The 56,382-nt window shown below is 62.9% G+C and carries 55 protein-coding genes and 1 pseudogene (2 of these 56 only partly in view); 24 read left to right on the top strand and 32 right to left on the bottom strand.

Features of this window, described 5'->3' with window-relative positions; all coding sequences use genetic code 11:
* From BG457_RS05525 to hmgA, 6 genes are all read right to left on the bottom strand, one after another.
* Window positions 1–38, bottom strand: the start of a protein-coding gene (locus BG457_RS05525) for a VOC family protein (protein WP_071795968.1). Its footprint begins 799 nt before the window's first position; the window shows 38 of its 837 coding nt (coding positions 1–38); the start codon lies at window positions 36–38; the stop codon falls past the left edge of the window.
* Between the two features lie 154 nt (window positions 39–192).
* On the bottom strand, window positions 193–393 hold the full coding sequence (locus BG457_RS05520; protein WP_071795966.1) for a DUF2783 domain-containing protein: 201 nt from the start codon (window positions 391–393) through the stop codon (window positions 193–195).
* A gap of 3 nt (window positions 394–396) precedes the next feature.
* Entirely contained in the window at window positions 397–2,013 is a 1,617-nt protein-coding gene (locus BG457_RS05515; protein WP_071795964.1) for an FAD-dependent oxidoreductase, read from the bottom strand.
* Between the two features lie 21 nt (window positions 2,014–2,034).
* Window positions 2,035–2,985, bottom strand: a complete 951-nt coding sequence (locus tag BG457_RS05510) for an MBL fold metallo-hydrolase (RefSeq protein ID WP_071795962.1) — start codon at window positions 2,983–2,985, stop codon at window positions 2,035–2,037.
* Between the two features lie 11 nt (window positions 2,986–2,996).
* On the bottom strand, window positions 2,997–4,253 hold the full coding sequence (fahA, locus tag BG457_RS05505) for a fumarylacetoacetase (protein ID WP_071795960.1): 1,257 nt from the start codon (window positions 4,251–4,253) through the stop codon (window positions 2,997–2,999).
* Entirely contained in the window at window positions 4,250–5,611 is a 1,362-nt protein-coding gene (gene hmgA, locus BG457_RS05500) for a homogentisate 1,2-dioxygenase (RefSeq protein WP_071796081.1), read from the bottom strand. Before hmgA ends, fahA begins: the two co-directional genes overlap by 4 nt.
* Before the next feature lie 118 nt (window positions 5,612–5,729).
* Here hmgA and maiA point away from each other — a divergent pair, with 118 nt between their 5' ends.
* Window positions 5,730–6,359: a maleylacetoacetate isomerase gene (gene maiA / locus BG457_RS05495; protein ID WP_071796080.1), complete on the top strand. Its 630-nt coding sequence runs from the start codon at window positions 5,730–5,732 to the stop codon at window positions 6,357–6,359.
* Between the two features lie 6 nt (window positions 6,360–6,365).
* Complete coding sequence (locus BG457_RS05490) at window positions 6,366–6,884, top strand: MarR family winged helix-turn-helix transcriptional regulator (protein ID WP_245770932.1); 519 nt, start codon at window positions 6,366–6,368, stop codon at window positions 6,882–6,884.
* 1 nt (window position 6,885) lies between these two features.
* Here BG457_RS05490 and BG457_RS05485 read toward each other — a convergent pair whose 3' ends face one another.
* From BG457_RS05485 to BG457_RS19835, 5 genes are all read right to left on the bottom strand, one after another.
* A complete protein-coding gene (locus tag BG457_RS05485; protein ID WP_071795957.1) occupies window positions 6,886–7,323 on the bottom strand; it encodes a MarR family winged helix-turn-helix transcriptional regulator in 438 nt (145 codons plus the stop codon).
* A 216-nt stretch (window positions 7,324–7,539) separates the two neighbouring features.
* Window positions 7,540–8,892: an aminotransferase class III-fold pyridoxal phosphate-dependent enzyme gene (locus BG457_RS05480; protein WP_071795956.1), complete on the bottom strand. Its 1,353-nt coding sequence runs from the start codon at window positions 8,890–8,892 to the stop codon at window positions 7,540–7,542.
* A gap of 3 nt (window positions 8,893–8,895) precedes the next feature.
* Window positions 8,896–9,558 carry an HAD-IA family hydrolase gene (locus BG457_RS05475; RefSeq protein ID WP_071795955.1) on the bottom strand — a complete coding sequence of 221 codons (663 nt, stop codon included), beginning with the start codon at window positions 9,556–9,558 and terminating at the stop codon, window positions 8,896–8,898.
* Window positions 9,543–11,024, bottom strand: coding sequence for an aldehyde dehydrogenase family protein (locus BG457_RS05470; protein WP_071795954.1), 1,482 nt, complete (start codon window positions 11,022–11,024; stop codon window positions 9,543–9,545). Before BG457_RS05470 ends, BG457_RS05475 begins: the two co-directional genes overlap by 16 nt.
* 102 nt (window positions 11,025–11,126) lie before the next feature.
* Window positions 11,127–12,062, bottom strand: a complete 936-nt coding sequence (locus tag BG457_RS19835) for an IclR family transcriptional regulator (protein WP_139257554.1) — start codon at window positions 12,060–12,062, stop codon at window positions 11,127–11,129.
* Here BG457_RS19835 and BG457_RS05460 point away from each other — a divergent pair.
* The 7 genes and pseudogenes from BG457_RS05460 to BG457_RS20470 all read left to right on the top strand — a co-directional run.
* Window positions 12,040–12,975: a tripartite tricarboxylate transporter substrate-binding protein gene (locus BG457_RS05460; protein WP_071795952.1), complete on the top strand. Its 936-nt coding sequence runs from the start codon at window positions 12,040–12,042 to the stop codon at window positions 12,973–12,975. The two genes, BG457_RS19835 and BG457_RS05460, sit on opposite strands and share 23 nt — an antisense overlap.
* Before the next feature lie 120 nt (window positions 12,976–13,095).
* Window positions 13,096–13,635 (top strand): tripartite tricarboxylate transporter TctB family protein, encoded by a 540-nt coding sequence (locus BG457_RS05455; protein ID WP_071796079.1) that lies wholly within the window; start codon window positions 13,096–13,098, stop codon window positions 13,633–13,635.
* Between the two features lie 7 nt (window positions 13,636–13,642).
* Window positions 13,643–15,133 carry a tripartite tricarboxylate transporter permease gene (locus BG457_RS05450; protein WP_071795951.1) on the top strand — a complete coding sequence of 497 codons (1,491 nt, stop codon included), beginning with the start codon at window positions 13,643–13,645 and terminating at the stop codon, window positions 15,131–15,133.
* Window positions 15,126–16,403, top strand: coding sequence for an aspartate aminotransferase family protein (locus BG457_RS05445; RefSeq protein WP_071795950.1), 1,278 nt, complete (start codon window positions 15,126–15,128; stop codon window positions 16,401–16,403). Before BG457_RS05450 ends, BG457_RS05445 begins: the two co-directional genes overlap by 8 nt.
* The gene (locus BG457_RS05440; RefSeq protein WP_071795949.1) at window positions 16,400–17,347 is read left to right on the top strand and encodes a phosphotransferase enzyme family protein; all 948 of its coding nucleotides are present in this window, start codon (window positions 16,400–16,402) and stop codon (window positions 17,345–17,347) included. The genes BG457_RS05445 and BG457_RS05440 overlap by 4 nt, the downstream gene beginning before the upstream one ends.
* Window positions 17,348–17,357: 10 nt before the next feature.
* Window positions 17,358–18,602 carry a Tm-1-like ATP-binding domain-containing protein gene (locus BG457_RS05435; protein WP_071795948.1) on the top strand — a complete coding sequence of 415 codons (1,245 nt, stop codon included), beginning with the start codon at window positions 17,358–17,360 and terminating at the stop codon, window positions 18,600–18,602.
* Between the two features lie 37 nt (window positions 18,603–18,639).
* A pseudogene (locus BG457_RS20470) lies at window positions 18,640–19,038 on the top strand (ISKra4 family transposase); the annotation flags it as partial.
* 84 nt (window positions 19,039–19,122) lie between these two features.
* On the opposite strand, the gene BG457_RS05430 reads toward BG457_RS20470, so the two are convergent.
* Complete coding sequence (locus BG457_RS05430) at window positions 19,123–19,863, bottom strand: GntR family transcriptional regulator (RefSeq protein ID WP_071795947.1); 741 nt, start codon at window positions 19,861–19,863, stop codon at window positions 19,123–19,125.
* A gap of 146 nt (window positions 19,864–20,009) precedes the next feature.
* Between BG457_RS05430 and BG457_RS05425 the strand changes: the two genes are divergently transcribed.
* The 6 genes from BG457_RS05425 to BG457_RS20140 all read left to right on the top strand — a co-directional run bounded on the left by BG457_RS05425 (window position 20,010) and on the right by BG457_RS20140 (window position 26,344).
* Window positions 20,010–21,038: a TRAP transporter substrate-binding protein gene (locus BG457_RS05425; protein ID WP_071795946.1), complete on the top strand. Its 1,029-nt coding sequence runs from the start codon at window positions 20,010–20,012 to the stop codon at window positions 21,036–21,038.
* 96 nt (window positions 21,039–21,134) lie between these two features.
* The gene (locus BG457_RS05420) at window positions 21,135–22,916 is read left to right on the top strand and encodes a TRAP transporter large permease (RefSeq protein ID WP_217649486.1); all 1,782 of its coding nucleotides are present in this window, start codon (window positions 21,135–21,137) and stop codon (window positions 22,914–22,916) included.
* A gap of 13 nt (window positions 22,917–22,929) precedes the next feature.
* Window positions 22,930–23,958: a Gfo/Idh/MocA family protein gene (locus BG457_RS05415; RefSeq protein ID WP_071795944.1), complete on the top strand. Its 1,029-nt coding sequence runs from the start codon at window positions 22,930–22,932 to the stop codon at window positions 23,956–23,958.
* The gene (locus tag BG457_RS05410) at window positions 23,955–24,965 is read left to right on the top strand and encodes a Gfo/Idh/MocA family protein (protein WP_071795943.1); all 1,011 of its coding nucleotides are present in this window, start codon (window positions 23,955–23,957) and stop codon (window positions 24,963–24,965) included. Before BG457_RS05415 ends, BG457_RS05410 begins: the two co-directional genes overlap by 4 nt.
* Window positions 24,962–26,164: a mannonate dehydratase gene (gene uxuA / locus BG457_RS05405; RefSeq protein WP_071795942.1), complete on the top strand. Its 1,203-nt coding sequence runs from the start codon at window positions 24,962–24,964 to the stop codon at window positions 26,162–26,164. Before BG457_RS05410 ends, uxuA begins: the two co-directional genes overlap by 4 nt.
* Before the next feature lie 9 nt (window positions 26,165–26,173).
* Window positions 26,174–26,344, top strand: a complete 171-nt coding sequence (locus BG457_RS20140; RefSeq protein ID WP_175546725.1) for a hypothetical protein — start codon at window positions 26,174–26,176, stop codon at window positions 26,342–26,344.
* Window positions 26,345–26,509: 165 nt separating this feature from the next.
* Here the strand turns inward: BG457_RS20140 and BG457_RS05400 are convergent, their stop codons facing one another.
* The 7 genes from BG457_RS05400 to BG457_RS05370 form a co-directional block, all read right to left on the bottom strand.
* Window positions 26,510–27,142 (bottom strand): GntR family transcriptional regulator, encoded by a 633-nt coding sequence (locus BG457_RS05400; RefSeq protein WP_071795941.1) that lies wholly within the window; start codon window positions 27,140–27,142, stop codon window positions 26,510–26,512.
* A 144-nt stretch (window positions 27,143–27,286) separates the two neighbouring features.
* Window positions 27,287–27,751, bottom strand: a complete 465-nt coding sequence (queF, locus tag BG457_RS05395; protein WP_071795940.1) for a preQ(1) synthase — start codon at window positions 27,749–27,751, stop codon at window positions 27,287–27,289.
* Between the two features lie 23 nt (window positions 27,752–27,774).
* Window positions 27,775–28,482 (bottom strand): 7-carboxy-7-deazaguanine synthase QueE, encoded by a 708-nt coding sequence (queE, locus tag BG457_RS05390; protein WP_071795939.1) that lies wholly within the window; start codon window positions 28,480–28,482, stop codon window positions 27,775–27,777.
* The gene (gene queD, locus BG457_RS05385) at window positions 28,479–28,832 is read right to left on the bottom strand and encodes a 6-carboxytetrahydropterin synthase QueD (RefSeq protein ID WP_071795938.1); all 354 of its coding nucleotides are present in this window, start codon (window positions 28,830–28,832) and stop codon (window positions 28,479–28,481) included. The genes queE and queD overlap by 4 nt, the downstream gene beginning before the upstream one ends.
* A complete protein-coding gene (gene queC, locus BG457_RS05380) occupies window positions 28,832–29,533 on the bottom strand; it encodes a 7-cyano-7-deazaguanine synthase QueC (protein ID WP_071795937.1) in 702 nt (233 codons plus the stop codon). The genes queD and queC overlap by 1 nt, the downstream gene beginning before the upstream one ends.
* A 203-nt stretch (window positions 29,534–29,736) precedes the next feature.
* The gene (kduD, locus tag BG457_RS05375; protein WP_071795936.1) at window positions 29,737–30,471 is read right to left on the bottom strand and encodes a 2-dehydro-3-deoxy-D-gluconate 5-dehydrogenase KduD; all 735 of its coding nucleotides are present in this window, start codon (window positions 30,469–30,471) and stop codon (window positions 29,737–29,739) included.
* Between the two features lie 3 nt (window positions 30,472–30,474).
* The gene (locus BG457_RS05370) at window positions 30,475–31,470 is read right to left on the bottom strand and encodes a LacI family DNA-binding transcriptional regulator (protein ID WP_071795935.1); all 996 of its coding nucleotides are present in this window, start codon (window positions 31,468–31,470) and stop codon (window positions 30,475–30,477) included.
* An 88-nt stretch (window positions 31,471–31,558) separates the two neighbouring features.
* Here BG457_RS05370 and bglB point away from each other — a divergent pair, with 88 nt between their 5' ends.
* The 7 genes from bglB (at window position 31,559) to BG457_RS05335 (ending at window position 40,590) form a co-directional block, all read left to right on the top strand.
* The gene (gene bglB / locus BG457_RS05365) at window positions 31,559–32,665 is read left to right on the top strand and encodes a beta-galactosidase BglB (RefSeq protein ID WP_071795934.1); all 1,107 of its coding nucleotides are present in this window, start codon (window positions 31,559–31,561) and stop codon (window positions 32,663–32,665) included.
* The gene (gene kduI, locus BG457_RS05360; RefSeq protein ID WP_071795933.1) at window positions 32,662–33,504 is read left to right on the top strand and encodes a 5-dehydro-4-deoxy-D-glucuronate isomerase; all 843 of its coding nucleotides are present in this window, start codon (window positions 32,662–32,664) and stop codon (window positions 33,502–33,504) included. Before bglB ends, kduI begins: the two co-directional genes overlap by 4 nt.
* Entirely contained in the window at window positions 33,501–36,002 is a 2,502-nt protein-coding gene (locus BG457_RS05355; RefSeq protein WP_071795932.1) for a hypothetical protein, read from the top strand. Before kduI ends, BG457_RS05355 begins: the two co-directional genes overlap by 4 nt.
* A 12-nt stretch (window positions 36,003–36,014) precedes the next feature.
* Window positions 36,015–37,283: an ABC transporter substrate-binding protein gene (locus BG457_RS05350; protein WP_071795931.1), complete on the top strand. Its 1,269-nt coding sequence runs from the start codon at window positions 36,015–36,017 to the stop codon at window positions 37,281–37,283.
* A 116-nt stretch (window positions 37,284–37,399) separates the two neighbouring features.
* A complete protein-coding gene (locus BG457_RS05345) occupies window positions 37,400–38,482 on the top strand; it encodes a carbohydrate ABC transporter permease (protein ID WP_084657471.1) in 1,083 nt (360 codons plus the stop codon).
* Complete coding sequence (locus tag BG457_RS05340) at window positions 38,479–39,534, top strand: carbohydrate ABC transporter permease (RefSeq protein ID WP_071795930.1); 1,056 nt, start codon at window positions 38,479–38,481, stop codon at window positions 39,532–39,534. Before BG457_RS05345 ends, BG457_RS05340 begins: the two co-directional genes overlap by 4 nt.
* A 9-nt stretch (window positions 39,535–39,543) precedes the next feature.
* Window positions 39,544–40,590 carry an ABC transporter ATP-binding protein gene (locus BG457_RS05335; protein WP_071795929.1) on the top strand — a complete coding sequence of 349 codons (1,047 nt, stop codon included), beginning with the start codon at window positions 39,544–39,546 and terminating at the stop codon, window positions 40,588–40,590.
* Window positions 40,591–40,747: 157 nt separating this feature from the next.
* On the opposite strand, the gene BG457_RS05330 is transcribed toward BG457_RS05335, so the two are convergent.
* The 7 genes from BG457_RS05330 to BG457_RS05300 all read right to left on the bottom strand — a co-directional run bounded on the left by BG457_RS05330 (window position 40,748) and on the right by BG457_RS05300 (window position 48,729).
* Window positions 40,748–42,256, bottom strand: coding sequence for an aldehyde dehydrogenase (NADP(+)) (locus tag BG457_RS05330; protein ID WP_071795928.1), 1,509 nt, complete (start codon window positions 42,254–42,256; stop codon window positions 40,748–40,750).
* Between the two features lie 11 nt (window positions 42,257–42,267).
* On the bottom strand, window positions 42,268–42,993 hold the full coding sequence (locus BG457_RS05325) for a ribonuclease activity regulator RraA (RefSeq protein ID WP_071795927.1): 726 nt from the start codon (window positions 42,991–42,993) through the stop codon (window positions 42,268–42,270).
* 12 nt (window positions 42,994–43,005) lie between these two features.
* On the bottom strand, window positions 43,006–43,899 hold the full coding sequence (locus BG457_RS05320) for a dihydrodipicolinate synthase family protein (protein ID WP_071795926.1): 894 nt from the start codon (window positions 43,897–43,899) through the stop codon (window positions 43,006–43,008).
* Window positions 43,900–43,910: 11 nt separating this feature from the next.
* On the bottom strand, window positions 43,911–45,647 hold the full coding sequence (gene araD / locus BG457_RS05315) for an L-arabinonate dehydratase (protein ID WP_071795925.1): 1,737 nt from the start codon (window positions 45,645–45,647) through the stop codon (window positions 43,911–43,913).
* 14 nt (window positions 45,648–45,661) lie between these two features.
* Window positions 45,662–47,182, bottom strand: coding sequence for a tripartite tricarboxylate transporter permease (locus BG457_RS05310; protein WP_071795924.1), 1,521 nt, complete (start codon window positions 47,180–47,182; stop codon window positions 45,662–45,664).
* A 12-nt stretch (window positions 47,183–47,194) separates the two neighbouring features.
* Window positions 47,195–47,674 (bottom strand): tripartite tricarboxylate transporter TctB family protein, encoded by a 480-nt coding sequence (locus BG457_RS05305; protein ID WP_071795923.1) that lies wholly within the window; start codon window positions 47,672–47,674, stop codon window positions 47,195–47,197.
* Between the two features lie 89 nt (window positions 47,675–47,763).
* Window positions 47,764–48,729 (bottom strand): tripartite tricarboxylate transporter substrate binding protein, encoded by a 966-nt coding sequence (locus BG457_RS05300; protein WP_071795922.1) that lies wholly within the window; start codon window positions 48,727–48,729, stop codon window positions 47,764–47,766.
* 63 nt (window positions 48,730–48,792) lie between these two features.
* Here BG457_RS05300 and BG457_RS05295 point away from each other — a divergent pair, with 63 nt between their 5' ends.
* Both BG457_RS05295 and BG457_RS05290 read left to right on the top strand, forming a co-directional pair.
* Complete coding sequence (locus BG457_RS05295) at window positions 48,793–49,572, top strand: GntR family transcriptional regulator (protein ID WP_342715420.1); 780 nt, start codon at window positions 48,793–48,795, stop codon at window positions 49,570–49,572.
* A 53-nt stretch (window positions 49,573–49,625) separates the two neighbouring features.
* The gene (locus BG457_RS05290) at window positions 49,626–50,294 is read left to right on the top strand and encodes a GntR family transcriptional regulator (RefSeq protein WP_071795920.1); all 669 of its coding nucleotides are present in this window, start codon (window positions 49,626–49,628) and stop codon (window positions 50,292–50,294) included.
* Between the two features lie 517 nt (window positions 50,295–50,811).
* On the opposite strand, the gene BG457_RS05285 is transcribed toward BG457_RS05290, so the two are convergent.
* From BG457_RS05285 to BG457_RS05260, 6 genes are all read right to left on the bottom strand, one after another.
* On the bottom strand, window positions 50,812–51,888 hold the full coding sequence (locus tag BG457_RS05285; RefSeq protein WP_071795919.1) for an ABC transporter ATP-binding protein: 1,077 nt from the start codon (window positions 51,886–51,888) through the stop codon (window positions 50,812–50,814).
* Complete coding sequence (locus BG457_RS05280) at window positions 51,885–52,712, bottom strand: carbohydrate ABC transporter permease (RefSeq protein WP_071795918.1); 828 nt, start codon at window positions 52,710–52,712, stop codon at window positions 51,885–51,887. Before BG457_RS05280 ends, BG457_RS05285 begins: the two co-directional genes overlap by 4 nt.
* Window positions 52,709–53,611 carry a carbohydrate ABC transporter permease gene (locus tag BG457_RS05275; RefSeq protein ID WP_071795917.1) on the bottom strand — a complete coding sequence of 301 codons (903 nt, stop codon included), beginning with the start codon at window positions 53,609–53,611 and terminating at the stop codon, window positions 52,709–52,711. Before BG457_RS05275 ends, BG457_RS05280 begins: the two co-directional genes overlap by 4 nt.
* 69 nt (window positions 53,612–53,680) lie before the next feature.
* Window positions 53,681–54,910: an ABC transporter substrate-binding protein gene (locus BG457_RS05270; RefSeq protein WP_071795916.1), complete on the bottom strand. Its 1,230-nt coding sequence runs from the start codon at window positions 54,908–54,910 to the stop codon at window positions 53,681–53,683.
* A gap of 71 nt (window positions 54,911–54,981) precedes the next feature.
* On the bottom strand, window positions 54,982–55,890 hold the full coding sequence (locus BG457_RS05265) for a sugar phosphate isomerase/epimerase family protein (protein WP_071795915.1): 909 nt from the start codon (window positions 55,888–55,890) through the stop codon (window positions 54,982–54,984).
* Between the two features lie 2 nt (window positions 55,891–55,892).
* Window positions 55,893–56,382, bottom strand: partial view of a Gfo/Idh/MocA family protein gene (locus BG457_RS05260; RefSeq protein ID WP_071795914.1) — the 3' end only. It continues 551 nt past the right edge of the window; the window shows 490 of its 1,041 coding nt (coding positions 552–1,041); its start codon lies beyond the right edge, outside the window; its stop codon occupies window positions 55,893–55,895.

Below are 56,382 nucleotides of genomic sequence, written 5' to 3'. Positions count from 1 at the left end.
TCAAAAGCGACATGGTGCAAGAACGCACCTGACTGCATCGGGTTTGAGGACACTTTATTCTCCATTTTTGACAGTATACTGATGATTACTATCCTAATCGTACTGCCAGAGCAAATCCAAACTTGACCGGGGTGTCTGTTTGAACGGGAGCGGAGAAAGGATGGGCGCATCTCGGATCAGAAAATACCCTGATCACCCCTGCGCGGATTCCGGATCTCTGGCCAATCGCAGGGCTTCGGCCAGCACGGCATCGTTTCCGATATGGTTCATCAGGATCAGGATCAGCCGGGCGTTCAGCGCGTGGCTTCCGGCCTCGCTGAGGCCCTCATGAGTGGCGATCAGCGCGGCATAGGTCTCGTCCGGTTTTGTCAGGTTTGGTGTGGTAATCAGCATGGGTCAGCCCTTTCCGATGGCACGGGCAAGCGCGGCCGCGACAGCGCTTTCGTCGAAACTCTCCCAGCGGGCGGCGACATGCTGGTCCGGGCGGATCAGATAAACGGCCCGGCGCGCCTCTCCCAGATAACGGGCTGTCAGCTCTGGCGTGGCGTCCAGCGCGAGGCGCGGCACGCGCACGCCATGAGCCGCAAGGCATTCCGGCGCGTCAGTATTGATCGCCATCAGCACGAAGCCGCGCCCAAGCCGCCGCAGCAGCCAACCGTCCGCGACCGGCGCATCCGGGCAGGGGCTGCCGGGGCGCGTCCGGGCAGGCATCGCGGGATGATCGTCCCCGTTCAGCACCGAGCCGTCATAGGTGCAGGGCACCGACAGGCGGCCTGAGTTCACCACGCTCCGCGCGAAGGGCAGATGTTCGGCCAGTTCCAGCACCGCGTTGCGGAACAGTTTCGACACCGGCGATTTCGGCGTGATGAAATCCGTCGCCCGGGTCGAGTTCAGGATATTCTCATCTGCGCCATGGACCCGCTCAACGTCATAGCTGTCCAGCAGCGTCTCGGGCGCGGTGCCGTCCAGCACAAGCGCCAGTTTCCAAGCCAGGTTGTCCACGTCCTGAATGCCGGAATTCGCGCCCCGCGCGCCGAAGGGGCTGACCTGATGGGCAGAATCACCTGCAAACAGCACTCGGCCGTGGCGGAACTTGTCCATCCGGCGGCACTGGAACGTGTAGATCGAGCACCAGTCCAACTCATATTCGACATCCGGTCCCAGCATTGCATCGACACGGGCGCGGATATTGGCTGGCTCCAACTCCTTGGCGCGGTCGATATCCCAGCCCAGCTGAAAGTCGATGCGCCAGATGTCGTCGGGCTGTTTGTGCAGCAGGGCAGAATCGCCCGACTTGAAATGCGGCTCGAACCAGAACCAGCGCTCGGTCGGGAAATCGGCCTTCATCTTCACATCGGCGATCAGGAAATTATCCTCGAAGACCCGCCCGTCAAAGGCAAGCCCCAGCATCCCGCGCAAGGGGCTGCGCGCCCCGTCGCAGGCGATCAGCCAGTCGGCCTGAAGCTGGTAGGGGCCGTCCGGGGTCATGATATCCAGCGCCACATGATCCGTGGCCGGGGTCACCGCATCAACCCGGTTGCGCCCGCGCAGCTCGATCGGGGCGCCTTCGGCCTGCGCCTGCACGATGGCGTCATGCAGGAATTTCTCGAACCAGGGTTGCTGCAGGTTGATGAAGGCGGGGAAGGCATGGCCGGTTTCGGGCAGCAGGTCAAATGCATAAAGCAGCCGGTCGTCATGAAAGACCTTGCCGAGATTCCACTGCACGCCCTTGTCCAGCATCGGCCCCGCCGCGCCCAGTCGGTCGCAGATTTCAAGCGTCCGCTTGGAGAAACACAGCGCCCGGCTGCCAAGGCCCGCGCCCTCATGGTCGTCGAGCAGCACGACCGGCACGCCCCGGCGGCCCAGATCCAGCGCGGTGGCAAGGCCGATGGGCCCGCCGCCCACGACCACGACCTTGTGGCGCACCGGGCTGGCGGCGTCCTGATCGGGCGATTTCGCATAGGGGTACAGGCGGAACGCCAATGCATAGCGTTCCGGAACAAGGTCTTTCATGTTGTCCTCCCTGAACGGTTCTCAGCCCTGAAGCGCCGCCCACATCTCCAGATCGCGGGCGGCGGTCCAGATGCGGGGATGGCTGATGCCGCGCGCCTCGTCATAGGCGCGCGCGACGTTGAAGGGCAGGCAATGTTCGTAGATTGCGTAGTCCTTGAACTTCGGGTCGCATTCCGCGCGACAGGCGTCCCATGCCTCTTTCAGCGAGCCATTGCGGGCGGCAACGCGGGCAACGGGTTTATAGGTCGAGTCCACGAAATCCTTGGTGCGGTCCAGCGCGCCGTTCACCGCAGCGCGACCCACGACCGCATCGCCCCGGCCCGGCGCGATGGCGTCCAGATCATAGGCGCGGATCGCTTCCAGCGTGTTGCCCCAATCGGCGAAATGCCCGTCACCGCAATAGCAGGCCGAATGCGCCTCGACGATATCGCCGGTGAACATCACGTTCTGATCGGGGACATGCACCACCGCATCCCCCGCCGTATGGGCGCGGCCCAGTTGCAGGATATCGACCCGGCGCTTGCCCAGCCAGACGGACATCTTGCCGTTGAAGGTGGTGGTCGGCCAGGTCAGGCCGGGGATGCTCTCATGGCCCTGAAACAGGCGTGGAAAGCGCTGGAATTCGCTGTCCCAGTCTTCCTGCCCGCGCTCGGCCACCATATTGCGCGCGACCTCTGACATGATGATCTGGCTAGCGTTGAAGGCGCTGGCCCCCAGCACGCGGACGGCGTGGTAATGGGTCAGCACGACATGGCTGATCGGCTTGTCGGTGACGCCCCGGATACAGTCGATGACCTTTTGCGCCAGTCGCGGGGTTGCCTGTGCCTCGACCACCATCACCGACTCATCCCCGATGATGACGCCGGAATTGGGATCGCCCTCTGCGGTGAAAGCATAAAGCCCATCACCCACTTCGGTAAAGCTGATCGTCTTTTCCGCCATATCGCCCTGCGATGCGAAAGCCTTTGCCATTGGTTCAGTCCTTATCTTGCATAGGGGTCGGCCAATGCGGGGATCACCTTGCCCACGCAGTCGCCGAAGCCGATTGTATAGCCCTCGCCCCGGCATTGGCCGCGCAAGACAAGGGTGTCATTGTCCTGAATGAAGCTGCGGCTGCCGCCTGCGATCTCAAAGGGTTCCTTGCCGCCCCAGCTGAGTTCCAGAAGGCTGCCGCGATTGCCCTTTTCCGGGCCAGAGATCGTGCCCGACCCCAGCAGATCACCCACATTCATCGCGCAGCCCGAGGTGGTGTGATGCGCCAGTTGCTGCGCGGCCGAATAGTACATCTCGGCGTAATTGGTGCGCGAGATCACGGTCTCGGTTCCGCCCTCGGGCGTGAGCCCGACCTCCAGCGCGATGTCATAGAGCATCGGGCCGGGTTCCGCGAGATATGGCAGAAGCGGCTTTTCCCGGGCCGGGGACGGGGTGCGGAACGGCTCCAGCGCCGCGCGCGTCACGATCCAGGGGCTGATCGTGGTGGCCGTCGCCTTGGACTGGAAGGGCCCGAGCGGCTGGTATTCCCAGGCCTGAATGTCGCGGGCCGACCAGTCGTTCAGCAGGACATAGCCGAAGATCATCGCATCGGCTTCAGTCACAGTGACTGGCCCTTCCGAAGGCTGGCCCACTACCGCGCCCATCTCCAGTTCGATATCGAACCGGGCCGAGGGCGCAAAACGCGGCGCGGCATCATCCGGGCCTTTGAGCTGCCCCCATGGACGGCGCACATCGGTGCCTGACACCACGACCGAAGACGCCCGGCCGTTATAGCCGATGGGAATATGAAGCCAGTTCGGCGGCAGGGCATTTTCTGGCCCCCGGAACATGGTGCCGACATTGAAGGCGTGATGCCGCCCGGCGTAGAAATCGGTGTATTCGCTGACCAGAAAGGGCATGTGCAGCGTCACATCGGCCAGCGGCACGAGGAAAGGCGTGACGGCTTCCCGGTCCCCCGAGCCTTCTGCCAACAGGGCGGTCAACCGCGCGCGCAGGGCGGCCCAGATCTCTGGTCCGGCCTCCATGAGATCGTTCCAGAAGGGCACGTCCAGAAGCGGGCCGCCGGTCAGCGACAGAAGTCCCTTCTCTTCCAGCCCCGCCACATCCAGCACGAAATCCCCGATGGCCACGCCGCAGCGCGGGTCCGTGTCGGCTGTCGAGAACACCCCGCAGGGCAGGTTGTTCAACGGGAAGGGGCAATCGGGCGCATTGGCGCTTTCCACCCATGAGCGGATCAATCCAGTCATTTCACCCCCGGCGTGCCGTCAAATTTCTTCTCAAGGCTGCCCCAACAGTCGATATAATCCTCCTGCATATGACCCGCCGTCGCAGCCCATGGGGTCAGTTGCTGCGGGAAGCGGGTTTCGAACATGAAGCTCATCGTATCGGCCTGAAACACCGGCACCATGGGTTCGTTCGAGCCATGCTCGAACGCCCCCTTGTCGGGCCCGTGCGGCAACATGCAATTATGCAGCGACATGCCGCCGGGCACAAAGCCCTGGGGCTTGGCGTCGTATATGCCATAGATATTGCCCATCATCTCGGACATGACATTCTTGTGGTACCATGGCGGGCGGAAGGTGTTTTCGGCCACCATCCAGCGTTCGCGGAACAGCACGAAATCGATATTCGCCGTCCCCTCGATCCCCGAGGGTGCCGTCAGCACGGTAAAGATCGACGGATCGGGATGATCGAACAGCACCGCGCCGACCGGGCAATAGGTCCGCAGGTCATATTTGCAGGGCGCATAATTGCCGTGCCAGGCCACCACGTCCAGCGGCGAATGGCCGATCTTCGTTTCATGGAACTGGCCGCACCATTTGACAGTGACGGTCGAGGGGGTTTCGCGATCCTCGAATGCCGCGACCGGCGTCTTGAAATCGCGGCGGTTGGCCATGCAATTGGCTCCGATCGGGCCGCGGCCCGGCAGCTCGAACTTCTGCCCGTAATTCTCGCAGACAAAGCCGCGGGCGGGGCCTTCCAGCACCTCGACACGGTAAACCAGCCCGCGCGGCAGAATGGCGATTTCGCGCGGTTCCAGATCGATGATGCCCAGCTCGGTGCAGAACCGCAGACGGCCTTCCTGCGGCACGACCAGAAGTTCGCCATCCGCCGAGAAGAAGTATTCGTCCTGCATCGAGGTGTTGACCAGATACATATGGCTGGCCATGCCGGTCTGCGTATTGACATCCCCGGCTGTGGACATGGTGCGCATGCCGGTGATCCAGGTCAGATCCTCGCCCGGAACGGCGACCGGATCCCAGCGGTACTGGCCCAGGCTGACGATATCAGGGTCGATGCAGGGCGCGGATTTCCAATGCGGCACTTCGATCTTGGTGAACCGGTGGGTGTGTTTGACCGAGGGGCGGATCCGGTAGCACCAGGTCCGTTCATTCTGGTGGCTGGGGGCGGTAAAGGCCGTTCCCGAAAGCTGTTCGCCATAAAGCCCGTAATTGCACTTCTGCGGCGAGTTCATCCCCTGCGGCAGGGCACCCGGCAGCGCCTCGGTTTCAAAGTCATTGCCGAAACCGGGCATATAGCCCTCATGCGGCCCCGCGATTGACGCCGCACGGATCATGCCCTCGGGCAAGGAATGAGTGGTCATACGCTCCTCCAGGATGATGGGATGCAGCTCCAGTGAGTCCGCCTTGTTCTCCGCGTTTATAGTTGCATATGCAACGATGTCAAGATAAAGTTGCAAATGTAACGATATGGAGCGCGCGATGGCTGATGCTGTGCTGTATGACTACTGGCGATCATCTGCAGCCTATCGGGTGCGAATCGCATTGAACCTTTTGGGGCTGGACTACCGGTCGGTGGCCGTCGATCTGGTGGCCGGGGAGCAGCGCAGCGCCGACAATCTCGCGCGAAATCCGCAGGGGTTGGTGCCGGTGCTGGAGATCGACGGCGCAAGCCTCACCCAGTCGCTGGCGATCCTTGAATATCTGAACGAGACCCGGTCCGCAGGCTGGCTGCCGAAGGATGCTGGCGCACGGGCAATGGTCCGTGCCATGGCCTATGCGGTTGCGGTTGATATCCACCCCGTCTGCAATCTGCGCGTGGCCCGCCACGCCGTCAGCCTTGGCGCCACGATGGAAGGCTGGATGCAGCACTTCATCGCTCTGGGCCTTGAGGGGCTGGAAGGCCTGTTGCAGCGGCACGGGGATGGGCAATTCTGCTTTGGCGATAGCGTCACTCTGGCCGATATCTGCCTTGTGCCGCAAATCTACAATGCGCATCGCTGGGGGGTTGACCTGAGCCCCGTCCCGCGCGTTGCGGCCATCGCCGAAGCCCTTGGCCAGCTGCCTGCCTTTGTCGCCGCCCACCCCGACCGGTTCAAGCCTGAGGGGTGACTTGTCTTGGGCGGCTGTGCCATAGTGCCGCCAGCAAATGACCAGGGCACCCTGCCGACGATGACTGACCCGACACGCCGCTTCGATCTTGATGAGTTTCTGCCTTATCTGCTGAATCAGGCGGCCGAGGCGACGTCGCATGAATTCCAGTCCGTCTACCGGGATCGCTACGGCTTTACCCGGACCCAGTGGCGGGTCTTGGCGAATCTGGGCAAGTTCGGCGCGATGACCGCGCGCGACATCTGCGCCATCAGCCATATCGAGAAGACCAAGGTCAGCCGCGCCGTCGCCGCGCTGGAGCAGGCCGGGATGCTGTCGCGGACGCCCAGCACGACCGACCGCCGGGCGGAAGTGCTGGCCCTGACGCCGAAGGGCCACACGGTCTTTGCCGAGCTTGGTAAACTGGCCCAAGGGTTTGACCAACACCTGCGCGATGCCTTGGGGCAGAACGAGGCTGCGAAGCTGGTGTCGATCCTGCGGCAGCTGGCCAAGGGGGGGGCGGGCCTTCGCCAAAAGGGCGACTGACCTAAGACCCGTCCGCAACGCTTTCGGTGGCCCGATGCAGCGCGGCCAATCCACGTTCCAGAGCCAGGCGGTCCTCGCGGCTCATGCGCTGCAAAACGGCCTCCGATCGTTGATCGACCAGAGCGCGCACTTCGGCGAAGACCTCGCGCCCCTTCGCGGTGCAGGAGTAAAGCCACAGGCGGCGATCCGTTTCCAGGGGCTTTCGCGCGATCAGACCTTTCTTGATCAACCGGTCTGCGGCGCGGCTGACCTGCACCTTGTCCAGTGAAGTGTTGCGACCAAGCTCCAGAGAGGTCTCGACCTCGACACTGGCCAACAGGTACAGAAGCCGCCATTCATCGCGCCCCAGACCAAAGCGCCGCTGATAGACATCGACCATCAGCCGTGAAAACGCGGCAGAGGTGACGGCAAGCCGGTAGGGGAAGAAGTCCTTGAGCATGCGATGATCCCGTTTTGCACAGAGTACACTGGTTGCACCTGCAACGAATTGACTTGAATCAAACCGGCAAGCCCCCCGAAGATCGCTCAGATCCACCCCGGTACCTGTCGCTGAAAGATACCTCTTGCTGCAAATCGCGATGGTCGCACACGGACCCGATGCATGAAAAAACCGCCCCATGGATCAGGGGCGGGTCTTTCGCTTTTGCAATCCGGATCAGAGAGCGGTGAACCCCGCCTCCAGCGCCGACAGGATCCTCTCCGCATCCGCCTCTGACAGGACCAGCGGCGGCGACAGGATGATGTTGTTGCCCGACACCCGGACCATCACCCCCGCCTCATAGGTCGCGCGATGCACGCGGGCGATGGTCTTCTTGTCGATGGGCGTCTTGGCCGCGCGGTCAGAGACCAGTTCCAGCGCGCACATCAGCCCATGCCCGCCGCGCACGTCGCCGATCACCTCATGCCGCGCCATCAGGGCCTGCAGCCCGGCGAAAAGCTGATCCCCGCGCGCGCGTGCGTTGAGGTGGACCTGAAGCCGCTCGGTTTCCCTCAGGCAGGCAATCGCCGCCGCCGCCCCGACCGGATGGCCGGAATAGGTATAGCCCGACCCGATGGCCCCTTTCCCGCTGGTGTCCTTTTCGAACACTTCCGCCACGCCTTCCGCCACCATGACGACGCCGAAGGGGAAATAGCCGTTGGTGATCGCCTTGGCGGAAACAAGCAGGTCTGGCTGTACCCCCCAATGCCGCGAACCTGTCGGGCTGCCGGTGCGTCCGAAAGCGGTGATCACCTCATCGGCGATCAGCAGGATGCCATACTTGGAACATAGCGCGCGCACCCCCGGCATGAAGCTGGCATGCGGCGGGATGACCCCACCCGCGCCCAGCACCGGCTCCATGATGAAAGCGGCGATGGTGGAAGGATCCTGAAACCTGATCTCGTCCTCAATGGCCGCCAGACACAGCTGCGCCAGTCGCTCGGGATCGGTCTCGTTGAAGGGGTTGCGATAGGTATAGGGCGCGGGCGTGTGGAAGCAGCCCGGCATCAGCGGCTCATACTGGGTGCGGAAATTGGCATTGCCGTTGACCGAGGCCCCCAGCGTATGCGTGCCGTGATAGCCCTTCTTCAGGCTCAGAAACTTGACGCGGCCGCCTTCGCCCCGGATCTTGTGATACTGCCGCGCCAGCCGCAGCGCGACCTCTACCCCGTCCGATCCGCCAGAGGTGTAGAAGGCGCGGCTCAGCCCGTCGGGGGCGAAGAAGGCGGCCAGCATCTCTGCCAGCTCGATCACATTGTCATTCGTCGTGCCGCGGAAGATCGAGTAATAGGGCAGCCGGTTCAGCTGCGCCGAAATGGCGTCCTTCACGGGCTGGCAGGAATAGCCAAGGTTGACATTCCACAGCCCGCCCACCGCATCGATGGTGCGACGACCGTCAATGTCGATGATCTCCACCCCCTCGGCCTCGACAATGATGTCGGGCGGGTTGGCCAGACTTTCCGCCGGATGCGCCATCGGGTGCCACAGCCGACGTGCATTGTTTTCCTTGAGGAAATTTGAGTCCTTCATCGGTCAGGCTCCTTGGGCAAGCAGGGTGAGGGCGCGGGCATAGCTGTCGGCGGGTCGGGTGACATCGAAATGCACATGCGGCATGCCGACCTCTGCCGCGCCGCGCAGGTTCTTGGCCTGATCATCGACAAAGACGCAGGCCCCGGCGGGCAGGCTCAGCCCATCGGTCACAAGGGCAAAAGCGCGCGGGTCCGGCTTCAGGATGCCGGTATAGGTGGCATCGATGATCAGGTCGAAATCGGCAAGGAAGGGCAGTTTGCTGCGGAAATCCTTACCGTAGAACAGGTCAAGCTCATTCGACAGGATCGCCAGCCGGTGCCCCGCAGCCTTGGCCTGCGCGATGGCGTCCAGCGCCTCGGCGCGGATCACCGCCGCAGGGTCCGCGCCCCGGACACGGGCAACGAACTGGGGAAACGCGGTCCAGACCTCGCCCACCAGCGCAGCCGTGTCCCGCATCCTGAGCGCCCAGTAGTCGCGTTCCGACATCTCGCCCGCCTGCATCGCGCGCCAGGGCGCATCGCTTTCCGGGGCGAACGGCCCGCGCCAGGTCAGCGTTCCGGGCGCAAGGCCAAGCGCGGCCTCTGACAGATCATGCGTCTCGAACAGGGTTTTCGAGATCACGCCCCCGAAATCCAGCACCAGCGCGCGACTCACAGTTTCACCCATGCGGTTTTCAGGTCGAGATACTTGTCGAAAGCATGCAGCGATTTGTCATGCCCGTTGCCCGATTGCTTGACCCCGCCCAAAGGCACCGTCAGATCAGAGCCGCCATAGGTGTTCACATGCACCAGCCCCGCGCGGATCTTGCGCACCATCCGATGCGCCCGCGACAGGTTCGCGGTCCAGACCGCCGCCGCCAGCCCGTAAACCGTGTCATTGGCCAGTGCCACGGCCTCGGCCTCGGTGTCAAAGTGGGTGACGGTGACGACCGGACCAAAGACCTCTTCGCGGAAAACGCGGTCCTGCGGGGTGGCATCGGCCACGATGGCGGGGGCCATGTAATAGCCGCCGGTTTCCTCCAGAATGCGCGTGCCACCGATCACCTTGCGGCCATTCGCGCGCGCCTCTTCGACGAAGGCAAGGTTCTGCTTCAGTTGCCGTTCGGAATTGACGGCGCCTGCCTGCGTGGCAATGTCCAGCGGATTGCCCACCCTGATCGCGGCGGCATGGGCAGCCAGCTTCTCGACAAAGGCTGTATGAATGCTGCGCTCGACCAGAATCCGCGACCCGGCGATGCAGACCTGACCCGAGTTGCGGAAAATCCCATGGGCCGCGACCTTGGCGGCCTCGTCCAGATCGGGCGCATCGGCAAAGACGATGTTCGGCGATTTGCCACCAAGCTCCAGATAGACGCGCTTGAGGTTCGAGCGCGCCGAGGCTTCCAAGAGCCGCCGCCCGGTCGCCCCCGATCCGGTGAAGACCAGCACATCGACATCCATCGATTCGGCAATCGCCGCGCCCACAACCGCACCTTCGCCGGTGACGACGTTGAAAACGCCGGGGGGCAGTCCGGCCTCCAGCCCCAGTTGCGCCAGCCGCACAAGGGTCAGCGACGCGGTTTCCGCCGGTTTCAGCACCATGGTACAGCCAGCGGCCAGCGCGGGCGCGATCTTCCAGGCGCCGATCATCAGCGGGAAGTTCCACGGCACGATGGCGCCCACCACACCCGCCGGTTCGCGATGGACAAGACCAAGGAAGGCCGGATCGGTCGGCGCAACCTCGCCATGCAGCTTGTCGATGGCCTCGGCATAATATCGGATCGCCGCCGCTGCCGACAATGGTTCGGCCTTCAGCGCCATGCCGATCTCGGTGCCATTCTCGCGCACGCCCAGAACGGCAATCTCCAGCGCATTGGCCTCGATCAGCCCGGCCCATTTCAGCAGGATCTTCTTGCGCGCGTTCGGGGGCAGATCTGCCCAGCGACCGTCATCAAAGGCCCGGCGCGCGGCGGCGATGGCGGCATCGGTGTCAGCCGCCGTGCCCCGGGCACAGGTCGTCAGCCGCGCCCCGTCGATGGGCGAGACGACCGCCATCATCTGCCCGTCCGAGGCCGGGACCGACTGGCCGTCGATCAGGTGCTGGAAAGGCTCCAGCCGTGTTTCAGCAAGTGCGGTTATCTGATTCTGATCCATATCGGTTCATTATATACACCATCGGTTCTAATAATAATGCGCGAACAAACCCGACGGGTCAACAGGCCATTTCCGGCACGTGGCGCGAAGACTGGCCGTCGATCAGTCTGGCCTGTATCGGGATGCCGCGGTCCTGAATGCGGCTGGCGGACGGCCTCCAAGGGAATAGTTCAGCTTTTCCGCCTCACGGAACAGGGCTGCGATCACCTGTTGGCGCAGGTCATTCGTCATCCGGTGCGCAGGCGTGGCGACTGCGATCGCGCCAGTCACGGCGCCATCGGAATCGAAGACCGGCATGGCTATGCCATAAACATCGTCCTCATTGGTCTGATCCGATTCGGCGTAGCCGGTCAGCGCCACCTCCTGCAGGCGCGCGCGCAATATGCTGGGGTCCGTGATGGTGCGCGATGTCTTGGCAGCCAGCGGCTCTCCCAGGAGGCGATCAACGAGTTCTGGCTTGGAAAACGCCATGACGACCAGTCCCGAGGCCGTGCTGTGCATCGGTAGGATTTCGCCGGCCAGAAGCGAAACCCGGCTGCCACGGTTGCTTTCGCTGACCCCGATGGTTGCCAGCGCATGGCCGGAAATCAGCGAGGCATGGGCCGTCTCACCAAGCTCGGCAGACAACATCTCCAAGACCTGCTGGAAGATCGACGTCACCGGAAATGCCGTTTCGCGCACGCGCGCAAGTCGCAACACACCAGCGCCAAGCCGGTAAAGCCTTGCATCTCCGCGCTTTTCCAGCAGTCCATAGTCGCACATGACCCCCAGCATCCGGTGGACGGTTGCCTTGTCCACGCCAGAGCGGCGCGCAAGTTCCGACAATCCGATCTCGGGCTCTGCCTCTGAGAAGTAGTCAAGTAGTGACAGGGCTTTAGCGACAGTGCTCGACATTGTTCTTTCCCGGTTGCTGTGACGGCCAGATGCCGCGCCGATCAATTTTCGTTGACGAAAGGCGACTCTCTGGTCTATGTTAAACCACTGGTGATAATAATGAACCAACGGGAGATCGTCAATGCCGAATTCAAAACTGGTCATGCTCGCCGCGGCAGCCCTGGGTCTTGGCGGCCCGGCGCTGGCCGAATACCCGGATCGTCCGGTCAGTTTCGTTGTTCCCTTCCCGCCGGGCGATCTTGAGGATGTCCTGACCCGCATGATCGCCGAGGATTTTCAGGCCAGGTACGGGGTTGCCGCAGCCGTGCTCAACCGACCCTCCGAGGGTGGCCCCTTCCCCGGTGCCGCCGAAGTCGCCGCTGCCCCGGCGGATGGCTATACCATCGGCTCTTTTGTCGTGGATGTTCCCGTGGTCGGCCCCGAGGTCGGCGTCCCCGGCCTGAACCCCGACCCGTTCGAGCCGCTGGGCATCTTCCTGACCTATCCTTTCGTGCTCGCGACCGGGGCTGACCAGCCCTTCTCCACCATGGAGGAACTGGCCGCGCATTCGCAATCCAACCCGCAACTTCTGGGCCATTTCGGTGCCTTCCTTCTGCCCACGCAGGCCAGCTTTGCCGCCGCGAAAGAGCTCGGCTTCGAATGGGGCGGCGAAGCCTCTTCGGGCGCACTGGACTGCAACTCGCTGGCATCGGGCGATTTTGACGTGATCAATACCACCATCCAGCAGTTGCTGCCTTGCATCGACAGCGTGAAGATCCTTGCGGCAGTCACCGAAGGCCCGATCTCGGTGGTGCCGGAGGCGCCGACACTTGCCTCGGTCGTCCCGGACCTGAACATTTCGCTGTGGAACGGTCTGTTCGTGCACAAGGACACCCCGGCCGACGTGCGCGAGAAGATCATCGCATCGGCGCAGGAGACCTTGGAATCGGCGCGCGCGCAGGAACTGGCGGCGCAGACGGGGGCCATCGTCTACTGGATGGATGCCGAAGACGCGAAGGCCCGGATCGCCTCGGATATTGCGGTGTCGGCGCACATCGCCGCGATGCTTGGCGAGTAAGGCCCGCAATCCTTTCTCCGCTCCCTGTTGCGGCCGGGAGCAGAGAGCCTGCCGATGCCCGCAGTCCGGCGGGCTTCGGCCCGGTGAACGCTTTGTCTGAAGCCTATGGAGACTGGCCAGATGCATCAGCAAGACGAGGATCATCCGCATGTCTTCCCCGAAAGCCGCAAGCCGGGAGAGATCCTGTTCGTAACGATCAGCATGACGATCGCGCTTTTGCTGCTGGCGGCCATCCCGTGGCAGACCACCTGGCTGCCGGGCAAGGGGCTGGCCGCGCAGCCGCGGCTCTGGCCTGCCCTGTCGCTGGGGGGGATCGTGCTGTTCGGCCTGCTGAACGCCATGTCCCGCGTTCGCGTCACCCGCACCCCGGGCCGCTGGCAGGAGGCGGGGGTCTGGCTGCGGTCGCTGGAGTTCATCGGCTGGTACATGCTTTATGTGCTGGTGATCCCGGTGATCGGCTATCTGATCGCGACGCTGGCCTTCTGCACGGGCCTTGCCCTGCGCATGGGCTATCGGGGCCGGACCGTCTGGATCGCGGCAGGGTTCGGCCTGTTCGTCGTGCTGTTCTTCAAATCCGGCATGAATGTGAAGATCCCCTCCGGCGCGATCTATGACCATGCGCCAGGATCGCTTCGCTATATCCTGATGCGCTATTTCTGAGGGCTCCATGGACAGCTTTCTTGATGGGTTGCAACTTCTGGCCCGCTTCGATGTGATTGCCGCCCTGCTGATCGGCTCCATCGGCGGTGTGCTGGTGGGTGCGATGCCCGGTGTCGGGGCCGCCGTGGCCATCGCCATCGCCCTGCCGGTAACTTTCTCGCTGGAGCCGATTGTCGGGCTGACGCTGCTTCTGGGCATCTACGGATCCTCGATGTATGGCGGCGCGATCCCGGCCATTCTGGTCAACACGCCCGGCACGCCGGTCAATGCACTGACCACCTATGACGGCTATCCGATGACCAAGCGCGGCGAGGCGCGGCGCGCGCTGAGCCTGGCCTATTCCGCCTCCTTCATTGGCGCGATGCTGTCCATCATCGCGCTGATGCTGCTGGCCCCCGTGCTGGCCAGGGTCGCACCGATGTTCGGCGCGCGCGAGATCTTTCTGGCGGCACTTCTGGGGATCGTGCTGGTCGTCGTGACCCATCGCGGACAGGTGCTGCCTGCGGCGATCCTCGCCTGTCTCGGCATTTTCCTTTCAACCATCGGCATTGAGCCAAGCGCCTATACCCAGCGTTTCACCTTCGGGCAGTCATGGTTGCAATCGGGCGTCGATCTGATCGTCGTGGTGCTGGGCCTGTTTGCGATCAGCCAGGCACTGGTGCTCTTGATGGACAAGGACAAGCGCGTCGCGCTGCCGCATGTCGAAAAAGTGGGCTTCTTCACCCAGATGCGCGATCTGTGGATCTGCAAGCGCATTGCCGCCGTCGCGTCATCCTTCGGTGTCATCTGCGGGATGATCCCCGGCGTGGGTGAGTTCATGTCGCAATTCATGTCCTATTCCTATGCGCAAAGAACCTCGAAAACGCCCGAGGCTTTCGGCAAGGGCAACCCCGAAGGCATCGTCGCCTCGGAGGCCGCGAACAACTCGGTTCCCGCCGCCGCGATGATCCCGCTCCTGGCACTGGGCATCCCGGGCGAAGAACTGACAGCGATGATGCTGGCCGTGTTCTATGTCCACAATGTCGTCCCCGGCCCGCGCCTTTTTGCGCAGCAGATGGATTTCATCTACGCGCTCTATATCGGCCTGTTCATTCTGAACGTGATCGTCGTCGCCTTCCTGTTCTTCTCGACCCGGACGCTGATGAAGGTGATGCTGATCCCCAACCGTTTCCTTGGGATCATGATCCTGACCTTCAGCCTGATCGGCATCTACACCTTGCGCAACTCGCTGACCGATGTTGCGGTGGCCACGGCTTTCGGCTTTTTCGGCTTCATCCTGAAGCGGCTGGAACTGCCGACCTCGCCCATCATTCTGGGCATTGTGCTGGGCAAGCTGATGGAGGACCGGCTGCGCATCGCCATGGCGCGGGTGCGAGAGCCTTGGGATTTCATCGACCGCCCCATCGCCTTTGTCCTGTTCCTGATGATCGTTGCCGCCATCGCAGTGCAGATCTGGACAGTGGTGAGAGCCCGCCGGAAAGGCCGCACAGATGGTTGAACTGATCGAAAGACGCCGGGCGCTTCTGGGGCCAAATGTCTCGACCTTCTACGACGATCCGGTCCATATCGTCCGGGGTGAGGGGGTCTGGATGTGGGATGCCGAGGGGCGCAAATATCTGGACTGCTACAACAATGTCCCGCATGTCGGACATTGCAACCCGCGCGTGGTGCAGGCCATCGCGCAACAGGCCGCGGTGCTGAACACCCATACCCGCTATCTGCACGAAGGCATCCTTGATTATGTCGAGCGCCTGACCGCAACCTTTGACGACCCTCTGAAAACCGCGATCCTGACCTGCACCGGGTCTGAGGCGAATGATATCGCGCTGCGCATGGCCGAAGGTGTCACAGGCAAACGCGGGATCATCGCCACCGACGCCACCTATCACGGCAACACCACGCTGGTCAGCCATCTGTCGCGCTCGAATGTGCCCGAGACCGGCTTCGGGCTTGGCCAGTATCTGCGCCATGTCGAGGCCCCTGACAGCTATCGCATCCCTGACCCTGACGGCCAGAGATTCGCGGCCAAAGTGCAGGAAGCAATGGACGATCTGGAACGTTCTGGCATCGGCTTTGCCGCGCTGATCGTCTGTCCGCTGTTTCTGAACGAAGGCTTTCCCACGCAGGCCGAAGGCTGGCTGCGCCCGGCGGCGGATGCCGCGCGGCGTGCGGGCGGGCTCTTGATCTGCGACGAGGTGCAGGCCGGCTTCGGGCGCTGTGGCAGCCATTTCTGGGCCCATCAGAAGCAGGGCGTGCTGCCCGATGTGGTCACTATGGGCAAGCCGATGGGCAATGGCCACCCGGTCGCCGGTCTGGTGACAACGGCCCAGATCATGGCCAGGTTCCGCAAGTCCTTCCGCTATTTCAACACTTTCGGCGGCAACCCGGTCAGCTGTGCGGCGGCCATGGCGGTGCTGGACGAATTGCAGGAGAAAAACCTGCAGGCCAATGCCGCGAAGATCGGCAAGCTCGCGCATCAGCGCCTGACCGAACTGGCGGCGAAGTATCCGGTCATCGGCGATGTCCGGCAGTCGGGCATGGTCTTTGGCGCAGAATTCGTGCTCGACCACGACACCAAGGCCCCGGCGGCGGCCTATACCGATCTGGTGGTCAACAAGCTGCGACAGCGCGGGATTATCCTGTCGAAGCTTGGCCGCCATAAGAACATGCTGAAGATCCGCCCGCCGATGCCCTTCGGTGAGGATCACCTCGATCTTCTGATGACCACGCTGGACGCGACACTCGCAGAAACCCCGGTGGTGGCATGAACGATTCGGTTCGCGAAGCGCTGGCGCTATGGGGGCTTGAGGGCGCGGAATGCAGCTTTGTCGCGGGACGCGAAAACCGGGTCTACCGGGTGCGCAGTGCATCCGGCGACCATGCCCTGCGGATCAGGCGGCCCGGCTACCGCGATGAGGCAGAACTGCAATCGGAACTCGTCTGGCTGGCGGCGATGGACAAGGCCGGGCTGCATGTCCCCAGACCGCGCCCCTCGCGTCACGGCAGGCTGCTGGAACGGCTTGGAGCGGGGTTTGTCGATCTGGTCGGCTGGTTGCCCGGCACGCCGATGGGAAAAAGCCGCGCGCCGCTGGACCTGTCCGACAGGGTCGGAACCTTTCACGCGCTCGGCGCGGAAATCGCCCGGCTGCATGCCGCCTCCGACAGCTGGCAGCACCCGCAAGGATTTCGCCGCTGCCGCTGGGATATCGACGGGCTCACGGGCGAGGCTCCGCTTTGGGGCCGGTTCTGGGAGAACCCGGCGCTTGACATGCCGACCCGCCATCTGTTCCTGCGGTTCCGGCATGCTGCACGCGAAAGCCTGGCCCATGCGTCTGACCGGCTCGACTTTGGCCTGATCCACGCCGATCTGGTGCGCGAGAATGTTCTCACGGACGGAACGGCGATCCGGATGATCGATTTCGACGATGGTGGCTTCGGCTTTCGCCTGTTTGATCTGGCCACAGTGTTGCTGAAGAATATGGCCGAGCCGGATTATCCTTCCCTGAAAACGGCCCTGATTGCCGGATATCACAGTCAGCGTCCGCTGGACTTATCGCTCTTGGACCTGTTCCTTGTCCTGCGGGCGCTGACCTATGTCGGCTGGATCGTCCCGCGCATTCAGGAAGACGGCGGGGCCGCGCGAAACGCACGGTTCATCACCGAGGCAAAGGGCCTGTGTGCCGACTATTTTGACGCGACAACAGTTCAATAGGGGGGACAAGATGACGAAAACCATTCTGGTCATCGGCACTTTCGACACCAAGGCGGATGAGCTGGCCTATCTGATCGACCGGATCAGGGCGCAGGGCGGCGCGGTGCTGGCGATGGATGTCAGCGTCCTGGGCGCGGCGAAAATTCCGGTCGAGGTCAGCAAGCATGACGTCGCCGGTGCCGTCGGCGAAACCATCGACGGGCTGATTGCCCTGGGCGAGGAAGGCGAGGCTTTCGAGAAGATGAGTGCGGGGGCGGCGCTGCTGACCCGGCGCCTCTACGATGCGGGCCGCTTCCATGGCATGATCGCGCTTGGCGGCACCATGGGCACTGATCTGGCACTCGACTGCGCGCAGGCGCTGCCGATCGGTGTTCCGAAATACATCGTCTCGACCGTGGCGGGATCGCCCCTGATCGCGGCGGAACGCATGGCGGCGGATGTGCAGTTCATCCTCTGGGCGGGGGGGCTTTATGGCCTGAACCCCTTGTGCAAATCCTCGCTCAGCCAGGCGGCGGGCGCGGTTCTGGGGGCGGCACAGGCGGTCGAGCCACCAGCTTTCGACCGCCCGCTGATCGGAATGACCTCGCTCGGCTCGTCCTGCCTGAAATACATGAAGCGCCTGCATCCCGAACTCACGAAGCGCGGCTATGACATCGCGGTGTTCCATACCACGGGCATGGGCGGCATGGCTTTTGAACGGTTGGCCGCCGAGGGGCTGTTTGCCTGCGTCATGGATTTCTCGTTGCAGGAATTCGTGAATGTCCAACATGGCTCACTGGTCAGCGCCGGGGCCGACCGGCTGACCGGCGCCGGGCGCAGCGGCACGCCGCAACTGGTGGCGCCGGGGGCGGCGGATATTCTCGACCTCGCGGGCTGGCAGGAGATTCCGGCGCGCTTTCAGGACCGGCCCTGTCACGTCCATAACCGGCTGATCAAGAGCCTGGCCTTCACTGCCGAGGAGCGCCGCGAACTGGCCCGCGCCATTGCCGATCGGTTGGCCAGGGCGCAAGGGCCGACGCATTTCTTTCTGCCGAAGGGCGGGATCGAGGAATGGGACCGGCCCGGCGAGGCCGCGCATGACCCAGAGGGTCTGGCCGCATTCACCGACGAGATGGAACTTGCGATGACCGGACGCGTGGAAATGACGGCTCTGGAGTGTCATATCAACGATATCGCCTTCTGCGAGGCGGTTCTGGCCCGGTTCGATGAATGGATAGCCACAGGAATTATCGCGCAAGGCAAGGTGGCAGCCTGACCGCAGCTTTTGGGAAAGGTGGCGCCGGGGCGTTTCTCTTTGGCAAGGCAACCTTCACGATTGCCGAAAGGCGATCAAAGACGTGGTGATTGATCTGGAAGATTTTGAGACGGACTAAGCCAGTATCCAGGCCCTTTGCAAAGCGGCGTTCGAGTTTGAGACCTATATCGCCGACAATGCCTCGATGATCCCGAACTATGCAGAGAGCGAGAGACGGCGGTACGGTGCAGGTGTTTCAACCGGCTTCGTCGAAAGCACCGTCAAATCCGTCGTTGGAAAGCGCGGCGGCAAGCGGCAGCAAATGCGCTGGTCAAAACGAGGCGCGCGCCTCATGCTACAAACCCGACCCAGAGCCCTTGTTCGCACACTTCGCATAAACTTCGAACAGTGGTATTCGGCCCCGATGCCATCGTCCGAACCCGCAATGATCGTATGATTGCCCTACAGTCTGCGGTGCTTTTCTTCAGGTTCGGAACCCCAATCTTCAATCCTTGAAGTCGTTTGGCCCGCCGAGGCCGGATCAAACATGCTGCGCCGTCAGTCCATCTCGTGGCACCAGCGAAGACGCATGTTCGGGCAGATCGGTATCCGAAAAATACTCGGGATGCGCAGCGGCGATGCTGGGTAGCGCGAGCAGGATCTCACGCAGATGGTGGCGCATGGCCTCGGTGGCGGCTTCACCGTCGCGTCGGGCGATGCAGTCCAGAATCGCCTGATGCTGGGTGATCAGCACTTTCAACGGGGTGGCGTTGGGCAGCGAAAGCAGACGTACCCGATCGGTCTGGAACCGCGCGGTGTCGACGACCCGCATCGCGAAATCATTGCCGAGCGTATTGGCAATCGTGCCGTGGAATGCTTCGTCCAGGGCGTTGAATCCAGCGAAATCACCGGCCTCTGCTGCCTGCCGCTGCCGGTTGATAAGATCTTGCATGGTGGCGAGATGGTGCGGCGTCGCCAGGCGCGCGGCGTGGCGGGCGAGATCACTCTCGATGGCCTCGCGTACGAAACGCGCGTTGCAGACTTCGCGGACAGAAATTTTCATCACCCAGGTGCCACGGCTGGGACGGATTTCGACCAGCCCTGCTTCAGACAGTTTGATAAACGCTTCGCGCACCGGTTGTCGCGAAACGTTGAACTGAGCGGCGATGTCCTTTTCTGACAGCGCCGATCCGGGAGGCAGATCGATAGCCGCGATCCGTCGTCGCAACAGTGCGATCAACTGAGGCGCAAGCGGTTCTGTCGGTTTCAAGGCGGATTGCATCCGAAACTCCTGTCAGCGCGATTTACAGTTGTCAACTTGGTTTCAATATGTAACATACCGGTATGGTGGTTGCGAGGCAAGTGACAGGTCAACATGCCAGAAGCGTCGCCCACCTCACAATCACAAAGGCCAAGGGAGGGAATGAAATGACCAATCCGACAGAGTTCCGGCACACGCGCCGGGCATTTCTCGCCACAGGCACGGCTGCGCTTGCGATGCCGGCCATCGCCACACGCGGGCTGGCGCAGCAGGTCTGGACCTGCCGCATCGCCCATACCGAGGGCGTCGGAACGCCCATTACCAATGCGTTTGAAGCCTGGGCGCAAACGCTGAACTCTGAATCCGGCGGAAGAATTGATGCCCAGCATTTCCCCGCCGCACAGTTGGGCGGGCTGACCGAGGCGCTGGAGGGCAGCCGCATCGGCACGATCCAGGTGACAACTGCGGGCCCCGATATGGAAGAGACCATTGCGCCCGAGATCGCGGCTCTGGGGGGCGCGCCCGGCTTCATCTACAAGAACGATGCCCATGTGGATGCCGTGCTGCAGGGTGAACTTGGACAGCGCGCCTCGCAGATCGCCCGGGAAAAGACCGGGGTCGAATTTGTCGCTTATGGTGAAACCGGCTTCCGGCACATCCTGTCAAAGACGCCCGTGCATTCACTCGACGACCTGCAGGGCCTGAAGATCAGGGTGCCGCAGCTGCGTATCTGGGTGGATTTCTGGGCGCTTCTGGGCACTGCGCCCACGCCCCTGCCTTATTCCGAGCAATACTCTGCGCTTTCCACCGGCATCATTGACGCCATCGAGTCGGACGTCTTTTCCGTCGAGGGTTTCCGGTTCTACGAGCAGGCGCGCCACATGACAATGACCGGCCACTGGTTCTTGCCGAAAGCGGTTCGGGTCAATGCTGCCTGGCTGGACAGCTTGCCCGATGACCTGCAGGATCTGGTCCGCAGCTCGGCACAAGAGGCGTTTGCCGAGCAACGTCGGGTGAATCGATCACTTGCAGACGAGACGCTGGAGCGGCTGAAGGAACAAGGCGTTGAAGTCTTCGAGCTTCCGGGTGATCAACTGGCCGAGATGGAGAGCCGCACCGAGGAACTCTTTGATCGCTTCGGGGAAGCAAGCCCCGAGACTGCTGAGATGATTGCCGCTATTCGGGCGCTGGGGTAATTTGAAGAGATGACTGCCCCACATCACACGGACGTCGCCCCGGCGGCGCCCGGTCTTGTTCTGACACTGCGGCGCGCCGCTGACCGGGCAGTCGAAATGGCCTGCGTTGGCCTGATCCTTGTTGCGGTCGCCGTTGCCTGCCTGCAGGTGGTGATGCGCTACGGCTTTCGTTCGGCATTGCCCTGGCCCGAAGAAGTGGCCAGTGGGGCCTTTACCTGGGCGGTGATGCTGGGCATGGCACTTGCCACCTCGCGCGGCGCACATATTGCCATTGACGTGCTGCCGCGCCTCTTGGCTCAGCGCCCGCGCGCGGTGCTTGATTTTGTGATTGCCACCATAATGGCAACAGCAAGTATCGTGCTGCTTGTCCATGGCATGGAATACATGCAGCGCGTCATCTCTGCGTCGCCCGCGTTGCAATTGCCGATGAAGTATCTCTTTCTTGCTGTGCCGGTCGGCGCGGCGCTCAACCTGTTTTTTCTCTTCTGGCCCGATGGTCGCCGCGGGTTCCTGCAAGGCGCAGGCATCCTGATTGCCGCAGTGTTGGCCTATCTTGCGATCCGCAATGGTGCTGGCCTGCTCTATACGCAAGCCAGTGGCCCGATGGTGCTGGTGCTCGTGGGGCTCTGCGCGATCGTGATAGGAGTGCCCGTGGCGTTTTCGCTGGTGATCGGGGCCTTTACCGCTTTTGCATCGGCCAATCCGATCCTTCTGGTCACGATAGCCCAGAACATGGGCGCGTCCATGAATTCCTTCACGCTGCTGGCCATCCCGTTTTTCATTCTCGCCGCTGCAGTGATGAACGCAGGCGGGATCACCCCGCGACTGGTGGAACTGGCCATGCTGCTGGTGGGCCATCTGCGCGGCGGGCTGGCGCAGGCAAATGTGGTGACAAACACGATGCTGGCAGGGGTTTCGGGCTCGTCCACCGCAGATGCCTCGACAATTGCGAAACTCTTGGTCCCCGAGATGGAAAAACGTGGCTATGACCGGCCGTTTTCTGCCGCGCTGACTGCGGCCGGTTCGACCCTGGCGAACCTCATTCCGCCCTCGCTGGGGCTGATCATCTATGCGGCTCTGGCCTCTGTCTCGGTGGGGGCGTTGTTCGTGGCAACAATCGTGCCGGGGCTGATGGTGGCCGCCGCGCTGATGCTGGTGGTCTGGCTCTTGTCGCGCCAGCGCGGCTATGGTGGCGATATGCCCAGATCCTCTGGCAGAGAGAAGATGCGCGCACTGCTGACGGCCATTCCGGCGCTGATCCTGCCGGTGATCATCGTGGGCGGCGTCCGCTTCGGCGTGTTCACCGCGACCGAGGCCGGGGCGATCGCGATGATCTATGCGCTCTTCTGCGGCACCTTCCTCTATCGCAAGCTGACAGGGCGCAACCTGACGGCGGCGGTGCGCGACGCGGTGCTGGATACGGTCGTGATCGTCGTCATCATTGCCGCTGCCGCGCCTTTTGCATGGGTTCTGGCCTTCGAGCGTGTCCCGCAGAAGATCGCTGTCGGGATGGCGGTGCTGGTGGAACGGCCCTGGCTTCTGATGCTGGCGATCAATGCCTTTCTGCTGGTCGTGGGCCTGTTCATGGAAATGATCGCAGCGATGGTCATTCTGGTGCCGATCCTTGTGCCGCTGGTCGTGATGGCAGGGTTCGACCCGATCACATTTGGCCTGATCATCGTGATGAATCTTGTGATCGGCGCGCTGACGCCACCGCTCGGCGTGTTGATCTTTACCACTGCACGCGCCGGGGGGGCCGATCTGGTGGCGACCTTCCGCGCAGTGGTGCCCTTCCTTCTGGCGATGATCACGGTGCTTCTGCTCGTCGCCTTTGTCCCCGCCCTGACCCAGGCACCTATGCGCTGGCTTGCGCCATGAGAGGAATTGCCCGATGACCCGTCTTCGCCTTGCCATTATCGGCCTTGGCATGGCCGTCACGCCCCATGCGAAGGGCCTGATGGACCTGCGCGACGAGATCGAGGTGCTGCACGCCTATGCCCCGTCTGCGGCGCGCCGTGCCGATTTCGCCAGGCGCTACCCTTTCCCTGTGGCCGACAGTCTGGACACGATCCTCGCCGACCCGCGCGTCGAGGCCGTGGCTGTCTTCACGCCCGCCAACACCCATGCCGATATCGGTCTGGCCTGCGCGCGGGCAGGCAAGCATGTGCTGATGGAAAAGCCGCTCGACATCACGACCGCGCGGGCCGAGGCGCTGGTCAGTGGCTGTCGGGCCGCGGGGGTGAAGCTGGGCACCGTGCTGCAGCACCGGTTCCGCCCGGCAGCGCTGCGCGCGGCTGAACTGCTGGCCACGGGCGCGCTGGGGCAGATCACCGGCTGTTCCACCACAATCCGGCTGTGGCGTCCGCAATCCTATTATGACGAACCCGGACGCGGCAGTTTTGCGCGCGATGGCGGGGGCGTGCTGATCTCGCAAGGGATCCATACGCTTGATCTGATGCTGTCGCTGGCCGGTCCGGTCGAGACTGTCGCAGGCTTCGCGACAACAACCGCCGTTCACCGGATGGAAACCGAGGATATGGTCTGCGCCGCCGCTCGTTTTGCAAACGGCGCCATCGGGGTGATCGACGCCACGACCGCCGCTTATCCGGGGTTTCACGAGGAAATCACCCTCACCGGCACCAAGGGCACGCTTGCCCTGCGCGGCGGCACATTGCTGGCGCAGTTTCTTGACGGCACTGAAGAACGGGTTGAGGCCGATACCGGCGCGGGTGGGACAGGGGCGGATCCGATGGCCTTTCCGCATGACTGGCATCGCGCGGTGATGGCGGATTTCGCCGCCGCGATCCGCGAAAACCGCGAACCGCGCGTCACTGGCGAAGAAGCGCTGCGCGTGCACCGTCTGATTGATGCGCTGATCGCAGCCGGAGATGGTGGAAAACCCGTCGAGGTGGTGCGATGAGCATATGTTTCGCCGCGATCGGGCTGGATCATCGGCATATCTATCACATGGTCGGTGAACTGATCGCAGCGGGAGCCGTCTGTGCAGGCTATTGCCCGCAGACCAGCGATCCCCGCGTGCTGGAGGGGTTTCGCGAGCGGTTCCCGGACCTCGCGGCCCGCGACCGTGATGCACTCTTTGACGACCCGGATGTGCAGGTGATCCTCTCGGCGGCAATTCCCGCCGACCGCCCCGCCATTGCCATCCGCGCGATGCGGGCGGGCAAGGATGTGATGCTCGACAAACCCGGCGCCATTCATCTGGCACAGGTGGCCGAACTGGAACAGGTTGCGGCGGAAACCGGGCGTTTGCTGTCAATCTGCTTCTCGGAGCGCTTTGTTGTCCGGGCCTGCGAAACCGCCTCGCGACTGGTGGGGGAAGGCGCGATTGGCCGGGTGATCCAGACCACGGGTCTGGGGCCGCACCGGCTGAACCGGGCGATCCGGCCCGACTGGTTCTTCGATCCTGCGGCCTTCGGTGGCATCCTGACCGATATCGCCAGCCATCAGATCGACCAGTTCCTGCGTTTCACCGGCGCACCGACCGCGCGCATCCTTGCCGCGGCAACGGCCAACCGCAATCTTCCCGATCTGCCCGCCTTTCGCGACACGGGCGATATTCTGCTGGAGAGCGAGGGCGCGCGCGGCGTCATCCGCGTGGATTGGTTCACCCCGGACGGGCTGCCGACATGGGGCGACGGGCGGCTGTTCCTGACCGGGACCGAAGGCACGATCGAGCTGCGCAAATATGTCGATCCCGCCGGGCGACCCGGCGCGGATCATCTGTTTTTGTGCGACCGGCATGGCGTGAGGCATATCGACTGTTCTTCTGAGCCGCTGAGCTATTTCCCGCGCTTCCTGACAGATGTGCGCGAGCGCACAGATACCGCCATGCCGCAGGGCCATGCTCTGCATGTGACGCGGCTGGCCATCGAGGCACAGAGGCTTGCGGATGGAGGAACAGAATGAGGCATGCATGGCGCTGGTTCGGCCCCCAAGATCCGGTCCGGCCTGAAGATATCGCGCAGGCGGGGGCGCAAGCCGTGGTTTCTGCGCTGCACCATGTGCCCAACGGTCAGGTCTGGACCAGCGAAGCCATCGCTCAGCGGCAGGCAGAGGTCGGGCGCTGCGCGGATGGCGCGCCCTCCGGACTGCAATGGGAAGTGGTCGAAAGTCTGCCGGTCAGCGAGGATATCAAGAAGCAAAAGGGCGACTGGCGCGCACATATCGGGGCCTACAAGACCTCACTCGAACATCTGGCGCAGGCCGGGATTGCTGTCATCTGCTACAATTTCATGCCTGTTCTGGACTGGACGCGCACGGATCTGCGCTGGCGCCGCCCGACTGGCGCGCGCGCGATGCGCTTTGACATGGTGGATTTCGCCGCCTTTGACATCCACCTTCTGCAACGGGCCGGCGCGGCGCAGGATTTCACGCCTGCCGTGGTCGAGGCCGCCGCGTGCAGGCTGGCCGCCATGGATGATGCCGCGCGGCGCGGGCTGGCGGATGCGATCACCATGGGCCTGCCCGGATCGACCGAGGCGATGGATCTGGGCACCGTGCGCGCGCATCTGGACGAATACGGAACCATCAGCGCCGCCCGGCTGCGCGCGCATTTCATCGACTTCCTGTCCGAAGTGGTGCCTGTGGCCGAGCGGTTGGGGCTACGCTTGTGCTGTCATCCGGATGATCCACCCTTTCCCCTGATGGGCCTGCCGCGCATCATGTCCACGGCAGAGGATTACGCCGCTGTACTTGCCGCGGTGGACAGCCCGGCGAACGGGATGACGCTGTGTTCCGGGTCGCTTGGCGTGCGCGCGGATAATGATCTGCCCGCGATGATGGATCGTTTCGGCCCGCGCGTGCATTTCCTGCATCTGCGCAATGTGCGGCGCGAAGCTGACGGCTCGTTCTTCGAGGATGAGCATCTGGAGGGAGAGACCGATATGGTGGCCCTGATCGCGGCCATCCTGCGCGAAGAGGCCCGCCGCCGGGTGGCGGGGCGCGCGGATTACGACATCCCGATGCGGCCCGATCATGGTCAGGAAATCACCGATGACCTGACGCGGAACGGGCAGCCGGGCTATCCTCTGGTTGGTCGGCTGCGCGGGCTGGCGGAATTGCGCGGGGTCGAACGTGCGCTGCGCGTCACAGGGGCTTTCGCATGACTGTCGGCGATGGGTTTCTGCACCCCGACCGATGGTTGCCAGCCGATCCGGCTCATGTCGATCAGCAATACCGGCGGCTGGCGCGGATATGCCAATACCCAAAAGCGGATCGAAACCTTCGCATTGCTGGATTTTGCTACAGGGGCATTGACCGCGCTTAGCCTGTTCGCCCCAGTTTGAAAGACCGGGCTGTCCAAGGCCAGCACCAGCGATGATGCGTGGATCCCACCTCTCTTGCGCATTCACTTGGAGCCAGCAGGGGCGTTCGTCTCCCCCCGGCAATCATGTCAAAATCTCTATCATGCCCCGTGCTGTTTAGTCCCAGCATGCGGTGGGATTAAACAGCTATAAGGATCGGGCAAGATGCCCGCGCCGGATATGCCGCGTAAGGATGGTTGCGGCGCGGTCAATATCCGCGTCGCGCAAGGCGGCAAGGATCGCGCCATGGTCGCGATCCTCGCGCGGCAGGGAAAGGCGCGGTCGCCCGCCCAGAGCCATGGCTCCGCGCGTCAGAATGGACCGCAGCCGCCCGATCTCGGACAGCAGCCCCGGCATCGGACAAGGCGCAATCAGCAAGCTGTGGAAATGGCGGTTGGCGCTGTCCCAGTCTTGCTGCGTGGTGGCCTGACTGCACGCCAGATCGGCCCGGGTCAGCGCGTCCAGATGTCCCTTCGGATAGGGTGTGCCGGTATGGCGCAAGGCCAGACCCTCCAGCACCGCGCACATTTCCAGCGCCTCGAAATGTCGCCCGGCATCGATGCTTGCGACGCGCACGCCCCGTCGCGGCAGGGACTGCGCCAGCCCCATTGCCTCCAGACGCCGGAAAGCCTCGCGCACCGGCACATGACTGGCCGAAAAGCGTGTTGCAATCTCGTTTTGCAGAAGACGCGTGTCCGGGGGCAGATGTCCGCCCTCGATTTCGGCCGCGAGGGCCGCGACGATACGGTCAGCAAGGGTCGGGTCGGTCTCATCCGTCATGGGATGGCAACTATCTCTCACGCGATCCTATGCCAATCGCAAAATTTTAACGACTGACGCGCTGCCCTTGATTGTGAGATGAAAGCCGCAATGAAATCCACAAGGTTGATCTGTCCCGAGAAGGATCGAAGACGGGCGCTTGCCTCAACCGCGCCCGCGATACGGGGCAACACCCTGATCCGGTATCCAGACACCTTCGGGCATGGGGCCGCTCTGCCAGAACACATCAATGGGAATGCCGCCGCGCGGATACCAGTAGCCGCCGATCCGCAGCCATTGCGGGGCGAGGAATTCGACAAGCCGCCGCGCGATGGAAATGGTGCAATCCTCGTGGAACGCGCCGTGATTGCGGAATGACCCGAGATAGAGTTTCAGGGATTTGCTCTCGATCAGCCAGTCGCCCGGCACATAGTCGATCACCAGATGCGCGAAATCCGGCTGGCCCGTCATCGGGCAGAGCGAGGTGAATTCAGGCGCCACAAACCGCACGCAATAAGCAATACCGGCCTGCGGGTTCTGGACGCGCTCCAATTCGGCCCTCTCCGGGCTGTCAGGCAGTTCCGTTGCCCCGCCAAGTTGCTTCAGCCCGCTATAGATGGTTTCAGTCATCACGATTTCCTTTGCCCTCGTTCTCAGACGCCGCGTTTATTGCCCCATATCAGCACATGAAGCTGCGGCAGCACGCGCGGGGTGAACCATTTATCTGCGGTGACCTTCTCCACCAGCCATGACAGCCGCTCTATGCTGGCGCCCGGATCGACAGCCAGCTCGGGATCTACCTCCGGATTGCCCGGTTGCAGATAGAGTGGCAGATCGGGATATCTGGCGGCAGCAGCTTGGGCCCAGACATAATCCGCATCGTCAAAGATCACGATTTTCAGCACGGTTTCGGGCTCGGCCTGTGCCGCAGTCAGGCATGTGTCAAACGCCGCCCAATCCACCACTTCGCCGCTGGATGGCGGCTTCGGGCTGAGGACCAGCGTGTCAAGATCAGCAAACCACGGGCGCGCGACCGAGCCTTGGGTTTCGCAGGCAAACCGGTAGCCTTCGGCCTTGCCAAGGGCAATAAGCGGCCCGAAATCCTGAATGGCAGGGTTGCCGCCGGACAGAGAGACAGTGAGCGGTCGCCCATCCGACAGGGCGCGCACTTTCTCCCAGACCTGCCGCGCGGTCATCCTTGCCCAGTGATGCCGATATGCATTGTCCACTGCATGCATCGAGTCGCACCACGCACAGCGGTAGTCGCACCCGCCTGCCCGGACGAAGACCGTGGGCTCCCCGATCAACGCTCCCTCACCCTGAATCGTGGGCCCGAAAATTTCGGCGATGCGCAGGCTCATGGCCGGTACTCGGCCCATGTTTTCGGCGTTTCCGAAACTCTTACAGCGGCGGTCTCTGGCCAGCGTGATTTGCACCAGTCGTAGAAATGGCGCGCAAGGTTCTCTGCGGTCGAGGGCACATCAAGAATATCATCAAGATGGCGGTGATCGAACCTGTCGTCGATATAGGCTTTGAGGGGTTTGAGTTCATGATAATCGCGCACAAACCCGTCTGCGTTCAACTCCGGCGCGGAAAGTTCCACCACAACGATGTAATTATGCCCATGCAGCCGCGCGCATTGGTGATCCGGCGGCAGATGCGAGAGTTGATGCGAGGCCGAGAAATGAAACTCCTTGGTGATCCGAAACATCAGCGCCCCTCCTTGCTGGCGATGGCCTGCTGCCAGAACTCGGGATCCTGATAATCGGTAGGGTCCGCTATGCCCGCCAGATGGAAGGCTTCGCGCCGCTCGACACAGGTGCCGCAGCGCCCGCAATGCGTCGCGCCGCCCTTGTAGCAGGACCATGTCTGCGCAAAAGGCGTGCCAACGCGCGCGCCCTCGCGCACGATATCGGCCTTGGAGCGGTGCACGAACGGGGTATGCAGGGCAATATCCGCATAGCCATCCAGCGCTGCGCGCTGCATCATCTCGAATGCCTGCGTGAACCGGGGGCGGCAGTCGGGATAGATGAAATGATCGCCGCCATGCACGGCGGTGGCAACCGTGTCGTCCCCATGTGCCGCAGAAATCCCGTAGGCAATGCTCAGCATGATCGCATTGCGATTGGGCACCACGGTGATCTTCATGGTGTCTTCGGCATAGTGGCCGTCTGGAACGGCAATATCATCGGTCAGCGCAGAGCCTGTCAGCACCGCGCCGACGGCGCGCATGTCGATCACATGATGCGCAACACCCAGCCGTTCGGCGCAGGCTCTTGCGTAATCCAGTTCCTTGTGGTGGCGCTGGCCATAGTCGAAAGAGGTCAGGCGCTTCAGCACCCCTTGGGCGGCCAGAATATGGGCAAGCGAAACAGAGTCCATCCCGCCAGAGCAGATAAGGTTCGTTCTCATGTGTCAGTCCTTGTTTTGATAACCGGGTAGGCTGCGACCGGTGAGTGCCGACTTAGTATCCGCTTTGGGGAAAGACAACCCGGAGCGCGGCATTCTTCGCCCCGCTGACGGGCCAGACGCCGCCAGCGGGCGCTATCGGCGATGACGGGCCGCCCGGCGGCTCTGACGATGCTTGGATGCGAGGGCCGGGCGGGGTCAGCCCCTCAGCGGGCCAGCCATCCGCCATCGACGTTCAGAACCGCACCATGGATGTAATCCGAGGCAGGTGCGGCCAGAAAGACCGCCGTCTGCGCGATATCCTCGGGCCGTCCCCATCTCCCCGCCGGGATGCGGTCAAGGATGGCCGCAGAGCGCTCGGGATCCTCCCTTAGCGCTGCCGTGTTTGCCGTCTCGATATAGCCGGGGGCGATGGCGTTGACATTGATCCCACCTGCGGCCCATTCATTCGCGAGGATCTTTGTCAGCCCGGCCACCCCATGTTTCGAGGCCGTATAGGCGGGCACCCGGATGCCCCCCTGAAACGACAAGAGAGAGGCGATGTTGATCACCTTGCCACGCCCTTCGCGCGCGGTCACCGCACGCGCAAAAGCTTGAGTGGTGAAGAATACCGCTTTCAGGTTGACATCCATCACCGCGTCCCAGTCGGCCTCGGAATAGTCCAGACTGTCGGCGCGGCGGATCGTCCCGGCATTGTTGACCAGAATATCCACCGGCTCGGCGGCGAAGGCGTCGCGGGCCGCGAGCGGGTCGGACAGATCGAGCGTCAGCGTCCGGCCCTGCGCCCCCAGCGCCGCAAGTGTCTCGGTAGCGGGTCGGCGCGCGGCGACGACAACCTGCGCACCGGCCTGCCCGAGCGCGAGCGCAATGGCCTGGCCGATACCGGCATTGGCGCCGGTCACCAGCGCGGTTTTTCCGTCCAGTCGGAATGGGTTGGTCATGGTCTACTCCTTGCAAGTGCCGGTCGAGGCGCGCTCGATGATCCGGCAGGCGAGCTCTACCCGCCGGGGCGGGGCGTCGGGAAAGGTCAGTGCGTCGCGCAACAGATCCAGCGCAGTAGCGCCGATGGCCTGCATCGGGATCTCGATCGCGCTCAGCGGCGGGGATTGCAGATCGCATTGCGGCAAGCCGTCGAAGCCCATCACGCTGACCTGATCAGGCACCGAAACCCCGGCTTCGGCCAGACCGATCAGCGCGCCGATGGCCAGACTGTCGCCCGCCGCCAGCACGGCGGTGAAATCGCGCGGACCCTTTGACAGGCGCGCGCGGATGGCCTCTGCCGCCAGATCCGGGCGCCAGTCGGCAACCTCTTCGACCAGATCGGCTTGCAGCCCGGCTTCTGCCAGTTGCCCGGCCCAGCCTTCGCGCCGACGCTCGATGGTGCGGCGTCCGGGGCAGGTCAGGAACAAGATGCGCCGGTGCCCTCGCGCAATCAGGTGATCGGTGGCCAGAGCGGCCGCAGTGCGGTTGCAGGGTGCGACCGAACTGAGCCGCATGCGCGGGTCATCGGCATTGACCAGAATCACCGGCCGCCCCTGATCTGCCGCAATCGCGATCTGGGTATCATTTTCCGGCGTCAGCAGCAGATACCCCGCCGCGTCGTCATCTTCGTGGAAAGTCTCTGCGAAATTGGCGGCCATCGCGCGCACGTCAAGCCGCATCCCCAGCGCGGCGGCGCGCTCGCGCAGCCCGTCCAGCACATGCAGGGTGAACTGGCTGCGTGCAGCATCAACCAATGCGGCGCGGCTGGCGATCAGAATGGCGCGCCGCCCGGCAAGTGCCGATTGCCCGACATAGCCCAGTGCCGCCGCTGCCGCGCGCACCCGCGCGCGCACATCCTCGCGCACGCCGGGCTGATCGGACAACACCCGGCTGACCGTGGCGACCGAGACACCGCAACGCTCGGCCAGATCTTCCATACGAACACGTTTTCCGGTCATGCGACCCTCCTCCTTTACCTAATGCAAAATTTTTGCAGTTATTGCAAATGAATTTCGTTATTCATATCGTTTGCGTGGGAGGAGACTCATGGCCGACGATTCGCATATCCGGACAACGCTGGATCGCCTGGTGACCGGGCTGACCGCGCTGACCGATACCGGGCGCTTTGATGAGCCCAATCTCGATGGTACAAGGGGCGACTATATCAGCTTTTCCAGCTGGGAATGGCCGCAGGGCGTGGGGCTCTATGGTCTCGCGCGGCTGTGGATGCAGAGCGGCGAGCCGCGTTGGCAGCGCCTGCTGGAAGACTGGTTTGAAGATCACCGCCAGAACGGCCTGCCGGGGCTGAATGTCAACACCACGGCCCCCATGCTGGCGCTGAGCCTGCTCTGGGCGCGTACCCGCGATCCACGCTGGCAGCCGCTGCTGCAGGACTGGGCCGAACGGCTGTTGCGCGACGCCCCCCGCACCGCCGAGGGGGGATTTCAGCACGATGTCTCTGACAAGATCAATGATGGCGAACTCTGGGACGACACGCTTTTCATGGTGGCGCTGTTTCTCGCCTCTTACGGGCAGGCCAGCGGTCAGCGCGCCCTGATCGACGAGGCGCAGCATCAGTTTCTGGTCCACACCCGCTATCTGGCCGATCCTGCCACCGGCCTGTGGTTCCACGGCTGGAGCTTTGCACGGCGCGACAATTTCGCCCGCGCGCGTTGGGCGCGGGGCAATGCCTGGATCACGGCGGGGCTGGCCGATCTGCCTGATCTCTGCGCGCTTGATCCTGCCATCGCGCGTTTTCTCGACGGGGTTCTGGCCGCGCAGATCGAGGCGCTTCTGCCCCTGCAGACCGAAGACGGCGCTTGGCGCACGCTTCTGGATGACCCTTCGTCCTACATGGAAACCAGTGCCACGGCGGGCATTGCCTATGGCCTGATGAAAGCCGCCCGTACTGGCCGCGCCGGGCCAGCGGCCGCCGAGGCCGGGCGGCGCGGGCTGGATTATGTGCTGGGCCAGATCGGTCCCGACGGCGTGGTCGGCGGGGTTAGCTACGGCACCCGCATGGGCCATGACCTGCAATTCTACCGCGACATTCCGGTGCAGCCGACCGGCTATGGCCAGTCACTGGCCATTATGTGCCTGACCGAGGCGCTGAACCACCCGACGAAATCCCTAACATCGAGTCTGACATCATGATCACCTGGACCAACCGCTACGGCGGATCACCCGCCGCCATTGATGGCATGACAACCGCCGATCTGCGCGCTGAATACATGGTCGAAGGCATCTTTCAGCCCGGACAGGCGCGCATGGCCTATACCCATGTCGACCGGATGGTGCTGGGCGGGATCGTCCCCACCGACAGCCCCATCGCCATCGGCGACGGGGCCGGGGTCGGCACTGCCCATTTCTTCGACGCGCGCGAGGGCGGGATCGCCAATCTGGGCCGCCATCCGGGCGCGATCACCGTGGACGGGACGCGCCATGCGCTGGCCCCGCGCGATGTGCTCTATGTGGGGCGAGGGGCGAAAGATGTCGCGCTGGAATCGGACGACCCCGCGAACCCGGCGCTGTTCTATCTGAACTCGGTCCCCGCCGGGGCCGACCACCCGCACCGCCTGATCACCCGCGATCAGTCCAAACCGGTGGTTTTCGGCGAGACCAGCCGCGCCAGCCAGCGCACCCTGCGCATGTATATCCACCCCGAAGTCGCGCCCTCATGCCTGCTCCTGATGGGCATCACCGACCCTGATCCGGGCAATGTCTGGAACACCATGCCGCCGCATCTGCACGAGCGGCGGATGGAGGCGTATCTCTATTTCGACATGGCCGATGAAGACCGCGTTGTTCACCTGATGGGGCGGCCCGAAAATACCCGCCATCTGATGGTCGCGTCGGGCGATGCGATCCTGTCGCCCGCCTGGTCGATCCATATGGGCGCAGGCACCGGACCCTATGCGTTTGTCTGGGGCATGACCGGCGAGAATCAGGTCTATCAGGATGTCGATCCCGTGCCGGTAAAGGATCTGAAATGACACACCTGTCGCGCCCCTTGCCTGTTGGCGCAACCGTCACCCTGTGGCGGCACTCGACCATTGCCGAGGCGGCATATGACGTGCCCGAACGGCCCATGCAGGGCGAGATGGACCCGTTTTTCTTTCTGACGCGGGACAAGAACTTCATCCCCCACGAATACCCCTGCCGGACCTATTTTGCAGCGGCCTTCCGCGACCAGCGCCCCGATGAGCGCGCGACCGGGGCGCCGGAAACTGTCTGGCTGGGCTTCGGTTCGCCGCGGCTGGATCTGTCGGGCTTCTGGTTCCGGGCCACACGGCTGGCCGCGCGGGCGGAAACCCTGATCCGCGCGCAGGAAGCTGGGACAGCACGGCTGCGGCTCGCGACCTGTGGCGGCGCGATCCTGCGCGTCAACGGCACTGAGCTGCTGTGGATGGCGGGCTATACGCGCAATTATGAGACCAGCGCCGAGGCCGAAGTCACGCTTCAGGCCGGGGAGAACCGGATCGAGATCTTCTTCGATGACCTCGCCGAGCGCGATACGCGCTTCTATGTCCAGCTTGACTATCTCGCCGGGCCAGAGGCCGAGCAGGCAATCCCTGTCAGCTGCACCGAGGCCGAGGCCCGCGCCGTCGAAACCGCGCTTGAAGGCTTCCACTTCCCGCGCTCGACTCATGACGGCGTGCCGGTGGTCCTGCGCCTGCCTGCCCCTCTGGGCGTCGCGGCTCAGGCCGAGTTCCGGATCGAAGGCGATTTCATGTCGCATGATCATTTCCCGCCGATCCACCGCAGCCTGCCCGCCACGACGACCGAAATCGATCTGGGCAATGCGGATGATCTGCCCGGCGATTTCCGCCATGTCCGGGTACAACTGAGCGTGGCGGGCTTCGCAGCCGGGCGGGTCTATGGCACCGAGATTTCCCATGCGGGCAAGCAGGGCCCGGCGCCGCAATCGCCCGATGCGCGTATCACAGAGACGCTGCAAGCCATCGCAGAGGGCGGCGAGGCCGACACGGTGACCGCCATTGCCCGGCTGGCGCTTGGCGATGGCAGCGCGCGCACGCGGGCAATGATCGCCGATGCGCTGCCCCGGATCGATGCCTGCTGGGACTGCGCCGATTTCGCGCTGGTCCCCCTGATCTGGTCGCGCACCCGCTGGCCCGATCTGCTGGGCCCCGAGCTTTGCGCCCGGATCGACCAGACCATTGCGGGCTATCGCTACTGGATGGATGAGCCGGGCAATGACGTGCAGTGGTATTTCAGCGAAAACCACGCGCTTTTGTTTCACACCGCCGCGCATCTGGGTGGCGCGCTTCTGCCCGAGACGCTGTTCACCCGCTCAGGCCGCAGCGGCGCCGAACAGTCCCGGATCGGGGCCGAACGGCTGATCGCATGGTTCGACCATTTCGAGGCCTGCGAAATGGCCGAATTCAACTCGGCCCCCTATTTCCCCATCGACCTGAAGGGCCTGACCGCGATCTTTGCGCTGTCGCCCGATGCCGATTTGCGCGAACGCGCCCGGCGCGGGATCGTGCGGCTGGCAGAGATCGTGGCCAATTCGGCGCATCAGGGCGTGCTGACCGCCGCGCAGGGGCGCAGCTATGAGCATACTCTGCGCGGTACGGTAACGCTGGAGCTATCCGCCATCGGGCGGCTCTTGTGGGGCACCGGCAGTTTCGGCGCAAGGTTTCATGCCACGCCGCAACTGGCGCTGTGCCTGCGCGAACATGGGCTGGCGCTGCCCGACCTGAAGGACCGCGCTTGCCTGAGCGGCGAGCACGCGCAGGAATGGCGCTTCGCGCAGGGCGAGGGGTGTTTCGCGCGCCTCTATCACCACAAAAGCGCCGATCACGCCATGGGCTCGGCCATGGCCTATCGCTGGGGCGACTGGGGCTATCAGGAAACACTGATCCACGCCCGTCTTGGCCATAATCCTGCGGCGCAGATCTGGATCAACCACCCGGGCGAAGTGATCCATTCGGGCTATGGCCGCCCGTCCTATTGGGGCGGGTCCGCCAGCGTGCCACGGGTGCAGCAATATCGAGATCTGGCGGTGGTGCAGTTCAACGGCACCGACCCGCAGCCCGATTTCACCCATTGCTGGTTCCCGGCCCCCGATTTCGACGCGGCCCGCATTCAGGGCGACACCGCGCTGGCGCAGTCGGGGCAGGGGCATCTGATGATCCGCACTTCCGCCGCGCTGCAGGTCGTGGACCATGGCCCGACCGCCGGGCATGAGTTGCGGCTGGCCGGGCGGCAGGGCTGGTGGCTGATCCGCCTTGGCGCGCATGCGCTGCATGGCGATGGCGCGGCTTTCGCGCAACGTTTTTCCGGGCTCACCCTGAACGAGGAGGCAGGGGTGATCCGGGTCGAGGATCCCGATTACGGGGAGGTGCAGTTCCACGCCGACGGGAGCATCCGGGCCGAAGGGCGTCAGCTCTCGGTTTCAGACATGACAATCGAGGGAACGCGCGCCGTCCTGCCGCGCGGCCCTCTGAGGCTTTTCGCGGGGCATTAGGGAGGACGACACATGAAGAAGGTATTTCTTGGTGCCTCGGTTCTGGCGCTGGTCGCTGGCACTGCGGCGGCGCAAACGCAGACGCCGGTGCGCGTGATGTGGTATTCAGACGGGGTAGAGGGCGCGGTGATGGCCGACATCCTGTCCCGCTTCGAGGCCGAGAACCCGGATATCAACGTGATCCTGGACAATGTGGCCTTTCAGGTGATTCAGGAACAGCTTCCGGTTCAGCTGGCCTCGGGGACCGGTCCGGATATTGCGCGTGTGACCAATCTCAAGGCGCAGGCCGATCACTGGCTGGACCTGCGGCCTTATGTGGCCGATCCGGCCTATTGGGAGGCCAATTTCGGGGATCGCTTTGACTGGATGCGCCCCGACGGGTCCGATGCTATTCCGGGCTTCATGACGCAGCTTACGCTGGTCGGCGGTTTTGCCAATGCGACGCTGTTCGAACAGGCGGGTATTGAGCTGCCGGGCCCCGGTGCAAGCTGGGATGACTGGATCGAGGCCAGCCGTCAGGTGGCCGAGGATCAGGGCCTGCCCGCAGCCTTCTCCATCGACCGCTCCGGGCACCGCGTTGCGGGTCCGCTGGCCGCTTACGGCGAGACATTCATCGGGGATGACGGCTTGCCCGCGCCGCTGAGTGATGACGCGATGGAATTCATCACCCGGCTGGTCGACTGGACGGGACAGGGGCTGATGCTGCCCGATACCTGGGTCTCGGCTGCCGGGACGACCTATCGTGCGGCGGCGGATGACTTCACCAACGCGCTGATCCCGTTCTATTACTCGGGCTCATGGCAAGTCGCAAACCTGTCGACCAAGATCGGCGACGCCTTTGACTGGGTGGCCACCGGTTCCCCCTGCGGCCCTGTCGGATGTACCGGCATGGCAGGCGGTGCCGGGCTGGTCGGCATCCGCTATACCCAGAACCCCGAGGCGGTGGCACGGGTGATGGATTATCTGGCATCCGAGGAGGTGGTGCGCGAATTCACCGAGCGCACGCTGTTTCTGCCGGCGCATGCCGGAATCGTCGCGGAGGGCGGGCTGAATTTCCAGTCCGATGACCCCAATGTGCCCCCGGCACTCAGCCGCTTCGTCGAAGCGTCGGGCGAGACCCTGCCTGCGACCGATGCGCTTCCGGCCTGGCGTTGGGCAAATTCGGTCTATGGCGCGCTGGTCACGCGCATCAGCCAGGCCATGGCGGGCGAGCTGACGCTGGAGCAGGCGCGCGCGCTGATTGACCGCGACATCGCGGATCAGGTCGAAGCGGCACGCTGAACTCCACCTGACCTATCGCTGCGCGGGCGCATGTCCGCGCAGGCACCGGCACTTCCGAAACCGCGAGCGGGCGCGCATGCGCCCGTAGCATCGCCAATAGCTGGGGGGAGGGGAGAATGGAAAACGAGATTGCACAGGTCAAAGCCACGGCCGCGCCGGAAGGGTCCGACCGGCGTTTGCGACGGCTTCGCGACCGGCTTGGACCGCTGCTCAGACAGGTGGTGCTGCTGCCGCTTGTCCTGATCTCGCGGGCTATTGATCCGGTGATGCGCCTGATTCAGGCCAAAGCAGGTACTGGCGGCATGATCGCTGTCTTCCTGATCCCGAACATGGCCATCTTCGGTATTTTCGTGATCATCCCGATCATCCTGAACTTCGTCTATTCCTTTACCGGGGGCGCCGAGATCCTGCTGGATCAGCGCGCCTGGGTCGGTGGTCAGCAATATGAGCGGCTGACCGACTGCCAGAACTACCTTGACCCGCTGAGTTGCCGCGAGGATCTGTTCTGGCGGGCGGCGCATAACACCTTCTTCTTCGTCCTGTTTCAGGTCAGTCTTATGGTGTCCGTGTCGATGATCACCGCGCTGATCCTGAACCGCAACATGGCCGGGCGCGGTTTCTTCCGGGCGGTGTTTTTCTTTCCGGTCCTGCTGTCGCCGGTGGTCGTGGGGCTGATCTGGCGCTGGATCCTGCAGCGCGAAGGACTGCTGAACCTGATCGTCACCAATTTCGGCGCCGAACGTGTGGTCTGGCTGAACGACCGTTTCTATGCCTTTGCCGCTGCGATCGGGGTCAGCACCTGGGCGCATATGGGGTTCTTCACCCTGATCCTGCTGGCAGGATTGCAGGCGATCCCGAAAGACCTCTATGAGGCCGCCGAGATGGATGCCACACCGCCCGCCCGCGTGTTCTGGCGGATCACGCTTCCGCTTCTGGGGCCCAATCTCGCCGTGGTTCTGGTGCTGGCGCTGATCCGGGGCGTGCAGATTTTCGATGAAGCCTATGTGCTGACCGGTGGCGGTCCGGGCACGGCGACCATGTTCATGACGCAGTATATCTACGAGGTCGGCTTCGCCTCGCTGCTGCGCAATCCGGGGCTGGCAGCGGCCGCCTCGATCCTGATGGGCGCGGTGCTGGTGGTGCTGACGCTCATGCAGCTGGGCCTGTCACGGCGGGCAGAAAAGGCGAGGGAAAGATGAGCACGATTCTGACATTCCTGACGCGGCGGCGCGGCCATGGCGGGCGCTGGCACTGGACCGATGTGGCCAGCTGGGTCTGGCTGATCGGCGGCACTGTGCTGATGTTCGGCCCGGCGCTCTGGCTGATCTCATCCTCGCTGAAAGATCCCGCGCAACTGGCGGAATTCCCGCCGACACTGCTGCCCTATGTGCAGCAGACGGCGGCGGTCGAGGGCCATGACACCCCGCTGCCGCTGTTCACCGTCACCATGGAGGATGGCAGCACCCGCGATCTGGCGCAGGTCCGGCGCATCGGGGCAAATGCCCAGATGGTCGATCCGGGCGATCCCGACGCGCAGATCTCTGTGCGCATTGCCGACCGCACGCCGGTACGCGATGTCGGGATCGCACATGGAAACTACACCGACCCGTTTCTGCATTTCGACTTCTTCGTCTATCTGCGCAATTCGGTCTTCGTGACCTTCTTCGCCACGATCCTGACGCTCTTCACCAATTCGATGGCCGCGTTTGCGCTGTCCAAATACCGCTTCCGGGGCCGCGATGCGGTGCTTCTGGTCATCGTCGGCACGCTGATGGTGCCGCTCTCGGTGATCCTCGTGCCGCTCTATTCGGTGGTCAGCCGCGTCGGGCTGCTGGATTCGCTCTGGGGGGTGATTCTACCCACCATCGCCACGCCGACCGGGGTCTTTCTGCTGCGCCAGTACATGCTGACCATCCCCGATGACCTGCTTGAGGCCGCGCGGATGGATCATGCCTCTGAGTGGCAGATCTACTGGCGCATCATCCTGCCACTGACGGCTCCGGCTCTGGCCGTGCTGGCGATCTTCTCGGTGGTCTGGCGCTGGAACGACTTCCTCTGGCCGCTCGTGGTGCTGTCACGGCGCGAGCTATACACGCTGCAGATCGGGCTCAACACCTATGCGGGTGAGCTGAATGTGCAGTGGCACTATATCCTGTCGATGACCGTCGTGACGATGATTCCCGTCGTGCTGGTCTTCGTTTTCCTGCAACGATTCATCACCACCGGCATCGCTGGTGCAGGCGTGAAATAGGGGGCGACCATGGGCAGCATCACACTGAAGGATATTCGCAAAAGCTTTGGCGGGGTCCATGTCATTCATGGCGTGGACCTGACCATCGAGAAGGGCGAGCTGGTGGTCTTCGTCGGCCCCTCGGGCTGTGGGAAATCGACCTTGCTGCGGCTGATTGCGGGGCTGGACAAGCCGAGCTCGGGCGCGATCGAGATTGACGGACGCGACGTGACCCGCGCGGGCGCGGCCGACCGGGGGCTGGCGATGGTGTTCCAGTCCTATGCGCTATATCCGCATATGACGGTCCGGCAGAACCTGTCCTTTGGACTGGAGAACACCCGCATGCCGCGATCCGAGATCGCGGCGCGCGTGGCCGATGCCGCGCGGATGCTGGAAATCGAGGAGTTGCTGGAACGGCGCCCGACCCAGCTTTCCGGTGGCCAGCGCCAGCGGGTGGCGATCGGGCGTGCCATCGTGCGCGACCCCACGGCCTTTCTGCTGGATGAGCCGCTGTCGAATCTGGATGCCGAGTTGCGGGGCACAATGCGCGCGGAGCTTTCCGCCCTGCATGACCGGCTGGCCACGACGATGATCTATGTCACCCATGATCAGGTCGAGGCGATGACGCTCGCCGACCGCATCGTTGTGCTGCGCAAGGGCCGGGTCGAACAGGTGGACACACCGCTGAATCTGTACAACCGGCCCGCGAACCGCTTCGTGGCAGGTTTCATCGGCGCACCAAACATGAATTTCTTTCCCGCTGTCGCCGAAGGGGGGCAGGCCGCATTGCCGGGCGGGGTGCAGGTTGCCGTGGCCGCAAGCGGGCCAGTGTCATTCGGCATCCGCCCGCAACATCTGCGTCTGGCTGCGCCGGGGGAGGCCGGTATTCCGGCCCGGGTGACGCTGGTCGAAGCGCTCGGGGCAGAGACTGTTCTACATGCCCGCAGCGACGGGGATACCGATGTTCTGGTCGTGCTGGAAGGTCAACCCGAGCTGCAGCGCGGTCAGGAGCTCGCGCTGGCCTTCGATGTGGAACATCTCCATGCGTTTGATGCACAGGGTCAGCGCATCGACTGACGCGCTGACCTGTCCGAGACTTTCGGCGGCGTGAAGGCAACAGGGAAGGCCCCGCCACCGCCCGCCGGACAGCGTAAAGCACCGGGCAGGGGCGCAAGCGATTTGACGTCACGACCTTGGCCGCCGGTCACCCCTCGAAGAATTGCTCTCGTTGGGATCATCCTCGCGGCAATAGCGCTTCTGGAAGGTTCTGATAGCACACTGGCCGCAGGAAACGACGGATCGATAATGTGCCGACCGAGGTGGCACCGAAATTGGTCGAAGCGGGGTAGGGTCCGCCATGCACCATGCTGTCGGCCACTTCGACCCCGGTGGGGTAGCCATTGGCCAGAATACGCCCGGCCTTGCGTTCCAGAACCGGCATCAGGCTTCGGCCAAGGTCGGAATCCTCTGCATCCAGATGCAGGGTGCAGGTCAGCTGGCCTTGCAGCGCACGGGCGATTTCCAGCATCTGACCTGTATCCTGCGCCCGGACAATCAGCCCGAGGGGGCCAAACACCTCTTCGCCCAGATGGTGATTGGCAAGCCAGACCGCGCCACTCGTCTCATAGAGACAAGGCGTGGCGTTGCGCTGCCCGGATGTGGTCGTCAGCACGGTCTCTACGCCCTCGCTTGCCGCCACACGGTCGCGGCCCGCGCGATAGGCTTCTGCCATGCTGTCGGTCAGCATGGTCTGCGCTCCCACATCCTGCAACGCGGCTTTGGCGGTCGCGGCGAAACCTTCAGCATCCGGTCCGTCCAGCAGCACGGCAATGCCGGGATTGGTGCAGAACTGCCCCGCGCCCATGGTCAGGCTGGCAGCCCAGCCGTTCGCGATCTCATCGCCGCGCGCGCCTAAGGCGCCGGGCAGAATGAACATCGGATTGACGCTGCCCAATTCACCGAAAAACGGGATTGGTTCGGGACGTGCGGCGCAGAGATCAAAGAGCGCGCGCCCCCCGGTCAGGGATCCGGTGAAGCCAACCGCCTTGATCAGCGGATGCGTGACCAGGGCTTCACCGACATCGCGCTTGCCGCCCTGAATGAGCGAGAACACACCCGGATGCAGCCCGCAGGATTTGGCGGCGGCGGTGATGGCGTCGCCCACCAATTCGCCGGTGCCGGGATGGGCGGAATGGCCCTTGACCACAACCGGACAGCCCGCAGCAAGCGCCGCTGCCGTGTCGCCGCCCCCGACCGAGAAGGCCAGCGGGAAATTCGAGGCTCCGAACACCGCCACTGGCCCGATGGGGCGCTGGATCATGCGCAGTTCCGGGCGCGGGGCGGGCTGGCGGTCGGGCAGGGCGGGGTCATGGCGCAGGTCCAGATAGTCGCCCTTGCGGATATGGGATGCAAAAAGCCGCAACTGTCCGGTTGTGCGCCCACGTTCACCGATCAGCCGCGCTTCGGGCAGACCCGATTCCTGCGACCCGATTTCGGTGATCGCATCGCCACGAGCGTCAATCTCATCGGCGATCTTGTCCAGAAACTGCGCCCGATCCTCGCGCGAGGAATAGCCGAAGGACCAGAATGCGGCCTCTGCCGACTTGCAGGCGCGGTCCACCAGATCCGGCGTGCCAACGGAAAACGCATGCGCGGTCCCATGTGCGGGGCTGGAGGGGAAGCTTGCGCTGCCCGCGACCTCTTCGCCTGCGATCAGGTGCTTGCCGTGCGGGGTATGGGTCATGTCAAAGCCTTTCAACGTCCGGTTTTCTTGCGCCACTCAGCGAATGCAGCTAGGTTTTCTTCCTGCGTCGGCGGGTAAAGCCCGATCACACCCGCGCCGTCATTCACCTGTTCAAGAACGAAATCCTCAAACACTTCCATTTCGGCACATTCCGCAGCGATCTCCTCGGTCAGATGGGCCGGGATCACCATAACCCCGTCCCCATCCCCCAGCAGCACATCGCCGGGAAAGACCGCGACCCCGCCGCAGGCGACAGGGATATTGATGTCGAGCGCTTCATGCAGCGTCAGGTTGGTGGGGGCGGATGGCCCGGCGCAATAGGACGGCATGTCCAGCGCACCGATCCCCGCCATATCCCGAAACCCGCCATCCGAGACAACGCCCGCCGCCCCGCGCCTGGCCAGCCGCGTGATCAGGATAGAGCCAGCCGTGGCCGCACGCGCATCGCCGCGCGCGTCCATGACCAGCACATGCCCGGCCGGGCAGGTCTCGATCGCGACGCGCTGCGGGTGTTCGGGGCTGCGAAACGCGGTGATCGGGTTGCGATCCTCGCGCGCCGGAATGTAGCGCAGCGTGAAAGCCTGCCCGACCATCACTTCGGATTTGGCGGCGACAGCGCGCACGCCCTGAATGAACTGATTGCGCAGTCCACGCTTGTAAAGCGCGGTTGCCACTGACGCGGTGGACACTTTTTTCAGCACCGCGCGGGTGGCGTCGGAAAGGGTGTAGTCGCTCATGTTGCTATCCTGTCAGATCAGGTTGTTTCGGGTCAGGAACTGGTGCAGGCGCATGTGCTGACTGTCGGTCAGCGGCCATGCCGAGGGCGCGCGGGTCGGCCCGCAATCAAGGCCCGTCGCCTGAAGCGCCGCCTTGACCCCGGTGACATTGGTGCCGTTCATTTCTTCGGCGCGGATATCCTCGAACGCGCGCATGCCTGCGATCAGGGCATTGGCGCTCTGATAATCCCCCGCTTCAAGTGCTGCGTGAATGGCAAGAGACCGCTCCGGCCAGATATTGATCAGCCCGGATGTGAAACCGCGCGCACCCACCGCGTAAAAAACCGGCGCCCAGATCTCTGCCAGACCACCGACCCATGTGATGCCCGGATCGCAGGCAGCGATGGCTTCCGCCAGCCGCAACGGATTGGGCGTGGCCCATTTGACGCCGCGCACATTGGGCACGGCGCAGAGATCGGCAATCGCGCGCGTGCCAATCGCATCGTTGCGCAGATAGAGCATCATCGGCAACCCGCCGGAGGCATCATTGATCGCATGCAGGTAATCGACCACGCCGCGCGGGGCCACAAATGGATCGGGCGGCTGATGGACCATCAGCGCCGTCGCGCCCGCCTCTGCCGAGGCGCGCGCCAAGCAGATCGCATCGCGCAGCCCCCGCCCGACACCTGCCAGCACCGGCGCGCGACCATCCACCATGGCCACAGTTTCGCGCACCATGGTCGCGGCCTCATCGGTGGTCAGGGCATAGAACTCGCCAGTATTGCCATTGACTACTGGCATATGCAGCCCGGCCCCCAGCGCCCGGTCAAGGATCGGGGCCAGACGTTCGGGGGCGATATCACCCGCGCTGTCATAGGGGGTGACAAGGATGCCGGAAATTCCGCGCAGGGCGTCGTCGAGTGTCATATGGTCTTCCCTCAGAAAATATCCGGCTCGCCCGCCGCACGGCCGAAATCGCGCTCCAGGAAATCGAAATCGCAGCCGGTATCGGCCTGGGTCACATGTTTCGAGAACATCCAGCCCCAGCCGCGCTCAAACCGCGGCTCTGGCGCGGGCAGGGCTTTGCTGCGCGCGGCGAGGTCCGGCTCGCTCACCAGCATGTCCAGACGACGGTTCGGCAGGTCCAGCCGCACGATATCGCCGGTCTTCAGCAGCGCCAGCGGGCCGCCGACATAGCTTTCAGGGGCTACATGCAGCACGCAGGCGCCGTAAGATGTGCCCGACATCCGCGCGTCAGAGATGCGCAACATATCGCGGTGGCCCTGCTTGATCAGCGCTTTCGGGATCGGCAGCATTCCCCATTCCGGGAAACCCGGCCCGCCCAGTGGCCCGGCATTGCGCAACACCAGCACATGATCCGGGGTTACATCAAGGGTCTCATCATCTATCGCCGCTTTCATTTCGGGATAGCTGTCAAAGACCAGCGCGGGGCCTTCATGGATGTGATATTTCGGGTCGCAGGCCGCAGGTTTGATGACTGCGCCATCCGGGCACAGATTGCCGCGCAGGACCGCCAGTGATCCTTCGTGATAGACCGGGTTCGACAGCGGGCGGATCACGTCCTCGTTGAAAACCTGCACACCGTCCAGATTTTCGCCCATGGTCTTGCCCGTCACGGTCAGGCAGGATGTGTCCAGCCGTTCCTCGATCTGCTTCATCAGCGCGCGCAACCCGCCTGCATAGAAGAAATCCTCCATCAGGTAGTCCTTGCCCGCAGGGCGGACATTGGCGATCAGCGGCGTTATGCGCCCCAGCGCGTCCAGATCATCGAGCGTCAGGCGCACGCCCGCGCGCCGCGCCATGGCGATCAGATGCACAACTGCATTGGTGGAACAGCCCATGGCCATGGCCACGATAGCGGCATTCTTCACCGCCGCCCCGGTCACGATCCGGTCGGGGGTCAGGTCTTCCCAGACCATCTCGACGATACGCCGACCGCAATCGGCAGCCATGCGCTGATGGCCGCTATCCACCGCGGGCACTGATGAGGCGCCGGGCAGCGTCAGCCCCATCGCATCCGTGATGGCGGTCATCGTGCTGGCCGTGCCCATGGTCATGCACACCCCGGCCGAGCGCGCGATGCCGCCCTGCAATCCCTGCCATTCATCATCGGAAATACTGCCTGCGCGCCGCTCGTCCCAGTATTTCCACGCGTCAGACCCCGACCCCAGCGCGCGCCCGGCGTAATTGCCGCGCAGCATCGGGCCAGCGGGCAGATAGATCATCGGCACTCCGGCGGTCAGCGCGCCCATCACCAGCCCCGGTGTGGTCTTGTCGCATCCGCCCATCAGCACCACACCATCCAGCGGATGCGAGCGGATCATTTCTTCCGTCTCCATGGCCAGCATGTTGCGATAGAGCATCGAGGTCGGTTTGGTGAAGCTCTCATCGACCGAAAGCGAGGGCAGTTCCACCGCAAACCCACCGGCCTGAAACACGCCGCGCTTCACATCTTTCGCGCGTTCGCGGAAATGGGAATGGCAGGAATTCAACTCTGACCATGTGTTCAGAATGCCGATGATGGGTTTGTCCTTGAAATCCGCCTCGGAATAGCCAAGCTGCATCAGCCGCGAGCGATGCCCGAAACTGCGCAGATCATCAGGGCCGAACCAGCGCGCAGAGCGCAGCGTTTCAGGGGTTTTTCTGTGTGTCATGTCAACTGCTCCGGTCAGTCCTGCGCATTGGGCAGGGTCGCAATCTTGTGGGGGCGCAGCGCGGCGTAGACCTGCCAGAGGATCGACAGCGCCGCGAGGGCGAGGAAGGTGCCTGCGATAGGGTTGGTCAGGAAGCCGGTGAAATCACCGGATGAAAGCTGCAACCCGCGGCGGAAATTCGTCTCGGCCATCGGGCCAAGGATGAAGCCGATGATGAAGGGTGCAGTCGGCATGCCCGCTTTCGCAAAGGCATAGCCAAGGATGCCAAAGGCAAGGATCGTCCAGACATCGAAGATGCGGCTGGCCAGTCCGAAAGCGCCCACAGCGCAAAGCACCAGAATGATCGGCAGCAGGATATGTTTCGGGATTGCCAGCAGCTTGATGAACAGCCGCAGCCCGACAAATTCCAGGATCAGCATCATGATGGCCGCCACGACCAGCGCGGCAAAGATCGTATAGACCAGCGGGCCTTGGGTGATGAACAGCATCGGCCCCGGCTGGATGCCGTGGATCATCAGCCCGCCCAGCAGAATGGCCGTGACCGCATCCCCGGGAATCCCCAGCGTCAGAAGCGGGATCATCGCGCCGCCGATCCCGGCATTATTGGCCGATTCACTGGCAACAACGCCCTCGATCGTGCCCTTGCCGAATTTCTCGGGTGTTTTAGAGCGCTTCTTGGCGGCAATATAGCTGATGATATTGGACGTGCCTGCACCGATCCCCGGCAGGATGCCGATGGAAATGCCGATCAGGCTGGAGCGGATCGCATTGGGAATCTGGCCCAGAAACTCGGCCATGGAAAAGCCAAATCCCTTGATCCTCACCAGTAGCGGCGGGGCAACCGGTGCGCCCCCCTTGCGATGGGCGCTTTCGGCAACGCGGATCACTTCTGCCACCGCAAACATGCCCACCAGCACCGTCAGAATGGAAAAGCCTGCATTGATCTCGACCCGGCCAAAGGTGAAGCGCGTGATTGCATCGACCGGGGCAATCCCGACAGTCGAGACGGCAAAACCTGCAACGCCCGCAAAAATGCCCTTGATCATCGAGCCGGAGGAGAGCGTCGCAATCAGCGTGAGCGAGAAGATCGCGATGGCGAAATATTCATGCGGCCCGAAGGACAGCGCCACGCGCGCCAGCGACGGGGCGATGAACATCAGCGCGCCGATGGACAGGATCGTGCCGATGAAGGAAAACACGATCCCTACACCTAGCGCTTTCGCGCCCTCGCCCTTTTCCATCATGGGCGCGCCGTCGAATGTCGTGGCGATGGAGGACGGCGTTCCCGGTATCTTGAGCAGGATCGCCGAAATCAATCCGCCTGACGTGGCCCCGACAAACAGCGCAATCAGCAGCGAAATCCCTGCCGCCGGGCCCAGCGTGTAGGTCATGGGCAGGCAAAGCGCGATGGCCATGACAGCGGTCAGCCCCGGCACGGCACCAAAGACGATACCCACGGCCACGCCCAGAGTGATCAGGATAAAGATCTGCGGTGACAGCACATTGCCGAAACCCGCGAGGAGAAGGTCAAGCATTGGCGGGCCTCTTTACGGCAGATAGCGGGTCAGCGGGCCGCCGGGCAGCATCAGGCGAAACCCGTAGCGGAAGGTCACGAAGATCACGACAGCGGACAGGATGGCGAGCACGGCATAGAGGATCGGCCTTGGTCGCTGCGTTGATGGCGTGAGCAGCCAGAACTGCGCGAAGAGAAACAGCGCGGCGGCAACGGGAAAGCCCAGCGGGCGCAAGGCGGCAATGAACCCGGCGACCAGCCCAAGCGTGGCGGCAACAGTCAGAAGCTGACGCGGTTGCAAACGTTCCGAGGGCGCAAGCGGCAGGAAGCCCGAGCGTCGCAGCGTGAAAAGGATCTGCAACAGGCCAAGCGCGGCCATCGCGCTGCCCAGCGCATAGGGGAAGAATGTGGCATCGACAGTGCCACGACGGGGCAGTTGCATGGTCAGATAAAGATATCCGAGCCCCGCGCCCAGCATGGCCAGCCCGATGATGAGTTCAGAGTTTCGGGACATCAAGGCTCCCCCGGAAGATCGGTTAGGGGGCCGACAGCAGGCCGGTCTTGCGCAGCCCTGCTGTCGGCCGGACGTCGGCCAGTCTGACCTTAGCGTGCCGCCTGCAGCACTTCGCGGAAGGGCATGTAAGCGTCGCGGATCGCGTTCAGACGCTCCAATGCCTCGTCTTTCGGCAGGAAGGAGACCGGCTGTTTGAAGCCCTGTTCCAGATCCGCCGCATATTCCGGGATCTCGGTGATCTGGCGCATGACATCTTCCATCTTGGCCACGATCTCAGGATCCGTGCCTTGGGGGAAGGCGATGATATACGGATTGTTCATCACGAAATCGACGCCCTGTTCCACGAAGGTCGGAATATCACCCAGAAGCTCATTGCGCGTGTCGTTCGGTTGGCCAAGCACGACCATCTGTCCGGCGGCGTGGTAATCCTGGATCGCACCATAGGCGATACCGCCGACATCAATACGTCCTCCCAGAAGTGCTGCGATCTTGTCAGAGGCTGATCCCGTATCCACCACATGCATATCCGCACCGGTCTCCTGCTGGAAGATCGTGCCTTGCAGATGCGAATAGCCGCCGAATTCGGTGCCAAAGACAACGCTTTGCGGTTCTGCATCCGTGCGCGCCACCAGATCGTCGATGCTGGTAATGCCCGACTGGGCGCTGGCCACAAAGACCGCACCCTGGTCGATTGCCGGGATGCAGCAAATCTCGAAATCATCAATGCCATAATCGGCAAGACCTGAGACTTCGGTCACGATCAGGTGGCCGGTATGGCCGAAAAGCATGGTGTAGCCATCCGGATCCGCGTCGCGCACAGCCGAGGTCGCGATCGTCGCGCCGCCGCCGGGCATATTGGTCACGACCATCGAGCCGCCGGTGATCTGCTCGAAATACCGCGCCATGGTGCGGGCGTTGAAATCCGTGTCGCCACCGGGGCCTGCGCCGATGATGACATTGATCGTGCGGGTGGGCCAGTTCGTTTCGGCATGCGCTGCTGAAACACTCAGGGCAAGCGTGCTGGCCGCCATCATGGCGGTATAACGGAAAGTCATGGATGCTCCTCCACTAGCATTTTCGTGCGATTGAATCGTTCTGCTACATTAATATATTAATGAATGGAGTGCAAGCTTTCGGAAGAACAGTGTGAAACGACTTTGAAACTCTGCACCCGCTCGTATAAGATCAGAAAAAACAAAGGCGTGAACTGTCAGATGACACAGGCAAAGCGCAAACGGTCCCGCGCAGATCTAATATACGAAGAGTTGCGGCGTATGATCGTAACGCTGGAATTGCCGCCCAAGCAGGTGCTTCAGGAGCGCGATCTGGCCGACAGATTCGCCGTCAGCCGCACGCCCGTCCGCGAGGCAATCCTGCGCCTTGCAGAGCAGGAACTGGTCGTGATCGCGCCGCAGCACGGCACATTCGTCGCCGCCATCAACCCCGCTTCCGTGCGGCAGGCACATTTTCTGCGCGTCAATCTTGAAATGCCTGTGGTTGATGTCCTGTGTCAGGCCGAAGCGCTTGATCTGGCCCGCCCGCGCGCCATTATTCTGGAGCAGAAACTGATCGCAAGGCACAATTCCTATGCCGAATACATGCCGCTCGATGACCAGTTTCACCAATCCCTGTTTGACATCGCCGGCATGGGCGGGATCTGGCAGGTCATCCATGCCCGCAAGGCGCATCTCGACCGCATACGGTTTCTCAAAGCTGCCGAGCGCAGCGAACTCGACAGTCTGACGCGCCAGCATGAAGCGATCCTTGATGCGATTGCCAACCGGTCACGGCTCAGCGCGCAAGAACTGGTGCGTACGCATGTCTCGGGATCGCTCGCCTTCATGCAGACGCTTTTGCAAACCAATCCCGAACTGTTTGACACGTCCGGGCAATCTTGACATAGGCCTGTTTCGCTCTTCTAATATATTAGGTCAGAAGCGGGGTCGCGCAGGTGGACGGGTCTTTCTCACCGGCAGTAAACACAATCTACGACACGTTGCGCGACCGGATCATCGCTCTTGATCTGATGCCCGGTGCGCCGCTCAGCCCTGCGCAGATCCGCCAGCAATTCGCGACCAGTGCCACGCCTGTCCGCGATGCTTTGCGTGCCCTGCAAGAGGAAGGTCTGGTCGAAATCAAGCCGCAGTCCGCCACGCGTGTCAGCCGGATTGATTTGTCGCAGGCAGTGCAGATGCATTTCCTGCGCAGCACGCTGGAACAAGCCATCATTGCCCAGATCGCCAGCAGTGCCGCCGCAAGGGTCCATCCGGAACTGGCCAGCATCGTCGATTTGCAGCGTGAATGCGTGCAGCAGAGCGAGCTTGCCGGGTTTCGCCGTCTGGATTTCAGGTTCCACGAAACCCTGTTCCGGGTGACGAACCGCATGGCATTGCACCGGCTCGTGCGCCGTGAGAGCGGGCATATCGACCGTATCCGGTCCTTGCATCTGCCGCGCGCCGACAAGGCAGAGCAGATCATATCAGATCACGCCGCGATTGTTGATGCCTTGCGGGCGCAAGACCCCGAGCAGGCAAGGGCCGCGATGGCGCAGCACCTGTCCCATTCCGTTGCACTTGGGCCAGAGTTGAAGGCAGAGTTCCCCGGTCTTTTTGTGGCATGACAGCAAGGTCTTTCCCACGCGCGATGAGGGAAAACCTGGTGACAGATACCAGCTTCTGACCGCAGGAATAGCGCCGCGCTCATAGTCACCTCGGCCACTTCGCTCGGCTTTGGCGGGGATGCGCTGGCGACCGGTATAAGCCTCGGGCCGCAAGGACCAACTTTCCTGCCCCCCCAGCTATATCGCGCTGTTCGTGGCGGCTCCGCTCCTCGCCGTGATGGCTCTCGGACTGCACCGAATTGACAAGCCCTGTCCAGTATCGCTTCTGCGTCTCCCGTGTTCCCGACGGGCAGATGGCTCTTCGGCGCGGCGATGGCTTCCCCTATATCGCCTCCATGGCGGAAGTCTCGTGGCCTGCGCCGGATGAGCGGGCGCGGACGAGGGCGGCTTTGTTCGTCTACGCGTATGCTGCCTTCCCGCTCGCGGATCATGGTGGTGATTGGGGGTCGGTCGAATGCGCACGACGTGTCTGTTCCGCAGACCATCAAGCGCCAGGTCTAAAGACCTGGAACAGACCCTAGTTAACCACTCCGATCGCAAGGCGCGTTTTGGCATCAAAGACATGAACATGGTCTGGGTCGATTGCGAGGTGCACGCTGTCGCCTGACCGCAATCGGGTTGTGCCTTCCACGACAAAGGAAAGCTCAGGCGTGGCGGAACAGGAAATATAACTGGCTGATCCAACGGATTCGACCATGCTAACCTTGAGCGCCAGTCCCGCATCTGGACCCACAACACTCAAATGCTCGGGTCGCAGGCCGACAATTACACTCCTGCCCGGCGGGTAGCTGCCGTTGAGCGGGATCAAAGGTTCGCCGGGCAGGTTGAGCCGTGCCGCCTCTCCGGACTCGCTAATTCGTGCATCGACAAAATTCATCGCCGGTGAGCCGATAAAACCGGCGACGAACTGGTTGGCGGGATGCGCATAAAGATCGAGCGGCGCGCCCTGCTGCTCGATGATGCCGTCGCGCATGACCACGACATGATCGGCCATGGTCATGGCCTCTATCTGGTCATGGGTGACATAGACCGAAGTCGCGCCCAGCCGATTGTGCAGCGCCCGCACTTCCTTGCGCATATGCACCCGCAAAGAGGCATCGAGATTGGAGAGGGGCTCATCGAACAGGAAGGCCTTCGGATTGCGGATGATTGCACGGCCCATCGCGACACGCTGGCGTTGCCCGCCCGATAATTCGCGCGGGAAGCGGTCAAGCAGGTGCGATAGCCCGATCGTCTCCGCCACTTCCTTTGCCGCGGCTTCGATTTCGGCGCGCGGTTTGCGCTTGAGGCGCATCGAATAGGTCAGGTTATCCATGACGTTCATATGCGGATAGAGCGCATAGGACTGGAATACCATGGCGACGTCGCGCTTGCGTGGTGGCAGGTCATTGACCCGTTCGCCGGCGATGTGAATGGCACCCGAAGTTATGGTTTCAAGCCCGGCGAGGGAGCGCAACAGGGTCGATTTCCCGCAACCCGATGGCCCGACAAGAGCGACGAATTGTCCCTTGGCAATCGACAGATCGATATTCTTGAGGGCATGGTAAGCGCCATAATACTTCTCGACATTTTTCAGTTCGATCTGGGCGGTCATTTCAGGGCTCCCGAGGTAAGGCCGGAGACGATGCGGCGCTGTAGCAGGACGAAGGCGGCGAGGATCGGGGTCACATAGATCGTGGCATAGGCCATGATATTGCCCCACTCGGTTGTGTTGGGCCCCATGAAGGTATTAAGCCCGACCGAGGCTGGTTGCAGCTCGGACGCCTGGATCATGGATTTGGAGTACACAAACTCGCCGAAAGCCTGCATGAAGATAAGGATGGCCGAGACGAGAATGCCGTTGCGGGCCAAAGGCAGGACGATGAACCAGAAAGCCCCGATCCTTGAATTGCCATCGACAAGAGCGGCTTCCTCAAGCTCGCCCGGCACGCTCATGAATGTCGCCCGCACCAGAACCACAAAGAAAGGCATCGCTTTTGCCGTCACGGCAAGGATGACGGCGAGCTGTGGGTAATTGAGCAGGCCGATCTGGGAGAAGCCCACAAAGATCGGCGTGATCATCAGCGAGGCAGGCAGCACTTGCAGCATGAGCACCAGGAACAGCGCCAGATCGATCCAGCCATTGCGATACCGGGCCAGCACATAGGCGCAGCCCGTGCCGAGAATGGCCGTCAGCGCCATGGTGCCGCTCGCAATGATGGTCGAGTTCCACAGGAACCGGCCCATATTCCGGGTTTCCCAGACATAAACGAAATTGCTCCATTGCGGCGAGGCGGGAAACATGCCCGGCGGCGTGGCAAAGATCTCGGACCCGGTCTTGAGGCTGGTGACGTACATCCAGTAGAGCGGAAAGAGATAGAGCGCTGCCAGGCCGAGCGCGACGAGCAACAGCATGCGGTTGGTCCAGGCGATGCTCATCCGCGCACCTCATGACGTGTGGAGCGCACATAGATGACCGAGGCGATCATCACGACCGCGATCATCACGACCGAGATGGTCGCGCCCTTGGCGAAGTCATATTGGCGGAACGACATTTCCCATGCCCAGTATTGCGCAACGTTGGATGAATTCGCCGGACCGCCCGAGGTGATCGAGGCAAAGAGATCGAACTGCTGCAATGTGAAGATCAGTCCCAGCGAGATGACCGCCCCGATGGTCGAGCGCATCATGGGGAGCGTAATGGTCCAGAATTTCTGCAGGCCATTGGCGCCATCCAGTGCAGCGGCCTCATAGAGATCGCGCGGGATCGCGGCCAGCCCGACCGAAAGCAGGATCATGTTGAACGAGATACCCAGCCAGATATTGGCAACGATGACTGCCCAAAGCGACCAGGCCGGGTTCGATGCCCAGAAGATGTTTTCGGATATGATGCCGAGGGATCTCAGGGCGTAGTTGAGAACCCCGAAATCGCCGGCAAGGATCCAGTTCCACATCGCACCGACAACCAGTCCCGGCATGACCCATGATGCGAGAAACAGGCCGCGGATATAGGATGAGCCGGGAAAGCCGCGTGCGAAAAACAGGGCCAGCGCAAAGCCAATGACAAACTGGCCAGCAATCGAGCAGACGACGAAAATGACAGTGTTGCGCATGATGGGCCATGTGGCCGGCAGGCTGAAGACGTCCACATAATTCTTGAAGCCGACCCAGGGCCGGTTGAACGTGCCCAGGCTGAACATGTCCACGGCCTGAAAACTCATCACCACATTGTAGATCAAGGGCAGTCCGCTGAAGACGAGCAGGAAGGCGAGCGGCACCGCAACCAATACGATGTCGAACCCTTTGCCGTCGCGCAGGCTGGAAAGCAGGCGGCTCATCACACCCTCTCCTTTGCATCGGTCTGGACGGCTGCCCGGTTGCCCGGGCAGCCTCTGGGCGGGGAGGAACTAGTTGCCCAGAATTCCCTGAATGGTGGAAGCGGCCTGATCGAGCGCTGCCTGCGTGGTGGCCTGACCGGTCAGGGCCGACTGGATGGCATCCTGAATTGCCTTGGAAATGCGCGGCCATTCCGGGTGCGGGCCACGGGCCTGCGCGTATTGCAGCTGTTCGAGGAACACCTTGAGAGCAGCGTCCTTGAGCGGCTCGCCCGTCTCGGGAAGTTCCACGTCCGAACGTGCTGGCAACTGGCCCCATTCCGGGAACAGGCGATGATCCTGACTGGCGAAATATTCGAGCGCCTTGAATGCGGCTTCGGGATTCTTGCTGGTCGAGAAGATCGCCCAGTTGAAATCACCCATGGCCGAGGAGCGCTCGGCGTCTTCGCCTGGAACCGGCAAGAGCGCAACACCCCAATCGAACTGGGCTTCTTCGACCATGCGATTGAGTTCCCACGGACCGGAGATGGCCATGGCGGCATTGCCCGCGTTGAACGTGCCGGTCGATGTCCATTGTCCGCGCGTCAGTGTATCGGGCGAGGCAAGCCGTTCATCGATAAACAATTTCCAGATATCGAGTGCTTCGACAACGCCGGGTGCATTGAGGTTCTCGTAGCCGCCGCCAGCCATCTGCGCCCAGGGCAGGAACTGGAACGTGCCCTCTTCGCTGGCACGGGCCGAGAACGCGATGCCATAGACATTGTTTTCCGGGTCATTGAGCGTGCGCGCCGCCTCGACCAGCTCTTCCCAGGTCGCTGGCGGGCTCTCGGGATCAAGCCCTTTGGCTGCGAACATGTCCTTGTTGTAGTAGAGAGCGATCGTGTTCGTCGCCTTTGGAAGGCCGTAGAGTTTTCCCTCCCAGCTGACCGAGTTCAACGGGCCGGGGAAATAATTGTCGGGATCGATCACGTCGGACGCCGCCACCATATCGGTAATGTCGAGGAACGCACCGCGTGCGGCGAAAAGGGCGTGCTCGGGATTGTCGATTGCGATGATGTCGGGCGCCTGTCCGGTCGCAAAGGCGCGCATGGATTCGCTCACCACATCCTCAAAGTGGACTTCGCGGTATTCGACGGTGATTCCGTTGTCGAGGTCGTGAAACTCTCTCGCCAGATTGTAGGCGGGCTGATGCTCTTTATCGAGCGACCACACCACGATATGCTGGGCGCTTGCCATGCTCGTCAAGGCAAAGAGGGACACGGCCAGCGTGCCGCTACCCATTAGGCTCTTGATCGTCTTCATGATTTCCTCCTGTGATTGAAGACGGAAACAACCGCACCGGCCCATTCTCCTCCCGGACCGGATACGAGGATTCAGGTCGGATCGACGATGAAATCGCCTCCTCTGGCCTGTTTGAGATGATTGAGCGCGTGAACCTGTCCGGTCATTTCGAGCGCGCCGCGGTATACCGGGTCGTGCCAGCCCTCGATATCGATGGAACCGGACCAGCCGGCCAGGCGCAGTTCCGAAATGATGTCGGTCCAGTTGCTGTCGCCAAAACCCGGCGTGCGCATGAAGACAAAGGGATGCTTGCCGAAAATGCCGTGCTCGCGGATCACGTCCCATCGGATCGTTGCGTCCTTGCCATGCACATGGAAAATCTTATGTGCCCATTTGCGGATCTGGGGCAGGGGATCGATCAGGTAGACCATCTGATGGCAGGGCTCCCATTCGAGCCCGATATGCTCGTCCGGCGTCTCGTTGAAGATCAACTCCCAGGCATCCGGATTATGGGCGATGTTCCAGTCACCGGTCTGCCAATTGCCATCCATCGCGCAGTTCTCGAAGGCAATACGGACGCCCTTGTCGGCGGCACGCTTTGCCAGTTCGGCCCAGACCTCGCGATAACGGGGCAGGCTATCCTCGATCGGCTTTCCCCGCACACGCCCGGTAAATCCCGCGACGCAGGTCGCGCCGAAATGATGCGCGTTGTCGATGCACTGTTTCCAGCCTTCGAGGGTCTCGCGATCCATCGGCTGATCCTCCAGCGGATTGCCGAACATGCCGATGGTCGAGATCGTGATGTCGCGATCGCCGATGGCCTCCCGGCAGCGCTTGCCCAGCTCGGAGAGATCCTGACCATTGGTGGTCTGCCAGAAAAACGGCTCGAAACTCTCAAAGCCCAGATCGGCGATCTTGCCGATTGTACTGGCCGCTTTTCCGGCACTGGCGCTGACCATCGTGCCGATCCGGATGGAATTTGTGGTGTTGCTCTTGGGCATGATCAGTTGACTTCCAGATTGATTAGGGTGCGGGTATGGGTGCGGGCGCTTTCGATGGCGCCGAAAACCATCGCCAGGCTCTTGATGTTGTCGCTGCCATCGGTTTCGGGGATGGACTGCGTTTCGACGGCTTTGAGGAAATCGAGCAAGACGCTGGCATGCCCGTCGGTTGTGCCGGAGGTGTCCAGCGCGGGCACAGCGACCGGTTTGAGATCATTGATGAATTTGCCTTCGCTCGCTCGTGCCCGCGCGTCGTACTTGTCCTCGCCGTCCCAGATCAGCGAGCCATCGGTGCAGACAAGTCGCCACTGGCTCTCCCAGCTTGTCGGTGCGCCATCCGCGCACCAGGAGCCGCGATAGGTGAAGGTCACGCCATCCGACATCTCGAAGATTGCATTGGCCGAAGCGCCATGCGCAAACCACGAGCCGTCCGGATTGCTCTCGTGACAATAGACAGCAAGCGGGCGGGTGCCCGACATGAAGCGCGCGGCA

It is taken from the genome of Natronohydrobacter thiooxidans (assembly GCF_001884735.1).
Taxonomy (GTDB): domain Bacteria; phylum Pseudomonadota; class Alphaproteobacteria; order Rhodobacterales; family Rhodobacteraceae; genus Roseinatronobacter; species Roseinatronobacter thiooxidans_A.
This window is presented reverse-complemented; position numbering and strand designations above follow the sequence as displayed.

Bases quoted from the DNA above. Each gene is read 5' to 3' on its own strand.
- BG457_RS05265 (WP_071795915.1), bottom strand. From the start codon at position 55,890: ATGCCCAAGAGCAACACCACAAATTCCATCCGGATCGGCACGATGGTC.
- BG457_RS05350 (WP_071795931.1), top strand. From the start codon at position 36,015: ATGAAGAAGGTATTTCTTGGTGCCTCGGTTCTGGCGCTGGTCGCTGGC.
- BG457_RS05320 (WP_071795926.1), bottom strand. From the start codon at position 43,899: ATGACACTCGACGACGCCCTGCGCGGAATTTCCGGCATCCTTGTCACC.
- queE (WP_071795939.1), bottom strand. From the start codon at position 28,482: ATGAGCCTGCGCATCGCCGAAATTTTCGGGCCCACGATTCAGGGTGAG.
- BG457_RS05485 (WP_071795957.1), bottom strand. From the start codon at position 7,323: ATGCTCAAGGACTTCTTCCCCTACCGGCTTGCCGTCACCTCTGCCGCG.
- BG457_RS05280 (WP_071795918.1), bottom strand. From the start codon at position 52,712: ATGAGCATCGCCTGGACCAACCGCATGCTGTTGCTCGTCGCGCTCGGC.
- BG457_RS05430 (WP_071795947.1), bottom strand. From the start codon at position 19,863: ATGCAATCCGCCTTGAAACCGACAGAACCGCTTGCGCCTCAGTTGATC.
- BG457_RS05310 (WP_071795924.1), bottom strand. From the start codon at position 47,182: ATGCTTGACCTTCTCCTCGCGGGTTTCGGCAATGTGCTGTCACCGCAG.
- BG457_RS05520 (WP_071795966.1), bottom strand. From the start codon at position 393: ATGCTGATTACCACACCAAACCTGACAAAACCGGACGAGACCTATGCC.
- queC (WP_071795937.1), bottom strand. From the start codon at position 29,533: ATGAGAACGAACCTTATCTGCTCTGGCGGGATGGACTCTGTTTCGCTT.
- BG457_RS20140 (WP_175546725.1), top strand. From the start codon at position 26,174: ATGGGTTTCTGCACCCCGACCGATGGTTGCCAGCCGATCCGGCTCATG.
- BG457_RS05370 (WP_071795935.1), bottom strand. From the start codon at position 31,470: ATGACCGGAAAACGTGTTCGTATGGAAGATCTGGCCGAGCGTTGCGGT.
- kduD (WP_071795936.1), bottom strand. From the start codon at position 30,471: ATGACCAACCCATTCCGACTGGACGGAAAAACCGCGCTGGTGACCGGC.
- BG457_RS05425 (WP_071795946.1), top strand. From the start codon at position 20,010: ATGACCAATCCGACAGAGTTCCGGCACACGCGCCGGGCATTTCTCGCC.
- BG457_RS05400 (WP_071795941.1), bottom strand. From the start codon at position 27,142: ATGACGGATGAGACCGACCCGACCCTTGCTGACCGTATCGTCGCGGCC.
- BG457_RS05420 (WP_217649486.1), top strand. From the start codon at position 21,135: ATGGCCTGCGTTGGCCTGATCCTTGTTGCGGTCGCCGTTGCCTGCCTG.
- BG457_RS05410 (WP_071795943.1), top strand. From the start codon at position 23,955: ATGAGCATATGTTTCGCCGCGATCGGGCTGGATCATCGGCATATCTAT.
- queF (WP_071795940.1), bottom strand. From the start codon at position 27,751: ATGACTGAAACCATCTATAGCGGGCTGAAGCAACTTGGCGGGGCAACG.
- BG457_RS05475 (WP_071795955.1), bottom strand. From the start codon at position 9,558: ATGGGTGAAACTGTGAGTCGCGCGCTGGTGCTGGATTTCGGGGGCGTG.
- queD (WP_071795938.1), bottom strand. From the start codon at position 28,832: ATGTTTCGGATCACCAAGGAGTTTCATTTCTCGGCCTCGCATCAACTC.
- BG457_RS05480 (WP_071795956.1), bottom strand. From the start codon at position 8,892: ATGAAGGACTCAAATTTCCTCAAGGAAAACAATGCACGTCGGCTGTGG.
- BG457_RS05445 (WP_071795950.1), top strand. From the start codon at position 15,126: ATGGTTGAACTGATCGAAAGACGCCGGGCGCTTCTGGGGCCAAATGTC.
- BG457_RS05415 (WP_071795944.1), top strand. From the start codon at position 22,930: ATGACCCGTCTTCGCCTTGCCATTATCGGCCTTGGCATGGCCGTCACG.
- BG457_RS05305 (WP_071795923.1), bottom strand. From the start codon at position 47,674: ATGTCCCGAAACTCTGAACTCATCATCGGGCTGGCCATGCTGGGCGCG.
- BG457_RS05510 (WP_071795962.1), bottom strand. From the start codon at position 2,985: ATGGCAAAGGCTTTCGCATCGCAGGGCGATATGGCGGAAAAGACGATC.
- BG457_RS05270 (WP_071795916.1), bottom strand. From the start codon at position 54,910: ATGAAGACGATCAAGAGCCTAATGGGTAGCGGCACGCTGGCCGTGTCC.
- araD (WP_071795925.1), bottom strand. From the start codon at position 45,647: ATGACACACAGAAAAACCCCTGAAACGCTGCGCTCTGCGCGCTGGTTC.
- BG457_RS05440 (WP_071795949.1), top strand. From the start codon at position 16,400: ATGAACGATTCGGTTCGCGAAGCGCTGGCGCTATGGGGGCTTGAGGGC.
- BG457_RS05345 (WP_084657471.1), top strand. From the start codon at position 37,400: ATGGAAAACGAGATTGCACAGGTCAAAGCCACGGCCGCGCCGGAAGGG.
- hmgA (WP_071796081.1), bottom strand. From the start codon at position 5,611: ATGACCACTCATTCCTTGCCCGAGGGCATGATCCGTGCGGCGTCAATC.
- BG457_RS05340 (WP_071795930.1), top strand. From the start codon at position 38,479: ATGAGCACGATTCTGACATTCCTGACGCGGCGGCGCGGCCATGGCGGG.
- BG457_RS05355 (WP_071795932.1), top strand. From the start codon at position 33,501: ATGACACACCTGTCGCGCCCCTTGCCTGTTGGCGCAACCGTCACCCTG.
- BG457_RS19835 (WP_139257554.1), bottom strand. From the start codon at position 12,062: ATGACCAGTTTTGAATTCGGCATTGACGATCTCCCGTTGGTTCATTAT.
- BG457_RS05435 (WP_071795948.1), top strand. From the start codon at position 17,358: ATGACGAAAACCATTCTGGTCATCGGCACTTTCGACACCAAGGCGGAT.
- BG457_RS05330 (WP_071795928.1), bottom strand. From the start codon at position 42,256: ATGACCCATACCCCGCACGGCAAGCACCTGATCGCAGGCGAAGAGGTC.
- BG457_RS05460 (WP_071795952.1), top strand. From the start codon at position 12,040: ATGCCGAATTCAAAACTGGTCATGCTCGCCGCGGCAGCCCTGGGTCTT.
- BG457_RS05285 (WP_071795919.1), bottom strand. From the start codon at position 51,888: ATGACCGCCCAGATCGAACTGAAAAATGTCGAGAAGTATTATGGCGCT.
- maiA (WP_071796080.1), top strand. From the start codon at position 5,730: ATGGCTGATGCTGTGCTGTATGACTACTGGCGATCATCTGCAGCCTAT.
- fahA (WP_071795960.1), bottom strand. From the start codon at position 4,253: ATGACTGGATTGATCCGCTCATGGGTGGAAAGCGCCAATGCGCCCGAT.
- BG457_RS05455 (WP_071796079.1), top strand. From the start codon at position 13,096: ATGCATCAGCAAGACGAGGATCATCCGCATGTCTTCCCCGAAAGCCGC.
- BG457_RS05300 (WP_071795922.1), bottom strand. From the start codon at position 48,729: ATGACTTTCCGTTATACCGCCATGATGGCGGCCAGCACGCTTGCCCTG.
- BG457_RS05335 (WP_071795929.1), top strand. From the start codon at position 39,544: ATGGGCAGCATCACACTGAAGGATATTCGCAAAAGCTTTGGCGGGGTC.
- uxuA (WP_071795942.1), top strand. From the start codon at position 24,962: ATGAGGCATGCATGGCGCTGGTTCGGCCCCCAAGATCCGGTCCGGCCT.
- BG457_RS05275 (WP_071795917.1), bottom strand. From the start codon at position 53,611: ATGAGCCGCCTGCTTTCCAGCCTGCGCGACGGCAAAGGGTTCGACATC.
- bglB (WP_071795934.1), top strand. From the start codon at position 31,559: ATGGCCGACGATTCGCATATCCGGACAACGCTGGATCGCCTGGTGACC.
- BG457_RS05325 (WP_071795927.1), bottom strand. From the start codon at position 42,993: ATGAGCGACTACACCCTTTCCGACGCCACCCGCGCGGTGCTGAAAAAA.
- kduI (WP_071795933.1), top strand. From the start codon at position 32,662: ATGATCACCTGGACCAACCGCTACGGCGGATCACCCGCCGCCATTGAT.
- BG457_RS05450 (WP_071795951.1), top strand. From the start codon at position 13,643: ATGGACAGCTTTCTTGATGGGTTGCAACTTCTGGCCCGCTTCGATGTG.
- BG457_RS05515 (WP_071795964.1), bottom strand. From the start codon at position 2,013: ATGAAAGACCTTGTTCCGGAACGCTATGCATTGGCGTTCCGCCTGTAC.
- BG457_RS05470 (WP_071795954.1), bottom strand. From the start codon at position 11,024: ATGGATCAGAATCAGATAACCGCACTTGCTGAAACACGGCTGGAGCCT.
- BG457_RS05295 (WP_342715420.1), top strand. From the start codon at position 48,793: ATGGAGTGCAAGCTTTCGGAAGAACAGTGTGAAACGACTTTGAAACTC.